Annotated in this window: 39 protein-coding genes and 25 pseudogenes (2 of these 64 running past the window's edge); 32 read left to right on the top strand and 32 right to left on the bottom strand. The window is 59.7% G+C overall.

What is annotated here, in order from left to right; translation table 11 throughout:
• The 4 genes in view from JN279_RS36655 to JN279_RS36640 are tightly spaced (at most 48 nt apart) and all read right to left on the bottom strand, a layout consistent with a single transcriptional unit that may run on beyond the window.
• Positions 1–473, bottom strand: partial view of an ABC transporter permease gene (locus JN279_RS36655; protein WP_202351597.1) — the 5' portion only. Its footprint begins 355 nt before the window's first position; 473 of the gene's 828 nt are visible here — the first part of the coding sequence; its start codon is at positions 471–473; the stop codon falls past the left edge of the window.
• A gap of 4 nt (positions 474–477) precedes the next feature.
• On the bottom strand, positions 478–1,323 hold the full coding sequence (locus JN279_RS36650) for an ABC transporter permease (RefSeq protein WP_202351596.1): 846 nt from the start codon (positions 1,321–1,323) through the stop codon (positions 478–480).
• Complete coding sequence (locus JN279_RS36645; protein WP_202351595.1) at positions 1,232–1,726, bottom strand: hypothetical protein; 495 nt, start codon at positions 1,724–1,726, stop codon at positions 1,232–1,234. Before JN279_RS36645 ends, JN279_RS36650 begins: the two co-directional genes overlap by 92 nt.
• A gap of 48 nt (positions 1,727–1,774) precedes the next feature.
• Positions 1,775–2,860 (bottom strand): ABC transporter substrate-binding protein, encoded by a 1,086-nt coding sequence (locus JN279_RS36640; RefSeq protein ID WP_202351594.1) that lies wholly within the window; start codon positions 2,858–2,860, stop codon positions 1,775–1,777.
• Positions 2,861–3,323: 463 nt separating this feature from the next.
• Between JN279_RS36640 and JN279_RS39045 the strand changes: the two are divergent.
• Positions 3,324–4,121 (top strand): annotated as a pseudogene (locus JN279_RS39045) (transposase); the annotation flags it as partial.
• 349 nt (positions 4,122–4,470) lie between these two features.
• Here the strand turns inward: JN279_RS39045 and JN279_RS36635 are convergent.
• The gene (locus JN279_RS36635; protein ID WP_202351593.1) at positions 4,471–5,877 is read right to left on the bottom strand and encodes an amidase; all 1,407 of its coding nucleotides are present in this window, start codon (positions 5,875–5,877) and stop codon (positions 4,471–4,473) included.
• Between the two features lie 1,241 nt (positions 5,878–7,118).
• On the opposite strand from JN279_RS36635, the pseudogene ltrA (JN279_RS36630) reads away from it, so the two are divergent.
• Positions 7,119–8,377: pseudogene (ltrA, locus tag JN279_RS36630) on the top strand (group II intron reverse transcriptase/maturase).
• Between the two features lie 225 nt (positions 8,378–8,602).
• Here the strand turns inward: ltrA (JN279_RS36630) and JN279_RS36625 are convergent.
• Positions 8,603–9,104, bottom strand: a pseudogene (locus JN279_RS36625) (transposase); the annotation flags it as partial.
• 736 nt (positions 9,105–9,840) lie between these two features.
• Positions 9,841–10,376, bottom strand: a pseudogene (locus JN279_RS38580) (gamma-glutamyltransferase).
• 332 nt (positions 10,377–10,708) lie between these two features.
• On the opposite strand from JN279_RS38580, the gene JN279_RS36610 reads away from it, so the two are divergent.
• The gene (locus JN279_RS36610) at positions 10,709–10,942 is read left to right on the top strand and encodes a DUF6429 family protein (RefSeq protein ID WP_128160157.1); all 234 of its coding nucleotides are present in this window, start codon (positions 10,709–10,711) and stop codon (positions 10,940–10,942) included.
• On the opposite strand, the pseudogene JN279_RS36605 reads toward JN279_RS36610, so the two are convergent.
• Positions 10,923–11,066 (bottom strand): annotated as a pseudogene (locus JN279_RS36605) (transposase domain-containing protein); the annotation flags it as partial. The gene JN279_RS36610 and the pseudogene JN279_RS36605 sit on opposite strands and share 20 nt — an antisense overlap.
• Positions 11,067–11,750: 684 nt before the next feature.
• On the opposite strand from JN279_RS36605, the pseudogene JN279_RS38575 reads away from it, so the two are divergent.
• The 3 genes and pseudogenes from JN279_RS38575 to JN279_RS36590 all read left to right on the top strand — a co-directional run.
• A pseudogene (locus JN279_RS38575) lies at positions 11,751–12,323 on the top strand (tyrosine-type recombinase/integrase); the annotation flags it as partial.
• Between the two features lie 106 nt (positions 12,324–12,429).
• Positions 12,430–13,352: pseudogene (locus JN279_RS36595) on the top strand (tyrosine-type recombinase/integrase).
• The gene (locus tag JN279_RS36590; RefSeq protein ID WP_202351590.1) at positions 13,349–14,350 is read left to right on the top strand and encodes a tyrosine-type recombinase/integrase; all 1,002 of its coding nucleotides are present in this window, start codon (positions 13,349–13,351) and stop codon (positions 14,348–14,350) included. The pseudogene JN279_RS36595 and the gene JN279_RS36590 overlap by 4 nt, the downstream one beginning before the upstream one ends.
• Positions 14,351–14,493: 143 nt before the next feature.
• Here the strand turns inward: JN279_RS36590 and tnpC are convergent.
• From tnpC to tnpB (JN279_RS36575), 3 genes and pseudogenes are all read right to left on the bottom strand, one after another.
• Positions 14,494–15,962: pseudogene (gene tnpC, locus JN279_RS36585) on the bottom strand (IS66 family transposase); the annotation flags it as partial.
• Positions 15,963–16,070: 108 nt separating this feature from the next.
• Complete coding sequence (locus JN279_RS36580) at positions 16,071–18,158, bottom strand: recombinase family protein (protein ID WP_202351589.1); 2,088 nt, start codon at positions 18,156–18,158, stop codon at positions 16,071–16,073.
• Between the two features lie 357 nt (positions 18,159–18,515).
• Positions 18,516–18,641 (bottom strand): IS66 family insertion sequence element accessory protein TnpB, encoded by a 126-nt coding sequence (tnpB, locus tag JN279_RS36575; RefSeq protein WP_202351588.1) that lies wholly within the window; start codon positions 18,639–18,641, stop codon positions 18,516–18,518.
• A 38-nt stretch (positions 18,642–18,679) separates the two neighbouring features.
• Between tnpB (JN279_RS36575) and JN279_RS39040 the strand changes: the two genes are divergently transcribed.
• The 3 genes from JN279_RS39040 to JN279_RS36560 all read left to right on the top strand — a co-directional run bounded on the left by JN279_RS39040 (position 18,680) and on the right by JN279_RS36560 (position 22,019).
• Positions 18,680–19,015, top strand: a complete 336-nt coding sequence (locus JN279_RS39040) for a DUF5372 family protein (RefSeq protein ID WP_446720444.1) — start codon at positions 18,680–18,682, stop codon at positions 19,013–19,015.
• Positions 19,016–19,132: 117 nt separating this feature from the next.
• Entirely contained in the window at positions 19,133–19,597 is a 465-nt protein-coding gene (locus JN279_RS36565; protein ID WP_244734319.1) for a helix-turn-helix domain-containing protein, read from the top strand.
• Positions 19,598–19,901: 304 nt separating this feature from the next.
• On the top strand, positions 19,902–22,019 hold the full coding sequence (locus JN279_RS36560) for a recombinase family protein (protein WP_202351585.1): 2,118 nt from the start codon (positions 19,902–19,904) through the stop codon (positions 22,017–22,019).
• A gap of 6 nt (positions 22,020–22,025) precedes the next feature.
• Here the strand turns inward: JN279_RS36560 and tnpB (JN279_RS36555) are convergent, their stop codons facing one another.
• The 3 genes from tnpB (JN279_RS36555) to JN279_RS36545 form a co-directional block, all read right to left on the bottom strand.
• Positions 22,026–22,235: an IS66 family insertion sequence element accessory protein TnpB gene (tnpB, locus tag JN279_RS36555; protein ID WP_202351584.1), complete on the bottom strand. Its 210-nt coding sequence runs from the start codon at positions 22,233–22,235 to the stop codon at positions 22,026–22,028.
• The gene (gene tnpA / locus JN279_RS36550) at positions 22,232–22,603 is read right to left on the bottom strand and encodes an IS66-like element accessory protein TnpA (RefSeq protein WP_202351583.1); all 372 of its coding nucleotides are present in this window, start codon (positions 22,601–22,603) and stop codon (positions 22,232–22,234) included. The genes tnpB (JN279_RS36555) and tnpA overlap by 4 nt, the downstream gene beginning before the upstream one ends.
• A gap of 193 nt (positions 22,604–22,796) precedes the next feature.
• A complete protein-coding gene (locus tag JN279_RS36545; RefSeq protein ID WP_202351582.1) occupies positions 22,797–24,314 on the bottom strand; it encodes a DDE-type integrase/transposase/recombinase in 1,518 nt (505 codons plus the stop codon).
• Between the two features lie 78 nt (positions 24,315–24,392).
• On the opposite strand from JN279_RS36545, the pseudogene JN279_RS38570 reads away from it, so the two are divergent.
• A pseudogene (locus JN279_RS38570) lies at positions 24,393–24,791 on the top strand (recombinase family protein); the annotation flags it as partial.
• Here JN279_RS38570 and JN279_RS38565 read toward each other — a convergent pair.
• Positions 24,753–25,049 (bottom strand): hypothetical protein, encoded by a 297-nt coding sequence (locus JN279_RS38565; protein WP_244734826.1) that lies wholly within the window; start codon positions 25,047–25,049, stop codon positions 24,753–24,755. The pseudogene JN279_RS38570 and the gene JN279_RS38565 overlap by 39 nt on opposite strands.
• 338 nt (positions 25,050–25,387) lie before the next feature.
• Here JN279_RS38565 and JN279_RS38560 point away from each other — a divergent pair, with 338 nt between their 5' ends.
• Complete coding sequence (locus tag JN279_RS38560; protein WP_244734824.1) at positions 25,388–25,966, top strand: ATP-binding protein; 579 nt, start codon at positions 25,388–25,390, stop codon at positions 25,964–25,966.
• A gap of 141 nt (positions 25,967–26,107) precedes the next feature.
• Positions 26,108–26,272 carry a hypothetical protein gene (locus JN279_RS38555; protein WP_244734317.1) on the top strand — a complete coding sequence of 55 codons (165 nt, stop codon included), beginning with the start codon at positions 26,108–26,110 and terminating at the stop codon, positions 26,270–26,272.
• Between the two features lie 75 nt (positions 26,273–26,347).
• On the opposite strand, the gene JN279_RS39035 is transcribed toward JN279_RS38555, so the two are convergent.
• Both JN279_RS39035 and JN279_RS36530 read right to left on the bottom strand, forming a co-directional pair.
• Positions 26,348–26,578, bottom strand: a complete 231-nt coding sequence (locus tag JN279_RS39035; protein ID WP_202351581.1) for a helix-turn-helix domain-containing protein — start codon at positions 26,576–26,578, stop codon at positions 26,348–26,350.
• 50 nt (positions 26,579–26,628) lie between these two features.
• A pseudogene (locus JN279_RS36530) lies at positions 26,629–26,721 on the bottom strand (IS66 family transposase zinc-finger binding domain-containing protein); the annotation flags it as partial.
• 1 nt (position 26,722) lies between these two features.
• Here JN279_RS36530 and JN279_RS36525 point away from each other — a divergent pair.
• From JN279_RS36525 to JN279_RS38550, 5 genes and pseudogenes are all read left to right on the top strand, one after another.
• Positions 26,723–26,845: pseudogene (locus JN279_RS36525) on the top strand (IS110 family transposase); the annotation flags it as partial.
• 468 nt (positions 26,846–27,313) lie between these two features.
• Positions 27,314–27,589 (top strand): annotated as a pseudogene (locus JN279_RS36520) (IS630 family transposase); the annotation flags it as partial.
• Between the two features lie 245 nt (positions 27,590–27,834).
• Positions 27,835–28,992, top strand: coding sequence for a M24 family metallopeptidase (locus JN279_RS36515; protein WP_202351580.1), 1,158 nt, complete (start codon positions 27,835–27,837; stop codon positions 28,990–28,992).
• Positions 28,993–29,394: 402 nt separating this feature from the next.
• Entirely contained in the window at positions 29,395–30,414 is a 1,020-nt protein-coding gene (locus JN279_RS36510) for a phosphotriesterase family protein (RefSeq protein WP_202351579.1), read from the top strand.
• A gap of 399 nt (positions 30,415–30,813) precedes the next feature.
• Positions 30,814–31,198, top strand: a pseudogene (locus tag JN279_RS38550) (TrbI/VirB10 family protein); the annotation flags it as partial.
• 66 nt (positions 31,199–31,264) lie between these two features.
• Here the strand turns inward: JN279_RS38550 and JN279_RS39030 are convergent.
• Genes JN279_RS39030 through istA (JN279_RS36500) form a run of 3 tightly spaced genes read right to left on the bottom strand, consistent with a single transcriptional unit; the run spans position 31,265 to position 33,115 of the window.
• Positions 31,265–31,381 carry a transcriptional repressor TraM gene (locus JN279_RS39030; RefSeq protein WP_446720443.1) on the bottom strand — a complete coding sequence of 39 codons (117 nt, stop codon included), beginning with the start codon at positions 31,379–31,381 and terminating at the stop codon, positions 31,265–31,267.
• A complete protein-coding gene (locus JN279_RS36505) occupies positions 31,363–31,578 on the bottom strand; it encodes an IstB-like ATP-binding domain-containing protein (RefSeq protein ID WP_202351578.1) in 216 nt (71 codons plus the stop codon). The genes JN279_RS39030 and JN279_RS36505 overlap by 19 nt, the downstream gene beginning before the upstream one ends.
• A gap of 10 nt (positions 31,579–31,588) precedes the next feature.
• Entirely contained in the window at positions 31,589–33,115 is a 1,527-nt protein-coding gene (gene istA / locus JN279_RS36500) for an IS21 family transposase (RefSeq protein ID WP_202350295.1), read from the bottom strand.
• Between the two features lie 155 nt (positions 33,116–33,270).
• Between istA (JN279_RS36500) and JN279_RS36495 the strand changes: the two are divergent.
• The 4 genes and pseudogenes from JN279_RS36495 to JN279_RS36480 all read left to right on the top strand — a co-directional run.
• A pseudogene (locus JN279_RS36495) lies at positions 33,271–33,753 on the top strand (transposase); the annotation flags it as partial.
• Positions 33,754–34,115: 362 nt separating this feature from the next.
• A complete protein-coding gene (locus JN279_RS36490) occupies positions 34,116–34,565 on the top strand; it encodes a tyrosine-type recombinase/integrase (protein ID WP_244734316.1) in 450 nt (149 codons plus the stop codon).
• 114 nt (positions 34,566–34,679) lie between these two features.
• Positions 34,680–34,823, top strand: a pseudogene (locus tag JN279_RS39025) (transposase domain-containing protein); the annotation flags it as partial.
• Between the two features lie 18 nt (positions 34,824–34,841).
• A pseudogene (locus tag JN279_RS36480) lies at positions 34,842–35,365 on the top strand (IS3 family transposase); the annotation flags it as partial.
• 146 nt (positions 35,366–35,511) lie between these two features.
• Here JN279_RS36480 and JN279_RS36475 read toward each other — a convergent pair.
• The gene (locus tag JN279_RS36475) at positions 35,512–36,297 is read right to left on the bottom strand and encodes an AroM family protein (protein WP_202351577.1); all 786 of its coding nucleotides are present in this window, start codon (positions 36,295–36,297) and stop codon (positions 35,512–35,514) included.
• 457 nt (positions 36,298–36,754) lie between these two features.
• Positions 36,755–37,627: a class I SAM-dependent methyltransferase gene (locus JN279_RS36470; RefSeq protein WP_202351576.1), complete on the bottom strand. Its 873-nt coding sequence runs from the start codon at positions 37,625–37,627 to the stop codon at positions 36,755–36,757.
• A 232-nt stretch (positions 37,628–37,859) separates the two neighbouring features.
• On the opposite strand from JN279_RS36470, the pseudogene JN279_RS36465 reads away from it, so the two are divergent.
• The 4 genes and pseudogenes from JN279_RS36465 to JN279_RS38540 all read left to right on the top strand — a co-directional run.
• A pseudogene (locus JN279_RS36465) lies at positions 37,860–38,317 on the top strand (helix-turn-helix domain-containing protein); the annotation flags it as partial.
• 546 nt (positions 38,318–38,863) lie between these two features.
• The gene (gene ltrA, locus JN279_RS36460) at positions 38,864–40,123 is read left to right on the top strand and encodes a group II intron reverse transcriptase/maturase (RefSeq protein ID WP_202351574.1); all 1,260 of its coding nucleotides are present in this window, start codon (positions 38,864–38,866) and stop codon (positions 40,121–40,123) included.
• A gap of 80 nt (positions 40,124–40,203) precedes the next feature.
• Positions 40,204–40,440, top strand: a pseudogene (locus tag JN279_RS36455) (IS630 family transposase); the annotation flags it as partial.
• Positions 40,441–40,446: 6 nt separating this feature from the next.
• Positions 40,447–40,839: pseudogene (locus JN279_RS38540) on the top strand (ornithine cyclodeaminase family protein); the annotation flags it as partial.
• 781 nt (positions 40,840–41,620) lie between these two features.
• Here the strand turns inward: JN279_RS38540 and JN279_RS36445 are convergent.
• Both JN279_RS36445 and JN279_RS36440 read right to left on the bottom strand, forming a co-directional pair.
• Positions 41,621–42,899 (bottom strand): annotated as a pseudogene (locus JN279_RS36445) (IS701 family transposase).
• 74 nt (positions 42,900–42,973) lie between these two features.
• Positions 42,974–43,731 (bottom strand): IS5 family transposase gene (locus JN279_RS36440; protein WP_202351551.1). Its coding sequence is split into 2 segments (ribosomal slippage): positions 42,974–43,653 and positions 43,653–43,731, totalling 759 coding nucleotides; the frame shifts between segments, so codons are not numbered across the junction.
• A 137-nt stretch (positions 43,732–43,868) separates the two neighbouring features.
• Here JN279_RS36440 and JN279_RS36435 point away from each other — a divergent pair.
• The 4 genes and pseudogenes from JN279_RS36435 to istB all read left to right on the top strand — a co-directional run bounded on the left by JN279_RS36435 (position 43,869) and on the right by istB (position 47,141).
• Positions 43,869–44,414: an NAD(P)H-dependent flavin oxidoreductase gene (locus JN279_RS36435; RefSeq protein ID WP_202351552.1), complete on the top strand. Its 546-nt coding sequence runs from the start codon at positions 43,869–43,871 to the stop codon at positions 44,412–44,414.
• 52 nt (positions 44,415–44,466) lie between these two features.
• A pseudogene (locus JN279_RS38535) lies at positions 44,467–44,661 on the top strand (IS481 family transposase); the annotation flags it as partial.
• A gap of 200 nt (positions 44,662–44,861) precedes the next feature.
• Complete coding sequence (gene istA / locus JN279_RS36425; protein WP_202351541.1) at positions 44,862–46,373, top strand: IS21 family transposase; 1,512 nt, start codon at positions 44,862–44,864, stop codon at positions 46,371–46,373.
• Positions 46,374–46,385: 12 nt separating this feature from the next.
• Positions 46,386–47,141: an IS21-like element helper ATPase IstB gene (istB, locus tag JN279_RS36420; RefSeq protein ID WP_202351540.1), complete on the top strand. Its 756-nt coding sequence runs from the start codon at positions 46,386–46,388 to the stop codon at positions 47,139–47,141.
• 149 nt (positions 47,142–47,290) lie between these two features.
• Here the strand turns inward: istB and JN279_RS36415 are convergent.
• Positions 47,291–47,983, bottom strand: a pseudogene (locus JN279_RS36415) (IS110 family transposase); the annotation flags it as partial.
• 258 nt (positions 47,984–48,241) lie between these two features.
• On the opposite strand from JN279_RS36415, the pseudogene JN279_RS36410 reads away from it, so the two are divergent.
• Both JN279_RS36410 and JN279_RS36405 read left to right on the top strand, forming a co-directional pair.
• Positions 48,242–48,484 (top strand): annotated as a pseudogene (locus tag JN279_RS36410) (integrase core domain-containing protein); the annotation flags it as partial.
• 8 nt (positions 48,485–48,492) lie between these two features.
• Positions 48,493–48,945: an NAD(P)H-dependent flavin oxidoreductase gene (locus tag JN279_RS36405; RefSeq protein WP_202351553.1), complete on the top strand. Its 453-nt coding sequence runs from the start codon at positions 48,493–48,495 to the stop codon at positions 48,943–48,945.
• A gap of 74 nt (positions 48,946–49,019) precedes the next feature.
• Here JN279_RS36405 and JN279_RS36400 read toward each other — a convergent pair.
• From JN279_RS36400 to JN279_RS38885, 3 genes and pseudogenes are all read right to left on the bottom strand, one after another.
• A pseudogene (locus JN279_RS36400) lies at positions 49,020–49,283 on the bottom strand (IS110 family transposase); the annotation flags it as partial.
• Positions 49,284–49,353: 70 nt separating this feature from the next.
• On the bottom strand, positions 49,354–50,760 hold the full coding sequence (locus JN279_RS36395) for an amidase (RefSeq protein WP_202351572.1): 1,407 nt from the start codon (positions 50,758–50,760) through the stop codon (positions 49,354–49,356).
• A 917-nt stretch (positions 50,761–51,677) separates the two neighbouring features.
• Complete coding sequence (locus JN279_RS38885; protein ID WP_342216304.1) at positions 51,678–51,938, bottom strand: M24 family metallopeptidase; 261 nt, start codon at positions 51,936–51,938, stop codon at positions 51,678–51,680.
• Positions 51,939–52,040: 102 nt separating this feature from the next.
• On the opposite strand from JN279_RS38885, the pseudogene JN279_RS36390 reads away from it, so the two are divergent.
• Positions 52,041–53,392 (top strand): annotated as a pseudogene (locus tag JN279_RS36390) (ABC transporter substrate-binding protein); the annotation flags it as partial.
• A 480-nt stretch (positions 53,393–53,872) separates the two neighbouring features.
• Here the strand turns inward: JN279_RS36390 and JN279_RS36385 are convergent.
• The 4 genes in view from JN279_RS36385 to JN279_RS36370 are tightly spaced (at most 7 nt apart) and all read right to left on the bottom strand, a layout consistent with a single transcriptional unit that may run on beyond the window.
• A complete protein-coding gene (locus JN279_RS36385; RefSeq protein WP_202351571.1) occupies positions 53,873–54,439 on the bottom strand; it encodes a sarcosine oxidase subunit gamma in 567 nt (188 codons plus the stop codon).
• Complete coding sequence (locus JN279_RS36380) at positions 54,432–57,368, bottom strand: sarcosine oxidase subunit alpha family protein (RefSeq protein ID WP_202351570.1); 2,937 nt, start codon at positions 57,366–57,368, stop codon at positions 54,432–54,434. The genes JN279_RS36385 and JN279_RS36380 overlap by 8 nt, the downstream gene beginning before the upstream one ends.
• Positions 57,365–57,655, bottom strand: coding sequence for a sarcosine oxidase subunit delta (locus JN279_RS36375; protein WP_202353881.1), 291 nt, complete (start codon positions 57,653–57,655; stop codon positions 57,365–57,367). Before JN279_RS36375 ends, JN279_RS36380 begins: the two co-directional genes overlap by 4 nt.
• A 7-nt stretch (positions 57,656–57,662) precedes the next feature.
• Positions 57,663–57,671, bottom strand: the 3' portion of a protein-coding gene (locus tag JN279_RS36370) for a sarcosine oxidase subunit beta family protein (RefSeq protein ID WP_202351569.1). 1,242 nt of this gene lie beyond the right edge of the window; only the last 9 of its 1,251 coding nucleotides appear in the window; the start codon falls outside the window, past its right edge — the gene reads right to left on this strand; it ends in the stop codon at positions 57,663–57,665.

Below are 57,671 nucleotides of genomic sequence, written 5' to 3'. Positions count from 1 at the left end.
AAAGTCATTCTGATTGTGTACGGAGTGGTGATGAGCACGTGCCCGATTAAGAGTCGCGGAAACGGCGGGAGCACGTTGAACACCGAAAAGAACATGAGCAGCGCAAAACCGATAATCACCCCGGGCAATGCAAGGGGAGAAAGGAAGGCCGAGCTGAAAAAGTCCCGCCACCTCGGGGTCATGTCGCTCATTGCGATCGCCGCGAGACCTCCAATCACAGTCGCGATCACTGTTGTCGCAGCAGCGAGTAGCAAGCTGGTGACAAATCCGGACCACAGATAGGCATCGTTCACGAGTTTGCCAAACCATCTCCCGGACAGAGCCGGCGGGGGAAATGGACCCATATAGTTTCGCGCATCGAAGGCCATGAAGACCGTAACAACGACCGGAACTATCAAGAATACTGTTGTCACTACTATGACAGCGATCAGGAATACGGCTAGAACTGCATCGATATTGCGCTTGGTTCGCATTTTTTCAGGTCCGATCAAGGAGTGACCCCAGCCTGGATATGACGAAGACTAGGAGCATGGAACAGACCAGCATTACGATCGCTATAGCCGCCCCGCTAGGAAAATTCGCCATCTCACTGAACCGGCTGTAAACAAGATTCGAGATGAATATCACGCGCCCGCGCCCCAAAACCAGCGGTACCACAAAGGCACTTGCCCCCAGTGCCAGCGAGACCAGCAGCGCCGCGAGCAATCCACGTGTACACAACGGTATCGTAACAGTGAGATGGGCCATGGCCTTAGAAGCTCCGAGTGACAGAGCCGCTTCGGTTAACCGCGGGTTGAGACTCTGCACAGATCCAATCAGCATAAGCGCCGATATCGGTATCGTATACTGAAGCAACCCAGCTATTACTATGACATCCAGATAAGCCTTACCATTGGTATTTATGTGGAAGTAGGTTAATATTGGGGCAACTATCCCAACGGAGCCGAATGACAGCTGGATCGAATAGACCCGCACGAGCGAGCTCCAAAACAATAATCCGACGAGCCCGGTGACTGCGATTTTCCGCGTCTTGGGGGATGCGTTCCTCGCAACATGATACGCAATCGGAAAAGCAAAGAGGATCCCCAAGAGGGCTGCACAGAACGCCAGAAAATAAGTATCGAAAAAATACCGCGCGTATGCGGGGTGCAAGAGAGCAACATAGTTATCGATTGTCAGCGCAGCCCCATCCACGGTCCCAATCCGGCCGGGCTCGAATGTGCGAATGCTCTCATGCAGGATTATCAAAACAGGCAGCCCAAGGAAGGTCACTAAAAAGGCAATGACCGGGAGTAGTAGCAATATTGGCGGTGTTTTTCTCATTTTTTCCCCCATGAACGAGCCCAGCCGCGCGTTCTTCGGCCAGAGCAGAGGAACCACCCCTGCTCTCAACGCTTATCCAGGCATCGGCCTGTGTAGAGAAATAAGGCCAATCCGGAACATAGGCGTATTTATCAATTTCGTCGGTGGTGAGCATGAAAGGCTTGAGATCATCAGCTTGATAATCGCATCCGTCGACACTGTCGTACGTCTTGCCAGGAATTTCGGCGTCAGCGAAGCGCTCATCTAGGAAACTGACCCTCGATCTTGAACCCGTGGAAGGCGTCATCTGGGCGTACGCCGCAAAAGGATGGCGATGAGATTGGCTTTCGCCGATGAAGACATCGAGGAGGCAAAGTCCTCCTCGATGAATATCATCGCGCCCACCACTGAGAGCTTGACCCATAGAGCACCGCGATGCTTAGCCTCTCAGGATACGCACGGTCAGCAGCCTTCACCGGAGTAACGGCTGGACTTCCTGTTCCCAGCGTTTGTTCCATGCATCAGCCTGTTCCGATACGTAGGACCAATCTGGAATGTACGCGTACTTTTCCGTCTCTTCGTTGTTGAACAACATCGGTTTGAGTTCGTCGGAGGCCGCCGACTTGACGTTAACAGGAACAGCGCCGATTGAACGGTTAAACTCGGCGTTATTTTCGGGACCAATGGCAAAGTTGGCGAATTTCATAGCCGCATCCTTGTGCGGGCCCTTCAAAACACACCAACCCTCCTGGAATAGGAACGTTTTAAATCCGGATTCGTGCGGCATTTTGCTCAATGAGCGAATTTTATAGCGGCGGCCCCGTTCGATTGCACCGGACCCACCTTCGAAGGTTATGCACGCCTCTCCGGAGTCCAAGGAAGCGCCGATGTCGGTACCCGTGTAAGCAACTCGGCCGATGTTCCCGCTCTGAGCGAGCTTCTTCACGAAGTCCCACCCCGGCTCCATGTTTCGCTCGTTGCCGCCTTTGGCCATCGCCAGCCCGACAATCTGCATATTGGAATTTAACAATGGCGAAGGAAAGACGATTTTCCCGGCGAGCCGAGGATCAAGTAAGTCATCAATCGTTTTGATTTCAAATGGAGCAGCATCTTCTCGATAATACCAGAAATATGCCGAAAGCGTCCGAGGAATATTTATTATATTGCCGCCGTCGTCTCTGACGAGCAACTTCTGAGGAATGTCGGCGAGATTAGGAACTTGTTCGAGCGTGACGGGCTCTGCCCATCCTTCTCGCGCAATAATCTGCCAAGACACGTCCCACCCGGTCAGGAGATCAATTCCCGGGTTCGGCCAAGTGGCTTTGATTTTGGGCAAGATGGCTGCGGAGCCGCCAGCGTGGAGTTGCCAATTGATGTCTACATCGGTCTGCTTGCTGGCAATCTGCTTAATTGCGGTGATGTAGGTATCGCCCCATTCCATAGCGGTAATGGTTTCGGCTGCCCCAGCAGCCGGGACGCTTAGACCCGATATCCCGGTGCCAAATGCGGCGGCCGAGGCTGCAGTTTTGAGGACATCGCGACGCGAGAGTGTGATCATGGTTTAGTTCCCCAGTTATTTGTTTGTCTACTGCAACTCTCCGCCGATTCCCGATCGGCGGGTTGGGATGTGCCTGCCGCTTTCAGGCGGCGGTTCCGAACGCGAGCTAGTACAAAAGCATGCCGAGCGAACGCGTCGTTTGGGGTCACATTGCGCAGAACCTTAGATTTGGATCGGAACGCTTTGCGCTTCATTGACAGGGCGATTATGAGCCGCTTATGGGCTAAGTTTTATCCAAAAACGGCCTGAGAGTGAAACCGAATTTCCAAAAGTCCGATGGGAATGAACTTTGTGGTTCGTTCCGATCCTTTTATGCAGACACTGCGACGGCCTGAGACGCTAAAAGTTTGAGACGGCCTGAAGGGATGAGGTGGCGTATCGTGTTCGACCCTCCATTTCTCCACCAAAGGAGTGATACGCCAAGTCTGCCAGGCGCGCCTTTGCCGACAGCTTTACCGATTCTCTGACAGTCATCCTGCGCGCGGGCGCCCGCGCCTGCTAGCGCAGGCCATCGAGCCGAGGTTGCCGATTTCCTCGCCCAGCACGCCACGCTCAAAACCGTGAACGGACTTCAGCGCTCGCGCGCCGAGGGCATCTGCAGGAGCGGTGATGTCGGCCGGCATTGGCCCTGTCGGCGTGCGCCAGCTCCCGAGCGCGACCGTCAGGCGGCCCCAGCTCAGCGGGTTCGGTTCAGGCCCTCGATCCTGCCGCCCTACGCCCGGCGTTCGAAGGCTGGAGGTGATCATCCCGATCCGGTACCTCAAAGGCGTCTTCTACCGGCGACTTTGCCGAAGGGCTCTCGGCTTTCGTTGGCAGGAGGACGCCCGGGATCTCGAGTTCCACCATTGCTCGTTTGAAGCAGGTGTGGAGCGAGGATCATGCCCGCTTGCGAAGTGCGATCTCTCAGCCAAGCGCTATGTCTACCTCTGGACCGATGGTATCCACCTGGAAGCCTCCCTCGAAGATTAGGCTCAGTGCATCCTTCATCTCATCGGGGCTGCCAGAAGGCGCGAAGGAGCTGGTAGGCTTCACTGACGGGATGTGTGAGAGCGCGCAGTCACGGCCCGAGCTGCTGCTGGATCTGAAAGAATGGGCGGGATCTCTCGGCTGCGCCCGAGAGATCGCTGCGGCGGATGGCGCTCTCGGCCTTTGAAAGCGCTCGGCGAGGTCTGGCCGACCAACGCGCGAGCAACGGTGCGGGGTGCACATGACTGCCAATGTCCTCAACCGGCCTCCCAAGAGCATTCACGCCAAAGCGGAATCTCATGTTTCCCCCATGAACAGGCCCAGGCACGCGTTCTGCGGTTGGAGCAGAGGCACCACTTCCTGCTCCCAACGCTTCAGGCATCGTCCTCCGTAGAGAAACAGGCCAGCCAGGAATATAGGCGTATCTCTCAATTTCGTTGACCTCAAAGCTAGGGTTGACTTAAAGCGTAGATTCAGTAGTTTTTTACATCACAGCGCCAGCAACCGTTATTGATGACGAGGTTATTAAACGTACCGCGTACCTCTGGAGATGAATTGCCCATTAATAAGCAACAATGGATGAATACGGCGGTTGAGACGAGGGTTTCCGTGCAGAATCTCTTCGTCCTTATTGGTCTTCAACATCATTCGGCGAATATCCGCGGCCGCAGGTCCCCCATTAACCCGCACTTTTCAACTGCCCGACCGATCTTTAACACCGTCGCTTCGTCGAATCGGCGTCCAACGATCTGCGCACCGATCGGCAATGGCCCCGGGCCGACGCCGCAGGGAATTGAAAGCGCCGGGCAATGCGGCGTGAAATTGAAGGGATGCGTCATTCCCTTAGCCTGCAATTTCCCGTCCGCTCTAACCGATTTAAAGTCCTTGTCTCGCAAAGAGGCGAGCGGCGCCGTACCGGCCGTGGTAGGGCACAGCAACGCGTCGTGGGACTCGAAAACGGAGACGAGGTCCAGCCATATCTTCCGTCTAAGGATCTCGACGCGTTTGTAGGTCGGACCGTCAATCTTAAACCCTTCCTCTAGACAATCGGCTAAATCGGGGTCGAGCAAGTCGCGCTTCTTCTTCAATAGGTCGCCCTCGAACGCGGCCAAGTAGACACGCCAACTCGTCCGGAAAGCTTCGGCGATCGATGCGTCCCACGGCATGTCGATCGGGTTTACAATCGCCCCGGCCGCGCGCAATGCGTCCGCCGTCGTCTGCATCGCTTTGGCGACTGCATCGTCAACGGCAAAATGCCCAAGGTCGACGGAAAGGGCGATCCTCAAACCTTTTACGCCGCCGTCGATATCGAACGGAATGGCCTGGTCGGGCAACGACATCGGGTCGCATTCATTGGGCCCCTTGGTTGCGTCCAAGAAAAGCCAAGCGTCTTCGACCGTGCGGGCAAGAGGGCCAAAGTGCGAAATCGTGTCGTGGACGGATTTGAGAATGTCCATCGGAATGCGTCCAAGCGACGGTTTCAACCCAACGCAGCCGCAGTAGCTGGCCGGGCCTCGAATGGACCCGCCCATATCCGTGCCTTCGGCCAACGGCACCATGTTGGACGCGACCACGGCAGCGGCTCCACCGGACGATCCGCCTGACGTCCTCGTCGTGTCCCAAGGATTCACTGTGGTTCCAAAAACCTTATTGTGGCAAAAACCCGAATACGCGAATTCCGGCGTATTGGTCTTGCCGATCACGATTGCGCCGGCCGCCCTTAACCGCTGCACGTAAATCGGATCGAACTCGCCGATATTGTCCTTGTAGACCAGCGAGCCGTATGTCGTGCGCTTTCCCTTCAGGGGCGTGAAATCCTTCACCGCGACCGGGACCCCAGCCAACGACCCGACATCCTCTCCGTTGGCGATACGGCTGTCGATTCGGCGTGCCGCGGCCAGTGCGTCCTCCTCGTACACGTCGCAAAAGGCATTCAACTCTTCGTTAGTGCGGCGGATCCGCTCGAGAGAAGCAGTAATCACTTCCGCCGCCAAAGCCTTTCGAGTTCGAACTGCGGAAGCGATACTCTTAGCCGTTGTCAAATCGCTCATTGTCTTTGTTCCGTGGCCATATTTGGTGTCCAGTAACCCAGGCCTTAGATGATTGCCTGTTCATTATGACTGGTAATGCATGGCAATATGCGCGTTGCACCAAAATGCGTCGAATCCCGGAATGGCCGCTTCAAAAAAGCCTTTATTTGGAATGCATCCGGAGCACGGCGCCATTCCAGACTGTTGGCATGATTTCTTTACGTCGAGATGGCCGTGGACGCCGTGAACGGCGCAGATATGCTGGTGCTATACTCTCGACGCTTACCAGACAACGAGCCGTGGCTGGGTTGATAGGCACCGGACGTCGAGAGTCCATGATTACCGCGCCACCGCCGAGCGATTGGCTGGCTTTGGCAATGGCGGCAAGGCTCTTCGGAGTACCGGCTCTGGCAGGTACAAATATTGCCGGAATCGCGCTTTGCTCTTCGCCTCGCACGGGAACAGCTCACATCCGATGGACCGACGATATGTTCCATGAAAGGTCACAAATCAATACGAACTCAGACGTTCGGCATGGCTACGCAGTCGGGCTTATGCGACCCCCCTCGATTGGTGAACCCTCGGAACGTCTCCAACGACTTCACGATGTGCACGTTGCCGGAATGCAAGAATGAAAGCTGCGCTTGAAACGATCCGTCCTGGGATCGACCCGCAGCGATGTCAATGTTTCCTACCTAGTGCCCCGTCCATAGTGTGCTGCAGCAAGCAGAAGGAGGTTCGATGGTGAACTGACAACATGCTGAGAAGCTGCGTGAAAGATGAGGGTAGGCCCCTCGGGATCGGCTTTCAGGAGCGGGTCTCAACAGCCCAAGCTGCTGTGGTAGAAGAGCCATGGTGGTTAGCGTTGGGTCAAAAGCCGCGGACATGATCCGGGGCAGGTAGGCATCCGGAAGATGAGCGCAAGCAAACCCTTCGATGACGCGTCGTTAGAACTCTTTAACACCACTAAAACCGAGGGCGTATGGATCTCTCGGGACAAGTCCGTCGGGAGCCTGATGACTGGGCGGACAGTGGACGGCGTATAGGGGGCATGAGCCGGATGCAGGCTTTTGCGCGGAACTGCAGGAACCAGCTTTCTGATGCCAAGGGAGAAGCACAAGCGGCACACCACCGTGAGGCGAGAGTACCGATGCAGGAGGTTGGGGCGGATCGACCCGTAATAGTGACGAAGGTCCTGTAATGGGGCTGGAGCGAAGGGGTCGGATCAGGTGGTCGTGTTTTTCGAAGCAACTGGCAACAGGATGACAACGACAGATGCGACAGACAAGCCGTTTATGATCGATAAGCGGCTGGTGTACGAAGCCTACAAAGCGGTCAAATCCAATGGTGGTGCGGCTGGCGTGGACGGGCAGACGATCGAGGCATTCGAGCCAACCTGGGGAGGAATCTCTACAGGATCTGGAACAGGATGAGCTCGGGAAGCTATTTTCCGCCACCGGTGCGTGCCGTTCCCATTCCGAAAAAGACTGGGGGCCAGCGGATTTTGGGTGTGCCCACCGTGAGCGACAGGATCGCGCAGATGGTGGTCAAGCAGCTCATCGAACCGGAGCTCGATCAGATTTTCCTGTCAGATTCTTATGGCTATAGACCGGGTAAATCGGCCTTGGATGCCGTGGGGATCACGCGTCAGCGGTGCTGGAAGTATGACTGGGTTCTGGAATTCGACATCAAGGGTCTGTTTGACAACATCTCGCACGAGCTTTTGCTCACGGCAGTTCGCAGGCACGTAAAGAGCAAATGGGCATTACTATACATCGAGAGATGGCTGACAGCGCCCATGGAGAAGGATGGGCAGAGGATTGAACGGAACTGCGGAACTCCGCAAGGGGGCGTAGTTTCGCCGATTCTTTCAAATCTTTTTCTGCACTATGCGTTTGATCTGTGGATGAAACGGACACATCCCGACCTCCCATGGTGTCGGTATGCGGATGACGGGCTGGTGCACTGCCGGACCGAGCAGGAGGCAGAAGCCGTCAAGGCTGCGCTTCAGGCGAGGCTGGCGGAATGCCAACTGGAACTGCACCCGACGAAGACCAAGATCGTCTACTGCAGAGACTCCAAACGCAGAGGGCAACATCCGAACGTGACGTTCGACTTCCTCGGATATTGTTTCCGACCGCGCGCGGTATGGGGAACGCAAAGCGGGCGACTGTTTTGCGGCTTCACACCAGCGGTCAGTTCCTCGGCGCTGAAAGCGATGCGGGAAAAGATCAGGGACTTGCACATCCGCCGACAGACGCAGCTCTCGTTGAACGACATCGCCCGGCTGACCAATCCGCTCCTCAGGGGGTGGATCAGCTATTATGGACGGTATGCGCCAACGGGGCTGCAGCCCATACTTCGCTACGTCAATCAGACGGTGCTTGCGTGGGCAAGGCGGAAGTTCAAGCGCTTTGGCAGGGGTAAGGCTCGAGCAAGTCGGTTCTTACAACGGATCGTCGAGCAGCGCACCGATCTCTTCGTGCACTGGCAACTCGGTCTGATCGGCACGTTTGCCTGATGGGAGCCGTGTGAGCTGAGAGGTTCACGCACGGTTCTGAGAGAGCGGAGGCGCGCAAGCGTCTCCGCTACTCGCCAACCGCTGTTTTTCTGAAGTTACAGCGACTTTCGGCGCAAAGGTTGGCATCATGGGCGCAAATCACGGCAGAAAGGATTCCCTGGTGGAATGCGCTCATTGGCAGCTGCCGGCGCCGGCCGGTCGCATCTCGCCTGGCGGCATGGGATGTCAGGTCGCCCTTTGGCGAGTGTAGAGTACAAGATTGTAAGCCACTACCGCGGACCAGATATAGGAAGTGGTCGAGCCCGCGCCAGCTGCAGCGGGCCAAGCCGTGGGCCCGCTTCAGGCATGAGATGCCGGCCTCGATGCCCGCGCGGAAGTTGCGCAGCTTGCAATCACCCAGCGGCTCTTGACCATGTCTTCAATCCTGAGGCCGGCCTCTTGTGGACGGCCATGTCGCGCACGCCCCAAGCTTGGCCTGGCTCAGATTGACGCGGCTGGCATAGCCGCCGTCGGCTGCCGCCTGCCGCGGCGGCGCGCCATAGAAAGCGATGTGGCGTTCCAGCATTGGCAGCAACCGTTCGATATTGGGCGGGTTGCCGGTTTCGACGACGAGGTCAAGGATCAGGCCGCTCTTGCCGGTGGTCAGGTTGAGTTTATGGCCGTACTCGACGTCGCGGTTGCCCTTGACAATGATGTCGGCATGCGGCTCGAATAGGCTGACCAGCTTCTAAGTGTGCGAATTTCTCCACCGCATCGACGAAGCCGTCGACATCCGATTGTTGGACCGGGAGGCTCAGCGCTATCATGCCACGTCGGGCGAGATAAAAGCCGGCTTGCAGCATATCGACAAAGAACAGTTCTCTCAAACCATCCTCCCGGGCGTGTCGGCGTATGGGGCGGCGTATCATGGAGGCGTTCCGGCACTCAATTTAGTCACGGAAACAACGAGAGACTCGGTCGGATCCGTGTTGCGCGAAGCATCAGCAAATTTGTCCACTGTGCCTGAGTAGGATCAGTAGGATGATACATTGGCGCGTAGGATTGCCGCCAAACTGCATCGACGGCTGAAACGTTTTTGACAGGAAGCGACGGCGGTGAAATGGCGGTAGACATTGAGATGGAATTGGGCTGCTCGGAGCCCCACGAGCCGCCTCCGGCGGATGGCGTAGTCGAAGGCCTAAACGACGGATTGTCCAAGGAGGCATGCGCCGAGGCGAGTGCAACGGCCGTAACCGCCGCGAGCTGATCGACGTCGCGCTCCAGCGACAGCGCGGTTTGTGCGATGCGACGGTTAGCATTGACATGTGGCCGAACGCCGGTCCTGATCGGGATCGTAATCCCCGACCGAGTACCAAAATCGCCGGCCTCGGCGTGGAAGGTGGGACCCGTATCGCTGGTGATCGCAACAGGCGCTGTGTTCGGCTTCCGCCGCTATCAATGGCGTCAGTAAAGCATCGCAATGCTCAATACCCCAATGCGCAGCCGTCTGCGCGCGGCTCAGATCCGCCATTCAGCACGCCGCGATCCCAATCGATCTTGACTGTCTGAGCACCGCCCCAAGGCCAGTCACGGAGGGCGATGTTGTGGCCGCGCGCGTGGAGACCATCGATGGTTCTCTGTGGAATGCTGGTCTCAACCGCAACCCTCTCGCCCTCCCAGAATAGACGAGGGCAGTCGATCGCCTGTTGCACATCCATGCCGTATTCGAGCATGTTGAGCATGATCTGCACGTGGCCCATCGGCTGGTAGTGCCCGCCCATTACACCGAAGCTCATCTCGCAACGTCCGTTTTTCATCGCCAGCGCCGGGATGATGGTATGGATTGGCCGCTTGGGCCGAATGTGTTAGGATGGTCCGGAGCCAGCGTGAAGCAGGCACCGCGGTCGGTCAGCAGAACGCCCGATCTCTCGGTGCAGATGCCGGCGCCGAAGCCGGAGTACAGCGAGTTGATCAGCGACGCCGCGTTGCGGTCCCTGTCCACCACAGAGAGATAGACCATGTTGCTACCGGGGGTCGGCGCGGCGGGCAGTGCGCTCCTCTTGTCCATGTCGATGAGCGAAGCCATTTGTTCGCGCCCGCTGCGTCACCAACCGAGATGTCCGGCGACGATCGGCTGAAAGCGGTGGCTCTGTTGCAGTCGCTACTCATCGAAGCGGCGTCCGTGCCCGCCGACAGACGGTCGATCCGGAACCTGAAGGAGGCGGGCAATGAGCAAGATCACCGCTGAGCACCTTTGCCGTAGCGCCATCGTCTACATCCGGCAGTCGACGAGCTACCAGTATCCATCCGGTCTGGGCCGCGGCGGGGTGCGGTCTGTGTTAAGCTGCAGCGATGGAGATCGACACCGACAAGATCGATGATGCGGTCCTGGCACTGCTTTGGCTGACCCTGCACAATGAACGGTGCGCCTGGAAGGGCTTTGACTGGGACGTGACGGATCGACTTCACCGGAAGGGACTGATCGCCGACCCGGTCAACAAGGCAAAATCCTTGGTGTTGACGGACGAGGGTCTTCGGCGGTCGGAGGAACTGTTTCGCGCGCTGTTTACGCGGCCGACGCCATGAGCGCCCGAGCGGGCCGCCAGTTCCATGGCAGCAGGCCCTCGAGCCGTGTGATCGGCGTGTCGGCGATGCGGGAGAGGACGTCGGCAAGCCAGGCCTGGGGGTCAATATCGTTGAGCTTGGCGGTTTATGCCGACCGCCGAACTATGCCGAGCGAGCAAGTTTTTACCAACACTTTCCTCAACGTAGCGGTAGCTGGATCGGCATAGCTTAGGCTCTCTCCGTCGCAATTGACGCGAAGGAGAGGACACATGAACGCAAGTGACTATCTGCAACGCAGCACTCTGTATCGGAAGCTGATCCACGGGCCATATATGGCGAGTTTGCACGCGTTTATGCGGGCAGATTGTCGGACGAAGGCTTCGGTCGGCAATGCACCTGGCGATCGCTAAGCCTATTTCGTGAGCTGAGAGACTGGCATCTCGGCAACGGGCACGATCTCCAGGATTTAAGCGAAGCTCATGTCGAACGGTTTCTGGAGCACCGTTCCAAACACTGGAGCATCGATTCGGGCGACCGATCGACGCTCCGGCGCTTGCTTGCCGGGTTACGGCAAGAAGGTTTGATACCAACCGCCCTTCCGATTGAGCGCACGGAGCACGAGCAGATTGTTGATGTGTTCGCGGCTTACCTCACGAATGAGAGAGGGCTCGCCGCCTCGACGGTAGAAAGTCACAAGCTGCTCTCGCGCCGATTTCTACAGGAGGTCTGTCCGGCTGGCGCAGATGGGTTTGCAGCGCTCACCCCGGAGATCGTCATCGGTTATGTCGAGCGACATGCACTCGATGGCTCCGCCGACAGCGGCAAGGCGATGTGCGGGGTGGTGCGTGCCTTCCTGCGCTATTTGCATCTGAAGGGCTTCATTTCGGTGGCCTTGGCCGATTGTGTGCCGTCGATCCGTCGCTGGCGGCTTGCTGGCCTACCAACCTTCCTGCCACCACAGAAGGTTCAGGTGGTTCTCGATGCCTGCGATCGGACCACGGCAATGGGACTTCGCGACTATGCGGTTTTGATGGCGCTGGCCAAGCTGGGCTTGCGCGCCAGCGAGGTTGCCGCGCTCAGTCTTGACGATATCGATTGGCAGTCGGGCAGTGTCCTCGTCCATGGCAAGGGACGGCGGCAAGCGATGATGCCGCTACGCCACGACGTCGGTGCAGCTATCGTCGCCTACATTCGGCATGGGCGACCGGCTTCACCGTGTCGCCGGTTGTTTCTGCGAATGCTTGCTCCGCACATCGGCTTTGCCTCAGGCTGCGCCATCACGATGATCGCGAAGGAGGCTCTCGAGCGGGCGGGTATTCACGGCTATGCGCACCACGGCGCGCACCTCTTCCGCCACAGCCTTGCGACCGACCTGCTGCGTTCGGGGGCCAGCTTTGCCGAGATCGGCCAGTTGCTTCGTCACCGGAGCATCGACAGCACGAGGATCTATGCCAAGCTCGACATCGAGAAGCTGCGCGAACTGAGCTGCCCTGGCCGGGAGGTGTCCAATGAGCCGTCTTCGAACAGCGCTCGGGCGCTATGTGGGCATGCGCCAGGGAATGGGATACAAGTATCATGGCCCCGCTCGACGGTTGTCGGATTTCGTCACCTTCATGGAGGCTCGCGGCGCCGAGACCGTCACCACGGCGTTGGCAATGAAGTGGGTGACGTTGATCGGCCGACAACCGAGTTGGTCCATCCGCCTAACCGATGTGCGCTGCTTCGCTCAGCACCTCGCTCATTTCGACCCCATGACGGAAGTGCCACCTCAAGACGCTGTGCCGCCGGCGCGGCGGGCAAAGCCCTACATTTATACCGATGCTGAGATCACGGCGCTTCTGGCGGCGGCACTGTCGCTGCCGCCCGCCAACGCACTCCGTCGCTGGACATATCATTGTCTGTTCGGATTGATAGCGGTCGCCGGGCTACGCCATTCCGAAGCGCTCGACCTGCGCCGAGACGACGTCGATCTCGACCAAGGTATCCTCACCATCGGGAGACGAAGTTTGGCAAGTCGCGGCTGGTCCCGCTCCATGCCACGACGGTCGCCGTGCTGTCGGACTACGCCGCGCGACGCGACGCGCATCTCGTCGCGCCTCGTAGCCCCTATTTCTTTGTCGCCGAGCAGGGCGGCAGATTGCTGCACCAATACGTGCACCGGGTGTTCTGGCAGCTGTCGCGACAGATCGGTCTGCGGCAGCGGGGGCAGCGCAATGGTCCGCGGATTCACGATCTTCGTCACCGTTTCGCCGTCCAGGCCCTGACCAACTGGTATCGTGCGGGCGAAGATGTCGAGCGGGAACTGCCGGTCCTCTCGACCTTTCTCGGCCACGCCAATGTTCGCGATACCTACTGGTATCTATCCGCCGCGCCGGAGCTAATGACCCATGCCGCGCGACTGCTGGATGAGCGGTGCGAGGTTCGCTCATGAGTGCCTCGAACGATCTGGCCGTGCTGATCGAGCGATGGTTCACCGATCGGCTCATGCGACATCGAGGCGTAAGCTCCAACACCATCGCCTCCTATCGCGACACCTTCCGGCTCCTGTTTGCATTCGCGCAGACACGCCTTGGCAGGTCTCCGTCGCAGTTGACACTTCGGGATTTGGACGCGCCTTTCATCGGCGCATTCCTGGAGGACCTCGAGACCCTGCGATCCGCCTCGGTGAGGACCCGGAACCTCCGCCTCACGGCCATACGGTCTTTCTTTAGATATGCGTCGTTCGAGGAGCCGGCCCATAGCGCCCAGATTCATCGCGTGCTCGCGATCCCGAGCAAGCGATGCGACAAGCGACAGCTTCAGTTTCTCACCAGGCCCGAGATTGAAGCGATCCTGGCCTGTCCGGATCGCAGCACATGGCTGGGACGGCGTGATCACACTCTGCTGTTGCTGGCCGCGCAAACGGGGTTGCGGGTCTCGGAGATCATCGATCTCGACCGGCACTCGGTGATGCTGGGGCACGGTGCCCACGTGCGATGCCTTGGCAAGGGCCGCAAGGAGCGAAGTACGCCGCTCACCAAGGTTGCACAGCAAGCTCTTCGGGGCTGGCTCAACGAGCCCAGGAAGCGGGGCGCAACGGCTGTCTTTCCGAACACGCACGGCGGCAAGCTGAGCGCCGACGGCGTGCAGGCGCTGCTGAACAAATATGTCGCCAAGGCTCGCGAACACTGCGTCACCCTCCGCTCGAAGCGGGTGTCGCCCCATGTTTTGAGGCACAGCGCTGCCATGGAGCTGCTGCAGGCGGGCGTCGATTGTTCGGTCATCGCCCTATGGCTGGGCCATGAGGCGATGGAAACGACGCTGACCTATCTTCACGCACATCTTGAGCTGAAGGAATCCGAACTCGCCAAGCTGAAGCCATACGAACGCGCAAAGGCCGAACGATTTCGACCAAACGACAGGCTTCTTGAGTTCCTGAACGCCCTTTGAGCATCAGAACTATGCCGAGTGTCAACGACCGGTTCTTGATCGAAATGGCGGGCAAAGCGCTCCGTACCGCCATGATCGGAAGAGGCGCTCGGCATAGTTCGGCGGTCGGCATAAACCTGCTTATGCCGCGCGCGGCATAAGCAGGTCTCGATCAATGACGCGATGAAGGCCCAGTGCTCGGCACCGCCGTCGGAGCCTGCAAAGAGCGCAGCGCGCGTTCGGCCGCGTTGTTAGTGAGGCAAATCCGGCCATCGCCGAGGAAGGTCGTGAACCCTTCCCAGCGCTTCAGCATATAGTCGATTGGCTCGGCGACCGGAGAGCTGCACGACAGTCTTGCCCGCTCTGCCCGCATCCAGGCCTCAAGTTCGGTGGCGAGAAGACGGCTTTCCTGCCGGCGTCGTTCCAGACGTTCGCCTGGGGCAAGACCGTTGATGTCGCGCTCGATGTCAAACAGGGCGTCGATGCGTTTGACCGCCTCAAGCGCGATCGGCGAGATCGGCGCGGCGTTCTTGCCACGCTTGGCATTCGTTGCGATGTCGGCAAGCACGAAGAACTTGCGGCGCGCATGCGCCCAGCACAGCGCCTGGGTCAGCGGGCCGAGGTCACGGTCCACCTTGAAGAGCGGGTTGTAGCCGCCATAGGCATCGGCCTGCAGAATGCCGGTGAAGCTCTTCAGGTGACGCTCGGGATGTTCCTGCCGCCGATCGCGCGAGGCATAGTAGAGCGCCGCTGGCGGCGATCGTCCGCCGAACGGCCGGTCATCCCTGACATAGGTCCAGATGCGACCGGTATCGGTCTTGCCGCGGGCCAGGATCGGCACGGTGGTGTCGTCACCATGCAGACGCTCGGGGGCAAGCACATGCGCCTCGATCAGCGCATGCACCCGCTTGAGCGCCGCGGCACAGGCTCCGACCTGGTCGGCCAGTGTGGAAAGGCTGAGGTCGATGCCCTCGCGGGCATCGCGCTCGCTCTGCCGGTTCAGCGGCTGGTGCTGGGCGAACTTCTCGAACAGGATCATCGCCAAAAGGTTCGGCCCGGCAAAGCCGCGCGGCGTCACATGGAAGGGCGCCGGCGGCTGCGAGATCTTCTCGCATTCGCGGCAAGAGAACTTCTCGCGCACGGTCTGGATCACCTTCCACTGGGGCGGGATCACCTCCAGCGTCTCGGTAACGTCCTCGCCAAGCTTGGCCAGCTTGCCCGAACCGCAACACGGGCAGTTCGCCGGCGCGGCTATGACCACGCGCTCACGCGGCAGATGTTCGGGGAAAGGCTTGCGCGACGGTCGCTTGCGCTCGAACGCCCTGACCGTCGAGGAGCGTGCCGTCAGTTCCGCCGCCAATTCGTCCTGGCTGGCGTCGGCTTCCAGTTCCTCAAGCTGCAACTCCATCTGTTCGAGAAGCCGCGCCTTGCGCTCCGAGCGGCTGCCATGGATCTCGCGCTTCAGCTTCTCGATCTCCAGCCTGAGCCGGGCGATCAGCGCATCCGAGTGCGAGTTCACGGCTTGCGCGCGGGCGGCGAGTGCTTGCGCCTCCCGGCGGGCGGCACGCTCGGCGAGGATCATCGCGTGCGCACTGGCAAGATCACCAGGAAGCTGATCGGCCGCATCGGTCATGGCGCGATGGAATCATATTCGCTCCCGCCATGCCAGCGGTTTTGTTCATCCCGCCGAGCTTGGACGCCAGGTTTTTTGCGGCATTCGCCAGTCGATGCCTTCGAGCGATCACACATGTTGATACCCCTCCTGTTGAGGCTGAATGATTCTCAGATCAAGGTGGCGGATGGTGTGGTTGCGGAGGTCGCGGACTGCATTGATTACGGAAGGGGAGTTTTGGAACAGGTAGGCTCCGGTCGGCTGACGGTCGATCAGGAGGCGCTTCTGTCTGATTTGCACATAGATCCAATTGACGGGGATGTTCAGCCGTGCGGCCAATTGTGTGGCGCTCAGCGAAGTGGCCTTGTGGGTCCATCGGTTGCGCTGCGTCGTTATCCTGATCCCGGCGCCGAGCCGGATCCGCTGCACGGTGATCGGCAGGACCTTTTCGGCGCAATTGGGCGAGCGGTGCCCCTCCTGGGTGAGGACGGCGGCAATCTCATCATCAGGCATGCCGGCTATTGCGAGATCGAGCAGACGCGCACGCATTTCTTCACCGTGCGTGAGCTTGGCGACGGAGTTGACCTTCATCTTGACCTCAAGTTCCGTGACCGCGCCGCCTCGCCAGACAATCCTGGCCACAGCAACATCGTGCTCGCCGCGATCGAGAACGACTTTTTCGACCAGACACCGCAACAGCGCCTTGCGATGCGCGTCCGTCGTGGCGTCGTCCGCCCAGATTTGCGGCAGGCGACCGGAAAGGGTGACGACCTTGCTGTTGAGGGTTTTGCCCAGCGCCATTTGCATGACGGGCTCGGCCGAAGCTTGCCGGGCAAGGGCTTCTTCGGCAGCGCGAACCTCGCTCAACGCCGCTTCCCATCGACGCTCGAGTTCGCCGGCGACAAGACGATTGTCCGGATCGACGCGGTTGAACTGGCGCTCGGCCAACGCTGCAGTATAGCGCTTGCGCTCAAGCTCACGTTCCGCGCTGCTGCGCAGGGCCTTTTCGACCTGCTGTTGCGCCCGGCGGGCTCGCGACAGCGCATCAATCTCGGCAGGCGCCAGCGCCGCCAAGAATGCGTCGGCCACAGCGGCATCCACGCGTGAAGCGCGGATGTGCTGGCAGGCCGGCAAGCCAGTGTGGGAGCGCAGGTGATTGCACACATACTCTCCGCCACCTTTGTAGCGAACGTACATCTTGTGGCCGCACCGCCCGCACCAGACGATGCCATGCAGCAGAAGCTCGCCGTTGCGGGGAGCACCTCTCGTCTTGATGCGCATGTATTCGGCTCGGTTGTCTCGCACGACGTCACAGATATTCTCATAGGTTGGCCAGTCGATGTAAGGCGGATACCGGTCCTTCACGACGATCCGCCATTCATCGATCGGCCGCGCCACCTTTGCCGGCGAACCGCCTTCGCACGCGGTGGCACGGGGCCTGGTTCGTCCATAGACGAAGGCACCGGCATAAGCGGGGTTCTTCAGGATTGCCGCCACCGCCGAGACCGTCGCTCGCGCCCAGCGCAGCTCGCCGTGCCGGTCGCGGCGCGGCAAAGCCAGGCCCCGATCGTTCAGCACACGCATAACTTTGGCAACGGTGCGGAACTTCAGGAATGTCTGGAACACAAGCTCAAGCCGTTCCTGAACGGCAAGATCCGGATCTTTGACAACCACCCCGCTCGGATCGCGCGTCAAGCCTACTGGCAGCATGAGGGCAAGCTCGCCGCGCTCGGCCTTGGCAAGCAGACCAGCCGTCAGACGGCTGCGGATCGTATGCAGCTCGAGCTCTGAGATCGTTCCCTTCAGGCCGAGAAGCAGGCGGCCATTGGCGCTGCCGGGATCATATACGCCATCGCGATCGGCAATAAGGCAGCCGCGCAGGCCGCAGATATCCAGGAGCGGGTACCAATCTGAACAGTTGCGCGCCAGCCGCGTCACATCGATCGATAGGATCAACCCGATCTCGCTGAGGCCAACCCGTCCGACGAGTTCCTTGAAGCCATTCCGCTTTGCAGCAGACGCTGCGCTCAAGCCGAGATCGGCATCGATGACATCGATGTCGGCATCATGCCAGCCGAGTTCTCGGGCGCGCTGACGAAGCGCGTACTGCAACCGCAGGCTCTCTTGATTGCTGACCACCTGGTGCGGCGTCGACTGCCGGACGTAAACAACCGCTCTGCGCGCCAGATGGGTTGGCTTGACCAGTTCGGACTTCACGGGACACCTCCGCCAGAACCGCGGCGACGTCGTCGAGGATTTGACGCCGCAAAGCTGGTGACAGCGTCGCCCACAGGCTCTTGGGGTCTATGGTCATGACCTTCGAGACATTCCGCCACCGCGACAAGATCCCGAACCGCCTCGACGCTCAATTTAGTCTGATTCGCGTCCTCTACATACTTCTGCGTTGCTGCCACCGCGATCAGCAATGTTGATCCATCACGATGCTCGACTTCATATGACGGTGGAAAGTTGCCACCTCCATGCGCCACTCGGCGGATCAGGCGGAAGGATCGCCCGTAAAGCGGATGATGTGGGTCCAGAACCCGGACCAGCTCGCCCGATGATTCGTCGGACTCACCAACGGGGATATTCCTGTAGGCCTTCGAGCAGATAGCCAAGCTGAGCGGGCGTGATCACCACCGTGCCGTCGGCCGCCGAGGGCCAGATGAAGCGGCCGCGCTCGAGCTTCTTGTAACTCACTTGGAAATGCAGGCGGTTCATCGTCCCCGTTGCAGTTTGTGACGGTGAGTCACCCCTTTCATCCGTATTCCGGGCAGCGCGGTGCCTGCGTTGGGAAGCGCGGTAACCGAGCGGGCAAGCTGTTGCTGCTGCGTTTTGATGATGGCCGGATTTGCTCTGTTCCGCCGCAATGGACCGATGCAGCAGTGCCCAGCCTTGAGGTTATCGCGGGAAACGGGCGCGCACTGTGCAGCCTCACCGACCTACTGGAACTCAGCGGTCTCGTAGAGCGCCTCATATCGCAACGCAGACGCGAAACGCCGCAAGATTGTAAAGGAATTTTTGCCGATGTTGTAAGGAAAATAACGCCGCAAAACCCGTGGAGCCTTCGTTGAATGTGCCAGATTTGCGGGGATCATATGCGATTGGTCGACAGAGACACGCTTGACGATTTAACCTTGCACGGCATATTTATAATTACGTCAATTGAGTCGACATCGGGAGCAGCGCAGGTGTCGGACAGCGTCAAGCACAGGCAATCGAAGGCCAGCGCCTTGGCCGCGGATGGCACGCTCAATCCAGCCCCGGAAAAAATCGGCGATCAGAAGTTCCGGGAGGACGGCTTCTTCGATCCGCGCGACATCGTGCAGGTGAAGTACGAGATGCTGCGGCGCGTATCCGTCGACAAAATGTCGGTAACGGAGGTGTCCGACGAATATGGCGTCTCCCGGCCGACCTTCTACCAGGCCAAGGCGGACTTCGAGGACGCGGGGCTGGCCGGCCTAGTACCGAGGAAGCGCGGCCCGCACGGCCCGCACAAGATCCAGAGCGAAGTGCTGGCCTTCCTCAGGGCCCAGGTGGTTCCAGGCGAGCCCATTCGGGCACGCGAACTGACGAACCGGCTCTGGACAGAGTTCGGCCTCGATGTCCACCCCAGAACAATCGAGCGTGCGCTCGGCGTAAAAAAAACGGCGTAACCATCAGTGGCGGTGCGCAACTGCATTGCGCGATGCAGTCCCGCGCCACGGAGCGATACGAAATACTGCGCGCCGCCGCGCTTGGCGCCGCGCTCCCTCTGGAGGCACGCAGTGGTCTTAGCATCCTTCTGCATCGCGGCATGTGGGCCTGGGTTAGCGCGATCTTGCGTGCGCCGGGCTGGTCCCCACCCGCGGCTTTGCCGCCTGTCGCCAGGCTGCCTATCGCAGACGAAACGTCCGAGCGACGCACAATCATCCACTTGCTTGCCGCCATCGTGATGGCGGCCCCTGAACGGAGAGCAGCATGAACGAAAAGCTCAAGGTCCAATCGCATCATCTCGAGCGGAGCGCTTACCTCTACATCCGACAGTCATCGATGCGACAGGTCATGGAGAATGTCGAAAGCACCAAGCGTCAATACGATCTTCGTGGTCGCGCGATCGGGCTTGGATGGCACGACGACCAGATCACCGTCATCGACAGCGACCAGGGCGAATCCGGCGCTTCAGCGTCGTGGCGCGAAGGCTTCCAGCGCTTGGTATCCGATGTCGGCATGGGGCGCGCGGGGATCGTCATGGGCCTGGAAGTATCTCGCCTCGCCAGAAACAATGCGGACTGGCATCGGCTGCTGGAGATCTGCGCTTTGGCCGACACGCTCATTCTCGACGAAGATGGCGTCTACGATCCGGCCAACTTCAATGACCGGCTTCTGCTGGGCCTCAAGGGCACGATGAGCGAGGCCGAGTTGCACGTTATCAAAGCCCGGTTGCGCGGTGGCATTCTCAACAAAGCACGCCGCGGCGAATATCGCTGTCCCCTTCCGACCGGCTTCATCTACAATGAGGTTGGCGATGTGGTCCTTGATCCAGACGCTCAGATCCGGGAGATGATCACCCACTTCTTCGAGACGTTCTCGCGGGTCGGGTCGGCTACGCAGACCGTCAAGGCGTTTGCCAGGGAAGGTCTGCTCTTCCCATCCCGGTTCCGCAACAGCAAGCGGGTGGTCTTCCAACCGCTCACCACATCGGCGGCCTTACGCACGCTGCACAATCCTCGCTACGCGGGCGTCTATGCCTATGGTCAGCGTCTTTACCGCAGAACCGTCGACGGAAAGAAACAGTTCCGCAAGCGGGAGCCCAATGAATGGCTCGCATGCATCCCGGACGCCCATCCCGGCTATATCAGCTGGGAGCAGTTCCAGCACAACCTCAAGGCGCTCGAGGCCAATGGCCAAGGCTACCAGACCGCGCGCGTCTCGCCACCGCGCGAAGGCGCGGCTTTGTTGCAGGGGCGCGTCATATGCGGGCGGTGTGGCTGTCACATGAGGGCCCGTTACGTCACCCGGCGCGGTCAGGTGGACACTTGGTACGTCTGCAGCCGGGCCTACGTCTCTCGGGGGGAGCCGCATTGCCAGTCGATCGCTGGCTGGCCCGTCGACGCGGCGATCGGTGAACTGATCGCCGCGGAAATGACGCCCGCCGCCGTGGAGTTAGCTCTGGAGATACGAAAAGAGATCGAAGCGCGCTATGACGAAGCGGACAAACTCCGGCTCCGTGCCGTCGAACGCGCCCAAATCGATGCCGATCTTGCACAGCGGCGGTTTATGCTGGTCGATCCGAACAACCGCCTGGTCGCCGACACCCTTGAACGCGAATGGAACGACAAACTGCGCATGCTGTCTGATCTACGAGAAGAAAGAGTGAGTGCTCTGCGCGAAGACCGAGCGACACTCGACGATGCAATCCGCGATCGATTGATCGCCATGACGGCCGACTTCAAAACGGTCTGGCGCGACCCCACCTTGCCGAACCGAGAACGCAAGCGGCTCCTTGCCTATCTCGTCGAAGACGTCACATTGCTCAAGTTCCAGGCCGAGGGAGAGACCCGGATACACATCCGCTTCAGAGGCGGAAAGACCGAAACATTGATCACTCAGAACCCGAAAACCTCCGCACAGCAGGTAAAGACCCGGCCCGAGGTGGTCGAATTGGTCGACAAGCTTCTCGACGATCATATCTGCGCTGAAATCGCCGACATCCTGAATGCAAGGGGAATCCGCCCCGGCGGCTCAGCGCGGCGCGGCAAGGCTGACGCCCGGTTCAGCGACTTGCGCGTCATCTATCTCGTCAAGCAATATGGTCTGCGCTCGCGCTACGACCGGCTGCGCGAGCGGGGAATGCTGACAAAAGCAGAAGCCTGCGCAAAACTTGGAATCACCGAATGCACCCTGGTCAGATGGGCGAAATACGGCATCGTGGAAAGACATGCCTACAACGGCTATATCGGCCTCTATGAACTGCCAGGACCGCATGTCCCAGCCAAACAGTGCAGCCGATGGAACCAGCTTGCTCATCGGGCGGAGGCCATCCGCCAACTCAACTCCTCAAAATGCTCGGATCTCAAGGAAAGGGCTGTAGTATGAAGCAAGTTAGTTCGTAAACAGGCAAGCACCCTGGCCGTCGTGCCAGATCACCTTGATCAGCCCTCCCTGCCGCCCGCGGAAACAGAACAAATGACCGCTGTGCGGATCGCGCTTCAATGTCTCCTGCACCATCAGCGACAGGCCGGGGAAGCCCTTGCGCATATCCGTATAGCCAGTGGCGAGCCACACCTTCACACCGCTCGGGATCGAGATCATCGCCGCTCCAGCACATCCAGGATCCGGCCGAGCGCCTCGCTATCGATATCACTCTCGACCCGCAGGCGGCGGGCGCCGCCAAGCTCGATCGTCACGATGCTGCTCTTCTTGCGCGATCGGGATATCGGTGATTGCTGCGCCTCGACGACCTCCACGGGAACAAGATGCGGCACGGACGGCGCGGAGATCTGGCAGAGTTCCTTGCGCCACCGGAAAAGCTGGCTCACATGAATGCCAGCCGATCGCGCGATCTCGGAAACACTGGCCCCAGGCTCAAACGTCGCGGCGACCAGCTGCTCCTTCTCCTCCCGAGACCAGCGCCGGCGCCGCTCGACCGACGTGATCACTTCAATCTGATGCTTCGTCACAGGGCTACTCCTAGTGCTTGCACTAGGACTTGCAGCCTTCAGCCTACCTCAGCAAGGCGGCCGTCACCGTGGGGATACAGCTACCAAGTATGGCGCGACAATCTGGATGAGACGGCGTATTGCCTCACCCTGGAATGCTCCCGAACGATCTTTCCGTTGCCTCACCATAATGTTCCCCTGGGCTAGGATTCGATCAATGCGCGATCGGCTCGATTGTCGGCTCCACGTGCATAGGGCCGAACACCATCGCGTGTGCCTTTTCCTTCCGCCAGATCTTCAAGCGGCGCTGCAGCGTGCGCAGAAGTGGATCAGGGTATTGCCCCGGCTGCTCCGCCTGCAAACGCACCAGTAATTCGCGGCTCGTCCGCCAGGGCTCTTCGTCGAACCACGCGCGCAACTCGCCTGTGACCTTCACGAGCGGATCCGGTCGGCGACGCCCTCGCTTTTGCCTCGGCTTGGCTCTTGCGGTTGGGCTGACTTCCCCCTCCTTCCAGGCCGTCCGCAGACCCGACAGGAACTGGTCCAGCGCCGGATCGCTCACCACCAGCGCTGGCGTGCAGGATTTATCGGCAATGTCGACGAGGCGCTGCTGCGCCGATCGCATTTCCTGCAGCAGCTTTACCGGGTCCAGCCTCGCCTGTGTTTGCGCAAGCCTGGCACGAACCGGTTCAGGCGTGCGTGGATCTGCCAGCAGTCGCTGGCACGGTGTTGCCGCAGGGTGATAGCGCTTGCGCACGCGGGCGCCGTCCCGTTCCTTTCCGGCCAGCTTGAAGGAGGGTTGGAAGAAGTTCACGAACAGCCGAACCGTCGAATAGAGCTGTGCAAGGGCAGCAGCGGCTTCAAGCCCCTCCAGCCGACGATACCCGACAATGCGTCGCACCACGGCGCCGTTCTTCTGTTCGACGAAGGCCTGGTCATTTTTGCGGTAAGGACGGCAGCGGGTGAACTCGATGCCGGCATCCAGACAGTAGTCGCGTATCGTCTCGTTCAGGAACACGCTGTCATTGTCCGTGTCGAATCCGAGAAGCTGAAATGGCAGGAGCCGCCGTAATACCGTCAGCACCTCGCTCAACAGCTTCTGTTCACGCACCAGCAAGGGCGCGCATTCCGTCCACCCGCTCGCGATGTCGGTAAGACAAAGCGTTTGTATGAAGCTTCCCCGCGTCGTCGGTCCACTGTGCGCCACCAGGTCGGCCTCGACGAATCCAGGCGGAGGATCCTGCCAATCGGAGAAGGTTCGGATCGGAATGCTGCGCCGCAGCGCGGTGGACGCTGTACTGCGACGGCGTCTCGGCCCACCAGCGATGTCTCGAACCTCGCGAAGGGCGCGGTCGATCGTGGCCGCGCTCATCGCCAATAGCCGTGTGCGGATCTCGGCGGTTAGGTGCAGATGCCCGTGACGCTCCATCGCCTCCACCAGAATCGGAATCAGCATCTTCAGACGCTTGCCGCAGATGCGATCCGAAGCTTCCCAGAGCACGATCAGCGCTTCGCGCACCGCGTCGTCATAAAGCCGGCGCTCCGGTCGCGGGCTCGAACGCTGCGCCTGTGGTCCATTCCGCAGCAACCGCATGGCATGCTTGCGGTGAACGCCGCTTACCGCCGCGAATTCATCGAGAATGCGCGACTTCTCTGCCCGATCGCCTCGGGCGTAGCGCTCCGCTACCACCTTCACCAGCTCATCCCGCGTCGCCATGCTTATCCGCCTCATCTGATTTGCTCCCGCCCCAAAACTGCGGGGAGCAAATCAGATGAGGCAACGGCCCAACATCCGGGAGCAGTTCAAGCGATGCAATGCGGACGGCGAGTCTCGCCTTGTTTGTCGCCGCGCAACCAAGTCATGAACAACCTCGAATGCCAGCGACGCCAATATGGCCTGGTCGAGCGAGCTCGCCAGTTGGGTTGGAGCGATGTCCAAATCGTCGATGACGATCTCGGCCGGTCGGGTGCAGGCACGGCTCGGCCCGGGTTTGAGAAGTTACTGGCGGCCATATGCGAGGGCCGTGTCGGTGCGGTCGTCTCGTTGGAAGCGTCACGGCTGGCGCGCAACGGCCGTGACTGGCACACCTTGCTTGAGTTCTGCGGATTGGTTGGAACGCTGATCGTGGACGAAGACGGTGTCTACGATCCGCGCCTGGTCAACGACCGCCTACTGCTTGGCATGAAGGGCACGATGAGCGAGATGGAGCTTTCGGTGTTCCGGCAGCGCTTCATGGAGGCGCTCAAGCAAAAGGCGCGCCGTGGGGAGCTCCTGCTGACCGTGGCGGTCGGCTACGTCAAAGCGGACGATGGGCGGCTCGAGAAGGATCCGGACCGTCGTGTCCAAGACGGCATCGCCCTGGTGTTCCGCAAATTCGCCGAGCTGCAGTCGGTCCGCCAGGACTTGCTCTGGTTCCGCCAGGAGCAGGTCCTCGTTCCGGCGGTCATTCGAGGCCGTGGCAAGCATGCAATCGAGTGCAAGACGCCACTATCACACGCTGCACCACATCCTGACGAATCCGGTCTATGCCGGCTCATATGCTTTTGGCCGGCGTGGGACGCGTGTTTGATCGAAAGCGGCCGGAAGCGGGTTGTGCGCGACAGCATGCGCCGGAACTGGAAGGAGTGGGAGGTTTTGATCCGCGATCATCACCAGGCATATATTTCCTGGGAGGAGTTCGAGAGGAATCAGCATCTGATCGCCAACAACGCCAACGGAAACAGCTACCTGGGCCGCGGGGCGATCCGCCGTGGCGAAGCCTTGCTGCCCAGGGCTCTTCCGCTGTGCCCGCTGCGGCCAGCAAATTGCATGTCGCTTACAGCGGTAAAGGCGGCAACACCCAACGCTATGTCTGTCGTGGGACCTTCAGCGACAAGGCCGTCGACAACTACATACGCTTCGGCGGCATGCGGATTGACCGTGCGGTCGGCCAGGAGGTTCTTAATCGCCTGCAGCCGCTCGGCATCGAGGCGGCGCTGGCTGCGATGGAGACGCAAGGCCAAGAGCACTGCGACAAGCGACAGCAGGTTGAGAACGCGCTTCGGCAGGCCCACTATGAAGCGGGGCGTGCACGCCGCCAGTACTATGCGGTCGATCCCGAGAACCGGCTCGTCGCCGGGGAGCTTGAGCGGCGCCGGAATGAGGCACTGATCCGCCTGCGTGAGCTCGAAGAGGATTTCGATCGCCTGGTCGCCCTTCAGGCGCCAACGGTCTCTCCCGAGGATCGTGCGAGACTGATGGACCTCGGGAAGGATCTCGCCCAGGCATGGGACAGCCCGGGCGCTTCAGTCGAGACGCGAAAGAAGATCGTCCGCTTGTTGGTCAAGGAGATCATCATCGATGTCGTGGATGACACACTGGCCCTCATGATCACACGCGCCTGAGCGTTAAGAAGAAAGGTCTGCAGCCTTCGCAATACTCATGGAATCACACCATACCGCGACGGCGAACGTGCGGCACGTGGCGAAGCGACGCTCGACGAAGCCGCCGCAATTCTGCAGGTCAGCCCGTTAAGGATCCGCCGTATGATCAATCGCGGCACGTTGGCAGCGAATCAGCTATGCAAAGGTGCGCCCTGGATCATCCGCCTTTCGGATATCGAGGAGGACACTGTGCGGCGTGAAGCCGATGCCAGGCGATCATGGCGTCCGGCGTCTTATGATCCGCGCCAAAATGTCCTTAGTTTATAAGGCGATCGACAGATGAGCAGTATAACGCGCCGGCGTCGCTGCCAGCGAAGAGCCTGTTTTTTGAAGACTGATTCATTATGCACCCCTTTTCAAATGGACGGAAAACAGCGATTCCTGATTGTCGTCTTCGGTGCGACACGGGCTTTTGCGCGCCAGTTCGGCCTTGATCCGCTCATTTTCGAGGTCGCTGGGACGGATTTGATAGGGAGCGCAACGCATGACCTGCTCGGGGGGCAATATGCCGTCCCTGATGAAGCGGCGGATCTTAACGTGCGAGACTCCAAGCCGGGCGGCCGCGTCCGACATGGTGAGCCACTCGCCATTTTTGTCGGAGGATCGGTAGCCGCTGATCTTGTCCAGCGTGCTGGCGCGATGACCTCCAGCGTCTCGGTGATATCCTCGCCAAGCTTTGCCAGCTTGGCCGAACCGCAACACGAGCAGCTGACGGGGCGGCTTGGCTGGTTCCGACCGGTGCATTTCAAGTCTCTGGCCGCGCAAGAGGTGCGGGCGGTGCTGACGGCGCGCAAGCTCATTCAATCGAAGCTGAGGGATGTCGAGAACAGTGTGCTCGGCAGTGGCGCCGTTACCGATCAGATCCGCCCAAAGGTGGCAAAGCAGGACCACTGGTCTGCTCAAAATGGCTAGAATGTCGCGCCCAACCAGTTTCATTGAGGCGCTCCATGCCACGCGGCCGGTAATCAAACGGTGCAACAGATCCTACAAGTAATTTCACAGAATCTTTGCGACCTAAAATCGCTGACAATGCTAGTTTCACCCCAAAGTCTGAGGTCAGGCACCTAGGCGCCCAGGTACTTGAAAGCGTCCCAACTGAAACGCGAGCCCCATCTTCCGATGATCCGGGTCTCGTCTCGTAGCGGCAAATCACACTCAATTTACCTGACGGGGAAAGTGATATGGCGATCCGAAATTCTACCCATCCTATCGGCCCCGGGGCGAGCATGTCGACTAGAGAATTTCTCGAAGCGCCGCCGATGTTGGAGGCCATACATGTATCACCAGACGTTCGATGGCGCAGATGCAGCCTGGCTGGCGCGGTGGCCGCACTATCATGTGCATTTCACGCCGACGTCGGCCTCCTGGATCAACCAGGTCGAACGCTGGTTCGCCACGCTTACCCGCAAGCAGCTACGGCGCGGCGTTCACACCTCGACCAGCCAGCTTGAAGCCGATATCCGTACCTTCATCGAGCGGCACAACGAAAAACCCAAGCCCTACTAGCGGACCAAGGCCGCCGACGAGATCTTCTCATCAGTCAAACGCTTCTGCCAAAAAACAGAGCAGACCTTATGTGGCTAACTTTAGATTCACGTGACTAGAGCGCCACAGTTCCGTTGGGTTCAGGCCACTCAGAACAATGCCGCTTCGTTGGATCGCACTCCGCGTAGTGCAATTCCCTCATTTGACGGCGTTTTTTGAGGCCGTTCGGCCAGAATTGAAAAATTTGTGGATGATTGCCACGTTAGCACGATGTTAGTTTCGACGTACAGCAAGTCGAGAATTGGCTTGTGCAATCCTGACCGATCAATATAGGACAATCGTCTATGCCTGCATTCCCTAACGAAGAGTATCGCGCACGCACTGCCCGGCTGCGCCAGCAGATGGCTGAGCGTGGCATTGACACACTGCTTGTCTTGAATGAAGGCAATATGAACTACCTCACGGGCTACGAGGGCTTTTCAGACTACGTGCCACAAGCCGCTCTTGTGTGCCAAGAGGAGGAGGATCCTTGGCTTATCGTGCGTGAGATGGACGTTCCGTGTGCAGAAGCCAGCGCTTACCTGTCGCAATCACGCATCCTCAGCTATCCGGAGAAATACGTCGCTTCACGGCAGCTCACAGCATGGCAGCCCATCGCCGACATTGTGCTCAAGCAAAGCAAGTCGAACCGTATTGGGGTAGAATTGTCAGGAAAGATGCTTGGTGTGAAAGGCCATGCCGCCTTGAGCAAAGGTCTGGGCATGGCCGATTTCATCGATGGCGACGGGATTGTGTCCGGGCTGAAAGGGATAAAGTCGTCTGCTGAGCTCATCTACATGGAGCAGGCGGGAGAGATCGTTGATAGGGCGATGGAAGTCGGCAGGCTCGCAATCGCTGTCGGAGCCCGAGAATGTGACGTGGGCGCTGCCGTCAGCCATGCTCTATATACTGGCATGCCTGAATTCGGGGGGTGGAATTCCCGCAGTACCATCTCGATGAACGTGGGTTCGCCAGCGAACGCCGTGCATCTCACGTGGACGGACGAGCGCTATAAGATGGGCTGCCAGACCAATTTCGAGATCGCCGCTTTCCGTCGCCGATACGCGTGCGCACTTGCGCGAACGGTATTTTTGGGAGAACCCTCCGCTAGGTCGCGGCATGTGCATCAGGCTTGCGTTGACGGTTTCGCCGCTGCATTCGACGCCATACGGGCTGGAGTGACGAGCCACGATGTAGAGCGGGCCTTCCGGCGCGAATTCGAACCTCGGGGCGTGCGGAAAGAATCCAGAATCGGGTATTCGATAGGTGTCGACTGGACGGACGGCGGTCCGAGCATCCAGGAGGGAGATGACACGGTGTTACAGGCGAACATGACCTTTCATCTCATTATTGGTGTGTTTGAAAAGACGGACGGTTACGTCTTCAGTGAGACCATTCGTGTGACCGACAATGGCGCGAAGTCCTTCAGCAATATGTCGCGCAACCTGTTGGTAAATCATTGACGAATTGCCATGCCTGCGTAGCGCTTGCTCTGCGCCGGCATGAAGGACCGGCCCCCAACCAAGCTTGCGGCACTGGGTGCGACGAGAATATGGCACCCTGCGATGCCGAGAGCATCCCCGATCGATATGACATCCGACTCGGAGGCACGTGGGCGCAAATCAACTTCAGCGGCATTCGCGGTCGAGGTGTGTCAGCCGAATATGGCGCCCTCTCAGCGCGCCGCAGCCTTTTCTCCCGGTCCAAAATCAAATCTCGACCGTTTCATCGATGCGGTGGAGGATTTCGCACACGCCTGTCAGAGGCTGCTCGGGGCCGGCCGACGCCGCAGCGTGAGTCGCGCCAGACTCCGAACCTGAGAAGCCGGTCAATGGAGATGAAGCATGCGGTTGAGCAGAAATGAGATGACGGGTAAGGTCCAGACGGTGCTGGGCCTAGTCGACCCGGTGACGCTGGGCCAGACGCTGATGCACGAGCATCTCATCTGGGACGCCACACCGCCGGCTCGGCGGGACGTATCGACCACAGGCGGTCCGGATCCGCGCGAATACTGGAGATTTATGACCGGTGGCATCTCCGATTCCCGCAACACCACGCAGAGAGATCGCGGGCTGGCTGCTCGCGAGGCCGCCCGAATGGTCGAGGCAGGTGGCGGGACGATTGTCGAGCTGACGATCGGCGGTCTCGTGCCTGATCCGGAGGGTCTGGTGGAGGTTTCGCGTGAGAGTGGCGCCCATATTGTGATGGGTTGCGGTCATTACGTCGACGCCTACCAGGATCCGAACAACAACAGGCGGACTATCGAGAGCTTCGCCCAGGAGATGATTGATCAGGTTCAACTGGGCGCCTGGGGAACCCAGATACGTGCAGGCATCATTGGCGAAATAGGTTGCCAGTGGCCGTGGACCGATCTCGAGAAGCGTGTGCTGGCGGCCGCCGTCATCGCCCAGCAGGAGACTGGGGCGGCACTGACGATTCACCCGGCGCGCCATGCAGACCACCCGTGGATGCTCGTTGAGTTCCTGCAGGAACACGGGGCTGATCTGTCGCGTACGATCATTGACCATATCGACAGAACGATTTTCGACGACGATCGTCTATTTCGCCTGGCCGACTCTGGTGTCGCGCTGGAATGGGACCTGTTCGGCCAGGAGAACACCTATTACGCGGCTGCTGACATCGACATGCCGAATGATGGCATGCGCATCCGGACGATCAGGCGTCTGATTGATCGCGGGTATCTCGGGCAGACCGTGATTAGTCACGACATCTGGGAAACAATACGGTTGGCTGAGTTCGGCGGCCATGGCTATACCCATATTCAGAATAAGGTCCTCCCCCATATGAGAAAGCGCGGTTATTCGGAGGTTGAGATCAATGCAATCATGATCGATAATCCGCGTCGGCTACTGACCTTTGTTTGACGAGGCTCCGGGTGCCAGTGCTCGTCGGCGGAGAGCAGGATGCGGGCGCAGGTGAGCGTGCCGGAGCAACGCCTTTTGTTGAGCGGTCCCGCAGTTCGTTCGTGATTGATATGGTCAATACGGCTTTCCATTTGCCCATTCCGCCTTGTAGGGTGACGGACGCAACACGGGGCAAACGTGAACAGGAATGAGCACTGGTCGATGAGTGATCTCCTCCCGGACAGAAGCTTCGGTGACGGCGTATCGCCTCCGAGCGCGCCGCAGATGAAAAACGGCCAAACCCGGAACGACGCATAGCTGTCTGATGCGAAAGGGGCACTCTCGTATGACGTGGCAAACTGCACATTAGAATCAGAATCGCTTAGGGTAGGATTTCGCCCCCTCCCGCAAACGACACCCGTCTGGACCGACATGATCACATCATCTTCCCGAACGGGTCGATCTTTGCAGATCGGCGGCATGGCAGGAACCCACGCTCAAGGTATGGCGGTTCAACGAGAAGGTGAACAGCCACTATCTCAGGCCGTTCGGGTCGGCGGGAGCTGCTTGCAATCATCGGCACGAGCATCGACATGGCGCTCTCCGAGAGCTCCACCCTCGCCACGCAAGATACAGGGTCGGATGCGGCGCGGAGGAATTTCGCAGAAACGCAGAAACCTTTGGCCGGGTCGCCGAACGCACGATCAACAGGAATCTCGACGGCCGGCTAACCCTGGCAATTCGGACGGGCTACAAGGTTAACGTCCTCGTCGATCAGGATATTATCTTCCCCGGCGCCTATCGCGGACGAAAACCGGCTCGCTCGATGAAAAAAAGGCAAAGCTCGGGCCGATCGAGCAGCGAATTGGCGTCAGTCGGCGGGCACCAACGGGATATGACCGAGTACGTCGAGCAAGGTCGAAACGACCGTCTGCTGCGCGTGCATGTCGATCATTGCCGTGACGTAGGCTATGTGCGAGGGTCCCACCGTGTCGCCGACGGAAACGGGAGGCGCGTTGCGCGATTCCTCGTATTTTGCCTCGCCTCGTGATCGAGCAGCAGGGCAAGCCATTCGGCGTGGCTGAGGTTGTCGGCATCGCTGTTGCTTTCCAATTCGATGAACGCATGGGCCATGCCGGCCAGGCCGAGTTGCCCCAGCAGTTCGAGTGTCGGATGTTTGAGCATTGTAGTCCTTTCAGTTGTAATATCCGGAGCCCCGGATGTTGGTGTGGAAGATCGGCGTGTGGTCCGAGGCTTCGCGCGCCGGAACCTTGTCGAGCCCCTTCTCGAGGATCGATTTGACCGAGGGATAGTTGCGCGCCTGGATCTCCAGCGCGCGCCGCGCGGCCGCTTCCAGGCGTTCGGCGCCGAAGCGCTTCGCTAGCCCGATGATGCCGAGGCATGAACGGTAACCCTGCTCGGGATGCGGCCGATCCTCGATGATCTTTTCAACCAGCAACGACAGCATCGGCCCGATCCGCGCCGCTTCCTCCCGGATCTTCACGGGCGTCCATTCACGGTAGCGCCGATGGCTCGAGGGCATATGTTCGGGGATCGTCGTATGCCGCCCGTTGCCGCTGCCACGCATGTGCGCGGCGATGCGTTCGCCATCGAGGAAGATTTCGACGGTGCGTGTGGTAATTCGAGCCTCGACCTCGCGGCGGGCGAAGCGCCAGGGCACCGAGTAATGGTGGTGCTCAATCGCGATGTGATAATCGAGTCCGACTCGGCAACGCTTCCACTCAGCGTGGACCCACCGTTCCGCCGGCAGCGGCTTGAGGTTCGGCGCGTCGATCTCCTCGAACAGCTGGCGCCGCGTTTTGCTGAACTGGCGAAGCACCCGTGTGTCGTTGAGATCGGTGATGCATTCGGCGACCGCCGCGTTCACCTCGGCCAGGCTGTAGAAGATCCGGTTGCGCAAGCGGCCCAGGACCCAGCGTTCGACAATGCCGACACAGGCCTCGACTTTCGCCTTATCGCGTGGCTTCCTCGGTCTTGCCGGGAGCACCGCCGTGCCGTAATGACGCGCCATGTCGGTGTAGCTGCGGTTGACCATCGGATCGAAGTGACACGCCTTAATCACCGCGACCTTCGCGTTGTCCGGGACCAGAAGATGGGCCACGCCGCCGAAGAAGGCGAAGGCGCCATTGTGCGCCTCGATCCAGTCCGCGAACTGCTCGGTCCACGTCGCGCAGGCAAATGACAAGCTCGATCCGCCGAGCACCGCCACAAACAGATGGGCATCGCGCACCTCACCGGTCCGGCGGTCGACCACAACCGGCACCGTGTCGCCGGCGTAATCGACAAACATCTTCTCACCGCCCGCGTGGCTCTGCCGCATCGTCAGAGGCAGGCGGCCCTCCCAGCGCCGGAACAGGTCACACCAACGGCTGTAGCGATAGCCATCCGGGTGGGCGGCGACATACTCTTCCCACAGAACCTGCAGCGTCACATGCTTGCGCTTCAGCTCACGTGCTACCGCCGACCAGTCCGGTTCCGGCTGTTTGCGCCGGCCGGGCTTCATCCCAGGTAAGCCGTATAGGCAAGCTTCCAGGTCGGCATCGCTCATCTCGGCCGGGACCGGCCAGTTCAGCCCGGAGCGTGCAAACCGCTTCAGCATATCCCGGACCGTCGTCGGCCCGACCCCGGCACGCTCGCCAGCCATCCGCGTCGATAGCCCCGCTTCCAAGCTCAGACGTAAAATCTCGCGCACGTGGCGCATCCTAACCCTCCTCGTCGGCATCCATTCCTCCGGTCGTTGCCCGACCGGAACATGCCCCAAGGATCACGTTCTCCTAACTCCGAACTGCGCGCGATCGTGTCGGAATCCCGCGCGGGTAATTCTCGGAATGCTGCGCGCCATCAGTTCGGAATGCCGCGCGCGATCAAATCGGAACGGTGCGCGCGATGATCTCGGAATCCGCAGCTTTGCGTGGGGTCCAGCTCATTTGTGCGGCAACCTTCATGGTCGAAATCGGCGATGTACGCCGCTTTGCCAACCCGCGACAACTGATGGCTTATCTGGGACTTGTTCCCTCGGAGCGCTCGACCGGGGAGGCCGTGCGACGAGGCGGCATCACCAAGACTGGAAATGCCCGAGTGCGCCGCGTCTTGGCCGAGAGCGCCTGGGCTTACCGCTATCCGGCCAAATTGGGGAAAAGAAAATACTGCGAAAGCCGCCACATGCCTGAAGTCGTGCGAGACATAGCGTGGAACGCACAGGCGCGATTGACCAAGCGCTACAGAGCCCTGATCGCGCGTGGCAAGCGCAGCACCGTGGCTGTGACCGCAATAGCTCGGGAACTCGCTGCTTTCATGTGGGCCATCGCCCGAGCGGATGAGCAGCAGGCAGGAACCTGATCCTCGGTCGCGACGAAATAATCATCGCGCCTATCGGCGGGGACGTGGCATTGAAGGGGGAATTCCCGGCATCGCTTTGTGGCCGGCAATGCCGACGCCCGTTGTAAGAGAGGACCAGCCCCGGACGAATACATGGACATGCGGTAACCAACCCGCGCATCAGAGCTTGTTCACCCGCGTCCCAGGCCACGTCTCCACCGATAGGCGCTCCGTCCTGGCCTGTCCGGATCGCAGCACATGGCTGGGACGGCGTGATCACACTCTGCTGTTGCTGGCCGCGCAAACGGGGTTGCGGGTCTCGGAGATCATCGATCTCGACCGGCACTCGGTGATGCTGGGGCACGGTGCCCACGTGCGATGCCTTGGCAAGGGCCGCAAGGAGCGAAGTACGCCCGCTCACCAAGGTTGCACAGCAAGCTCTTCGGGGCTGGCTCAACGAGCCCAGGAAGCGGGGCGCAACGGCTGTCTTTCCGAACACGCACGGCGGCAAGCTGAGCGCCGACGGCGTGCAGGCGCTGCTGAACAAATATGTCGCCAAGGCTCGCGAACACTGCGTCACCCTCCGCTCGAAGCGGGTGTCGCCCCATGTTTTGAGGCACAGCGCTGCCATGGAGCTGCTGCAGGCGGGCGTCGATTGTTCGGTCATCGCCCTATGGCTGGGCCATGAGGCGATGGAAACGACGCTGACCTATCTTCACGCACATCTTGAGCTGAAGGAATCCGCACTCGCCAAGCTGAAGCCATACGAACGCGCAAAGGCCGAACGATTTCGACCAAACGACAGGCTTCTTGAGTTCCTGAACGCCCTTTGAGCATCAGAACTATGCCGAGTGTCAACGACCGGTTCTTGATCGAAATGGCGGGCAAAGCGCTCCGTACCGCCATGATCGGAAGAGGCGCTCGGCATAGTTCGGCGGTCGGCATAAACCTGCAAGCTCAATGGTGTCGAACCGCTCGGCTATCTCGCCGATGTCCTCACCAGGATCGTCAACGGCCACCCCAACAGCCAGATCGACGATCTCCTGCCTTGGGTCTACATCAACAAGCTCGAGCTCAAGGCCGTGGCCTGAGAACACCGCTTACTTTCGATCGCTCCCAACCTGATTGATCAGGACTTCTCGGTCGAGCGCCCGAAACAGAAATGGAATGCGGATATCTCGTACGTGTGGACGAGCGAGGGCTGGCTCTATCTGGCGATCATCCTCGATCTCTTCGCTCGGCGGGTGGTCGGCTGGGCGGTGAGTGATCGTCTGCACCAGGAGGTTGCATTGGAGGCGCTGCGCAAGGCTGTGTCGCTCCGACGACCATCAGCGGGCCTGATCCATACGCGGACGGCGGCAGCCCAATACTGCTCCAGGGCCTATCAAGCCGAGTTGAGGAAGCACAACATCCAGATCTCGATGTCCGGTAATGGCAACTGTTTCGACGAAGCGGTTGTCGAGACCTTCTTCAAGAGCTTGAAATCCGAAATGGTCTGGCGCACCGTCTTCCAGACAAGGGCCGAGGCCGGCGGCAATCGGCCAGTACATTGATGGCGTTCTACAACTCTGTCCGGCGTCATTCGACGCTCGACTATCTCAGTCCGGTTCAGTTCGAAAGGCTGGCCGGATAGCTACTAAACCGCTCTCCACAAAAGCGGAGCAAGACCAGCGACCGCATAGTGCGGTTCGGGCGTCGCTGATGATGCTCTTCCCGTGACGTTGTGGCGGACGAGACCGTGGCCTCGGCCGCCGTCCCCGCCGCTCGAGCCGACGGCCTTCAAGTGAGCCCCGTGAACGGTTTGCGTATCAGCCCGCGAATGAAGAACTCGACCATCGAGGTATAGTCGAAGACCGGAATGCCGGTCGCCTGCTGGACAGCCGCAGCGTATGGTGGCAGGTCGCCGCACTCAAGCAGCAGCATCCCAATTTCCGGCCGTTCTTTCAGTAGAGCTACGGCGGCCTCCGCCACTTCGGCTTCGACAGCAAGGACGTCCAAATCGCAAGTGGCTGCAATCCAAGTGGTGGAAAACGCTGGAGCACTCTCAAGTCCCGCAACGACCACCCTATGATCGTCGGCTCGCAGACCGGCCGCTTCCAACATGTCCCGGGTCAGCGAACAAGAACTCGCTACAATGATGCCGAGCGCCTTGCCTTTGGGAAGCATCTGCTCGAGGAAAGGAGCGAGGAGAAGGCTCGATAGGAACACGGGCACGTCTACCGCGTCGCGGACCGCTTCCTGGTATCGGATCGAGTACCCGCAGCCGCAGGTGATCAGTTGCGCACCCTCGCGCACGAGCTCGGTCGCTGCCTGAACCACAGCGGATGTCATTTCCCCACCATCGGGCGAAAGAATCCGGCTGACATTCAAGCCAGGCACCGTCTTGTAGCGCACGGGGACACTCCATGTGCTGGCGTTGCCGGTGTCCCCGGGTATGTAAGGGCGGAGGCCGGCCCCTGGCATGCGCTCAAGCATCAAGATACCAACGGGCGCACCGTAGAACGCCAATCGGGGCTTCACTGAGGCCGGCCATTGCCTACCTCGGGACGGAGAAGGATCGATCATGTACTATCACCTCATAGTAGCCCATACCTTCTGATGGGCGGACGGCATCGCGACCTGGATTCACGCTGCCCCTAACCGCACTGTTTCAGCGTAGGCGGCGTTATCGCGGAAATTCTGCGGTCCATTGACCAAATTAGAAGCAGCCCGCAACCAAAGGTCGCATTGTGGAACGTCCGCATCGCGTCGATGCCACGCTCGGCCATCTGCTGGCGCAGCCAGTCGTATGGGCGCGATACTCTTCTTGACTAAATGCAGGCATAAGCGGTTCTCCTATCCTGATAAATAACGATTGAACGAGGCAACCAATTCGGCTTTGCTTTCCTCGCAACGTAACATTTTGCTAACGTGGAAAATTGCAAAAAACCTGCGAAGCTGACCGAAATCCTTCAAACTACGGCGTCTCACGAGGGATTACACCACGCAGAGTCTAAAAACCTATAGGACGGGGCCGTTGGTATTATTTGTACGCGACAACCACGAGACTCGAGCTATCGGATGTAAACGTTCCACCTTCCTGCCCATAGGCCTCAATAGTCGCGAACCCCGCGCTTCGCAACATGCGAACAAATTCAGAAAACCCATACTGTCTGAAAGAAACGTGCGCTCGTCTAACGCGTCCGTCGCGGACGATAATCCTTTCGACGTTCCGACGATCGCTTAGCACATCGTTGCTCATTATATCGATTCTCAGATCGTTGTTACGCTGCACAACGTAGATAGGCGGCTTGTGGCGTAGGAAAGCGAAGCGATTGGCGTGATCGATTAGAAGACGCCCGCCCTTTCGAAGTGAAGAAGCGGCTTCACGAAGAACTCTCTCATTGTCCGCGTCATCGAAATAGCCAAACGTCGTGAAACACAGAAAAGCCGCGTCAAATCGATCTCGCCAGGGAAGTGAGCGCATGTCGCCCAGAACATACTCAACATTTACTCCGCGTTCAGCCGCATCCGCTTCGGCTTTTTTTAGCAAGATCGGCGAGATATCAAGTCCGGCTACCTGCACTCCTTTTTCAGCCAACCGGTTGGTAATCCGCCCATAACCGCATCCAAGTTCAAGAACTGAGCCGCCCCTCCAAAGGGAAAGAAGATTCCAAATTATTCCTGCTTCTCTGTCACTTGTCTCCGGCGGATTGATCGCATCGCCAAAATAGAAGTAATCTTCGCTGAAGTATGCTTCAAGCTCAGATAAGGAAACTGTACCACTCAACTCGTCATTCATGTGCTTACCTCGACTTTCACCGTGCTTAGATTGATTTTGCATGGTGCGGAGAATTTTGAAAGCAAACATTTGTGAATATTTCATACTGTTGTTTAATATTTCGGCAATAGTCATTGACCTTACCTTGTTTGAGATTGTATCGCGGGCCGGTATGGGCCTCTCAAGGCACTGCTCTCGAAGCTCGTCAACATCGATCTCGCGGATGGTCCGGGCCGGGCGACGCATACCGGCCTGGAGCATATGAGTTGTTTCATCATTGCCGTAGCGAAGCGCATTTCGCCGTGCTGGGCGCGCGCTCGTCCGCCGGATCGCTCTGGCACGCGCCGGAAAGGGCAGCAAAGCAACTGTGGGCAAGCCTTACTCGATGGATCTTCGCACGCGGGTGGTAGCGTCGGTTGAGCAGGAGGGCCTGTCGCGACGTCAGGCGGCAGAGCGCTACGGGGTTGGAATCAGCACAGTCATCCGATGGGTGCGCCGCTTGCGCGAGACGAACAAGCTGACGCCCGGCAAGATGGGTGGGCACAGACCGAAGAAGATTGCCGGAGAGCATCGGGAGTGGCTGTTGGTACGCTGCCAGGCGGCGGAGTTCACACTGCGCGGTCTTGTGGCCGAGCTTGGCGATCACGGCCTGAAGGTCGATTACCGCTCGGTATGGGAGTTCGTTCACGCCGAGAAGCTCAGTCACAAAAAAAGACGCTGATCGCGGCTGAGCAGGATCGCCCCGATGTGGCGCGCCGGCGGGCCCAGTGGGCAAAGTATCAGGACCGCATCGATCCTTCCCGCCTGGTATTCATCGACGAGAGTGTGCTGCAGAGCAGCGGAAAGGAGTTCGCAATGAACTAACACCGTTGCGTAAAGCTGCGTGAATGATGGGGGACGGCCCTCCGGGAGCGGCTTTCAGGAGCGGGTCTCAAACCAGTCCGAGTTGCTGCGGTAAAGAGCCGTGGTGGTGAGCGTCGGATGAAAAGTTCGGACAAAGATCCGGGCAGGTGAGTGTCCGAAAGACGAACGAAAGTGAACCCTCCGAAGACGCGTCGTTATGAATCCAAGTGTCGTCGAAACCAGGACCGTTTCGTCATCCTGGGACAAGTCCGCCAGACGCCTGATGACTGGGCGGGCGGCGACCGGCGTAGAGGGGGCGTGAGTTGGACATAGGCTTTCACGCGGAACTGCAGGAACCAGGCTCCTGATGCAAAGGGAGAAGCTCAAGCGGAGCAAACCGCAAGGCGAGAGTACCGATGCAGGAGACTGGGGCGGACCGACCCGTATGAGCGTTGAGGGCCCTGTAATGGGGTCGGAGCAAAGGGGTCGGATCAGGTCGTCGTATTGTTTGGAACAACTGGAAACAGGATGACTTCGATAGGTACGACAGATAAGCCGTTTCGAATTGAGAAACGTCAAGTGTACGAAGCTTACAAAGCGGTCAAAGCCAACCATGGCGCAGCCGGAGTGGACGGTGAGACCTTGGAGATGTTTGAGAAAGACCTTGCGAGAAATCTCTACAAGATCTGGAATCGGATGTCTTCGGGGACTTACTTTCCGCCGCCCGTGCGTGCCGTCTCCATTCCGAAGAAGACTGGGGGCGAAAGGGTTTTGGGTGTGCCCACCGTCAGCGATCGAATCGCGCAGATGGTGATCAAGCAGATGATTGAGCCGGATCTGGACTCCCTCTTTCTTCCGGACTCCTACGGTTACAGACCGGGAAAATCGGCTCTGGATGCCGTCGGCGTGACGCGTCAGCGGTGCTGGAAGTTTGATTGGGTTCTGGAATTCGACATCAAAGGGCTGTTTGATAATCTTCCGCACGATCTCCTGCTGAAGGCGGTCAGAAAGGACGTGAAGTGCAAGTGGGCACTGCTGTACATCGAAAGATGGCTGGCAGCGCCGATGGAGAAGAACGGAGAAGTCGTCGGGCGAACATGCGGTACCCCGCAAGGTGGCGTTGTCAGCCCGATCTTGTCGAATCTCTTTATGCACTATGCATTTGATCTGTGGATGACGCGGACGCATCCTGACCTTCCATGGTGTCGATATGCTGACGATGGCCTTGTGCACTGCCGGAGTGAACAACAAGCCGAAGCCCTCAAGGCGGAGCTTGGTGCTCGACTGGCGGCATGCGGGCTTCAAATGCATCCGACAAAGACCAAGATCGTCTATTGCAAGGACCAAAGGCGCAGGGGCAAATACCCGAATGTCGTGTTCGACTTCCTCGGGTATCAATTCCGGCCGCGACGGGTGGCGAAGACACAGCGAGACGAGTTCTTCTGTGGCTACACGCCTGCGGCTAGCCCCACGGCACTGAAATCGATGCGAGCGACGATTAAAAGCTTGAACATATCGCGGCAGACGCCGGGGACGCTGGCTGAAATCGCCCAACAGCTCAATCCGCTCCTTCGGGGATGGATAGCCTATTACGGCCGGTTCAGCCGTTCGGCCCTGTCCACTCTGGCTGACTACGTCAACCGGAAGCTCAGGGCTTGGATCATGCGCAAGTTCAAGCGCTTTCAGTCCCATAAGACACGTGCCAGCCTCTTCTTGAGAAAGCTGGCACGGGAAAATCCCGGACTGTTCGTGCATTGGAAGGTGTTCGGAACGAATACGTTCGCCTGATGGGAGCGGTGTGAATCGAGAGGTTCACGCACCGTTCTGCGAGAGGCCGGCAGGTGAAATCCCTCCGGCCTACTCACCCCTGGACCAAGACCAATATGGCGCCGCTCAGAGGATGGGCCCCGCGCGGCGAGAGGATCAAGGCCAAGGTGCCGCACAGTCATTGGAAGACCATGACCTTCTTGGCGGCACTGCGCCACGACCGTGTCCATGCACCATGGCTGATCGACGGACTGATCAACGGCGAGCGTTTCCAGCTCTGTGTCGACAAGGTTCTCGTCCCAACCCTCAAGGCGGTCGATCTCGACCGGCTCGGGGCGGAAGCGGACGTCATCGTGACGATCACATCGAGCTTCGCGCCGATCCTGAAGCGCTCACAGATCAAGGCGGGGACGCATCTGGCCTGCATGGGCACCGATACAAAGGCCAAACAGGAGGTCGCGGCCGAACACGTCGCTGCGGTGGCCCTGTTCGCCGACGAGGTGGCGCAGTCGATCTCGATCTGAGAATGCCAGCATCCCTACTCGCGAGGTCTCGTGAACGAGAGCGACATCACGCCGATTGGCGCTGTAATAAACGGCGCCCATCCGAGCCGACGTTCGGACGACGAGATCACCCAATTCGACGGCACGGGTGTCGGCTTACAAGACCTCGCGCTTACAGCCGTCGCTGTGGACAAGGCCCACCAGAGAGGCCTGGGCATCGAAATTGACTTCTAGACGCGTTACGGCGTAGCAGAGTCGAAGCCTGAGCGCCAGAATGGCTATGGAGCTGTTGTCTCATGTTCGGGGCTGGACGGCCGTGCAGGGCAGGTGATTTTGTGCAGGCTGCTCATTCAAGATTACCTTTGATCAGGTGCTCTTCTGCCATCACAACGCCTTCAGAATGCCACGAGCCGGATGGCGTGCCGCGCTTTGCCCGCCGATTTGCAAAGCGGTCGCGCGCCGGCACTTTCGGCCCCTTGCGCGGCGGCCCGCCCCTCTGACCCGCAGGGCACGAACGGTGGCACCGGCGCCCTGCATATCGGTGCCGCACGTCTTGCGTGCCAAACTACGCCACGAGACGACCTGCTGCAGAGGCAGCCCCATGCCGGCGCTACCTCCCAAACGACCGCGTCTCCCTTTGCTCCGTGACGGGTTTGGTCGTTCAGAGGACGATTTGTGTGGCTGGTAAAAAGCAACTCGTCCCAATTGGCGCCGACCAGCGCCGGTCTTTGAAAAAATGATCCCGTTCGGTATCGAAAAGGAGGACTGGGAGCAGAATCATGCTGTATGAACAATAGACTGTCGTTTGCAGAACTGGCGGAGCTCGTTGGTTCTTCGGCAGCCTCTTGCATTGCGACACGTCGATAAGCTTCGAGCGGACGGTGTGATAATTGCCGACGTTGCACTAGACTAGCACTACTTTGGCAGTTTAGGTTTGACGGCGTCTGCGAGCAGCTTCTCACAGTGAGGACATCTGCGGGGCGGCGGCCGCGTGAAGAGGTCGAGAATTGCTTGTCTAACAGCTGGCATGCTCGGTTGTGGCGGTGGTCCGCCGACTCTTTTTTTTCCGTCCCGCTGCTTTGAGGCGGCGGGCTTGGAGAAAGGCGTAGGCGATCATGGTCATCAAGGCGTGTCGATGTAATCCAGTCCATGATCGGCCTTCGAAGTGGTCGAGGCCGAGTTCCTCCTTCAATTGCTGATGTGCCTGCTCACAGACCCACCTCGCCTTGATCGTGGCGGCGAGCATCTTGAGGCTCGCATCGGCCGGTAAGTTCGACACATAGTATTTTTGCTCGCCAGTCGACCGGCGTTCGCCGACGAGCCAGACCTCGTCGCCTGGCATGCATTGCATGCGATTGTCGAGCATCCGGTGCTTATGACCATCCGCAACGCGGACACGGCGAGCCGCAAACAAACATGTCAGCCGACCTTTAGTGCCGCGCCGCCAGCTTATCTTGTGCCATCTCTCACCAGACAGCATCACCTCGGCAGAGACCGGCGGCTGGTCCGGGATGTGATATTGGCGGCGCCTGCCTGTGGTCGCGACCGGGAAGATCAGATCAACATCGGCCGGATAGACGTTTTGGCGTCGCGATAGTCCTACAGCCCACAGCAGACCGCGCTCACTCAAAGCCTGACGAAAAGAGCTGCTCGACCCGTAGCCCGCGTCGGCAAGCACGCAGCCGAAACGCACGCCGGAGGCGATGACACGATCGATCTCTTCGATGGCGATCTCCGGCTTTGTCAGAGCGACCTGTCGATCCTTCGGGACGCGCGCCCGCATCATCCGCTCGGGATCATTCGTCCAGGTGTCGGGCAAGAAGAGCCGAAGGCCCACCATCACCGGCACTTCGCGTGAGGCCAGGGTCACCGACACCAGCGACTGGCAGTTGGATGTCTTGCCAAGCGACGAAGCGTATTGAGGCGCGACACCAACCGAATGTTGTCCCTTCTTCGGTAACGCTGTGTCGTCAATGACGAGAAAACCCGCCTCATCGCCGACCAGGCGATCTGCCTCCTTCAGCAGGGCGGCCTCGAGCGGAGCGCTGTCCCAAACCCCTGCCGCGACAAAATGATGAAGCTGATCGTAGCCGACATCGCCCGCTCGCGCGGCCATCGGTTGTACGCTCTTACGGTCGCCCGGCCCGATCAGACCGGCAATGTACAGCGGACACATCCGGCGCCGAGCTGGATGCGAAAGACCTGCCAAAAACGGTTGAAGCCAGTGCTCGAGATCGGCTTGCCAGTCCACGTCCATTGATCGGCCCTCCATACGCCGACCTCCCATGAATCACGCAAACTCTCTCTTGGGAATTCCAAAAACTCGCCCGCCCCTAAAAACCTGCCAAAGTAGTGTTAGGGTCCGGACTCATAACCAGTAGCTGACGATTGCCGCGAGGAAGACGGCGGCGAGGAAGCTCGTCGCCGATCGATCGTATCGTGTGGCAATGCGGCGGAAATCCTTGAGCCGTCCAAACATCCGCTCGATGGCGTTGCGATCGCGGTATAGGAATGGCGAGAAGCAGTTCTTCCAGCGTCGGTTAGCTTTCGGCGGAATGTTCGGCATCGTCCCTTTGCCCTCGACCTTGTGCCGGATGGCATTGGTGTCATAGCCCTTGTCGGCGTGCAGGATCGGGCTCTTCGGCATCTGCTCCAGAAGCAAATCCGCGGCACTGCAATCGGCGACCTGGCCACCGGTCAAAAGGAAAGCGATTGGACGGCACAGGCCGTCGGTCAGGGCGTGGATTTTCGTGGTTCGACCACCGCGCGATCGGCCGATCGCCTGATTTTGTTCCCCTCCTTTGCCGGCTGAGGCACATCGATGCGCCTTCACCGCCGAGGAGTCGATAAGCACCTCCGCGGGCGGTCCGCTAGCCGAGACCAAGGCATGGAAGATGTCGGCCCAGACGCCCTTGGCCGCCCATCGGACGAAGCGGTTGTAGAGCGTCTTGCGCGGGCCGTAGGCATCCGGTGCGTCGACCCAACGACCACCTGACCTCAGGACATGCACGATACCGCTGATCACCCGGCGATCATCAACCCGCGGCTTCCGCGTGTGTCAGTTGGCAAGAGCGCCACGAGCCGCCCAAACTGCTCCTCGGTCAGCCAGAAATAATCGCGATTCATCCGTGTGGTCTCCCTTTGGAGACCGTGAATCACGAAGCAGATTCCGACGAAATCCCTGTTGATTCCGTGCCCCCTTTGGACCACTGTCCCTAGATCGGGCAAGGCCGCGACGGGATGGTGGACTCAGGGGGATCGCAATGCCCAACGCTTTCACTACTCTCGTCGGCATAGAAATCCCGATTGTCCAGGCGGCAATGGGTGGAGCTACGTCTCCGCAATTCGCGGCCGCAGTTAGCAATGCAGGCGGCCTCGGGATGCTCGCCCTCGGCTGGAGTCCGCCCGAAGCGGTACGCGCAGAAATTCGGGCCACCAAGGCCCTGACCGAGCGACCATTCGGCGTCAATCTCGTGTTGACATATCCGCAGGAGGAGCGCCTCGCGATCTGCTTGGAAGAAGGCGTGCCGGTAATCTCATTTTTCTGGGGCCAGGCAGGCCCGCTGATGGCTGAGGCGCCGCATCGTGGCGGGGCAAAGGTGCTGCATACGGTAGGAAGCGCCGAACAGGCTCGGATATCAGCCGAGGATGGTGCGGACGCAATCGTCGCGCAAGGCTGGGAGGCCGGTGGCCACGTTTACGGTAGAGTTGCCACGATGGCGTTGGTTCCGGCAGTTGTTGACCAGGTCGCGCCGGTCCCAGTTCTTGCCGCCGGTGGCATTGCGGATGGACGCGGTCTAGGTGTCTAGTCCCAGAGTGTGGGGGAATCAGTCAAGCTGATCCTTCATTGAGGGATAAGCTATGGGACAGATACTCCACGGCAGCGCCACGACCACGTACGCCATCCGAGCAGCGATACAGCGATCGAAGGCTCCGCTCAAGGAACTCGCCACGCAGCACGGCCTAAATCAGAAGACCGTCGCCAAGTGGCGCAAGCGGACCTTCGTCCACGACGCGCCGATGGGCCCGAAGACTGTACGCTCCACCGTTCTGACGGCTGATGCGGATTCCGACGTGAAGCCGGCCGCCATTCCGATCAAAGACCGGCCACCATTCCGATTTGAAGCCGGCCACCATTCCAATCAAAAGCCGGCCAGTTTTCGGCACTGAAGATTACCTCCTGGGTCAGCAACTTTGGCATCAATCACCTCGCCATGAACGGGGACATTTTGATGCCGGCAAAGAGAAGGCTGACCATGAGACAATTGAGACAAATGCTGCGGCTTGCCGGAAGCGGGACGAGCTCCCGCGAGATTGCGGTCGTATTGGGAATAGCGCGCAGTACGGTGCAGGATAATCTGCAGCGTGCAGCCGCGGTTGGATTGAGCTGGCCCTTGCCGGGGGAGCTGACCGACGATGCGCTTGAGCACAAGCTCTTCAGTCGCAACGGCGTCAAACAGGGCACGCGGCGACGCACGGAACCGAACTGGGCCGATCTTGCGGTCGAGCTCAAGAAGCCCGGCGTCACCTTGCTCATCCTGTGGGAGGAGTATCGCGGGTCGCATCCCGACGGTTACGGCTATAGTCGCTTTTGTGAACTTCTACGGGGATTTAAGCAGCGACTGTCACCGACGATGCGCCAGGAGCATGCGGCCGGCGACAAGGTCTTCGTGGATTATTCCGGCAAAAAGATTCCGATTGTCGATCGCAAGACCGGTGAGATCCGCGAGGCGGAGATCTTCGTGGCGGTGCTGGGTGCGTCCAGCTACACCTTTGCCGAGGCCACCTGGACGCAAACGCTCCCCGACTGGATTGGCTCGCATGTCCGGATGTTTCGTTTTTTTCACGGCGTTCCCAGACTCGTCGTTCCCGACAATCTGAAGTCTGGCGTCAGTCGCGCCAGTTTCTACGATCCCGAGATCAACCGCAGCTACGGCATGATGGCTTCCCACTATGGCGTCGGCGTTCTTCCGGCACGGCCAAGAAAGCCTCGGGATAAATCGAAAGTGGAGAATGGAGTGCGTTTCGCCCAGTCCTGCATTCTGGGGCGTCTGCGCAATCAGACCTTCTTCTCGCTTGCTGAAGCCAATGCCGCCATTGGCCGGGCACTCGATCGCATCAACGACCACGTCATGCGCCGGCTGGGCGTCAGTCGCCGGCAGCTCTTCGAGACCGTCGAGCGCCCGGCTTTGGCCAGTCTTCCACTGGAGGATTACGAGTTTGCCGAATGGCGTTTGGCTCGCGTCTCGACGGATTATCATGTCGAGTTCAAGACCTTCTTTTATTCGGTGCCCCACAGCCTCATTCGTCAGCAGGTCGATCTGAGAGCAACGGCGCGCACCATTGAGATCTTCCACCGCGGCAAGCGCGTCGCGGTGCATCAGCGCCGCTATGGAGGTCCTCGCCATGGAACCGATCCGGATCACATGCCCAGTTCCCACCGGCGCTATGCCGAATGGACGCCGGAGCGCTTTCGGCGCTGGGCCACGTCGATCGGGCCGCAGACCGAAGGTCTGGTCATCGCAATTCTCGCCAGCCGTCCGCATCCCGAGCAGGGCTTTCGAACATGTCTGGGCATCCTACGTCTGTTTCGCGACATCGATCGCAATCGGGCCGAATCCGTGTCAGCCCGCGCTGTCGAGATCGGTGGCCTGAACTGCAAGAGCATTGCTTCGCTCATCGCCAACCACAAAGCCGCACGCCATTCCACCGAACCAACCGCCATCGTCGATCACGCCAATCTGCGTGGCCCTGATTACTTTCATTGAGGAGATCCACCCATGCTGATCAATCCCACCATCGACATGCTGCGAGAGCTCGGCCTTTACGGCATGGCAACCGCTTTCCAGGAACTCGACGCACAGTCCGAAGTGCGCGGCCTCGAGCACGGCGAATGGCTTGCCATGCTGCTCGAACGCGAGGCGACCATGCGCCGTCAGAAGCGTTTCGAGGCTCGCGCCAGGGCTGCCAAGCTTCGCCATGACGCGCAGATCGAGAATGCCGACTTCCGCGCCGCACGCGGCCTCGACCGCAATATGTTCATGGCGCTTGCCGGCTGCAACTGGATCAGAAAGCATCACGGTCTTCTTGTCACCGGGCCAGCCGGCGTCGGCAAAAGCTGGCTTGCCTGCGCTCTTGGCCACCAGGCCTGCCGGGAAGACTTCTCAGTCGCCTACCACCGGGTTCCCCGGCTGTTCGCCGCCCTCGCGCTTGCAAGAGGCGACGGGCGATACGGCAGGATCCTCAAATCTCTTGCCAGGACCGACCTGCTGATCCTCGATGACTGGGGACCGGAAAAACTCAATGACGACCAACGCCGCGATCTCCTGGAGATCGTTGAGGATCGCTACGAACGACGCTCAACCATCGTCACAAGTCAGGTGCCCGTGGATCGCTGGTGGGAAATTATTGCAAACCCAACTTTGGCCGACGCCATCCTGGATCGCCTCGTTCACAACGCCTATCGCATCGATCTCACCGGTGAAAGCATGCGAAAACAGCGCCCGCCGATCGTCCCCGAAAACACCGAAGCTTGACCTGAAACAAAACCCAACCCAAACATCAACGAGACCCAGGATCAGACCGAAAACTGGCCGCCTTCAAATCGGAATGGTGGCCGGAATGAAATCGGAATGACTGGCCGGCTTCAAATCGGAATCGGTGGCCGGCTTCATCGGAATACGCAGATCGCCGCCTTCATCGCCAGCGCGACGGTCATGTCGACGCCGGGAATGGTCATCAGCCGCTTCACGCCTTCATCCGCGAGAGCCGAGCGGGCAAGATCGCGTTCGATGACCTGGAGGTCTTCGCCCAATCGGTCGAACTCACGCAGATGCCGATCGATCGCGAGGCGCTCGTCCTGCGGTACGACCTGCTCGCTCAACCATGACCGGCCCTTAGTGCCGCACAGGTCGGCATGCGGGCAGGACGGGATCAGGTGGCTGTGAAGGATCGACTGGATGACGTTCTTCAATCGAGATCTCTGTCGGACAATCTGATTGCGCCGTGTCACCTGTCGACGCAGAGCCTGCGTCGGCTCATCCGGAATCCAGACTTCCGGCAGGAAGCCGCTGGCATAGAGCTGCGCCAGAACGCTGGCATCGATCGTGTCCGTCTTGATCTTGGCATAGGCGATGATGCGCACCTGCTTGGGGTTTGCGATCACCACTTTCTTCACATGCGGCGCGACAACCGCGGCGGCCGAGGACGCGTTGCCCGTCGCCTCGATCACCACGACATCATCCAACGACAGCTTTGCGGCGAAGGCATCCAGCAGATCGCGCCGCATGTCGACACGACCCAGCCGCCTGAGCCTGCCGTCCTCCCAAGCTACCGCCTCGGCGAAGGCGCGATGGATATCCAGTCCGATGATGCGCATGCCCGTTCCTCCTTCTTGGCTCGGTCAAAGACGGGAACTGGCGGGCAACACGACATCTACTGATCCGCGCTCGCAGCGCATCCGGGAAAGTCGCGAGGGGCGGCCATGTAACGAGCTCGGGCTCTCAGCCCACGGTCTATTGACGGCCTGCCTGCACCTTCGTGCTCCCGGTGCCCCACGTCCTGGATGGGCTCACCATAAGGCCGTTCCAAAACAAGAACAGCAGGACGAAAAGGCACCACAGATCACATACCGGATAACGGTCAGGTCGAACGGATGAACCGAACGCTGAAGGAGGCAACCGTCCGGCGGTATCACTACGATACCCACCGCCAACTCGAAAATCACCTAGCTGCCTTCCTCGACGGATACAACTTCGCCAGGCGCCTCAAGACCCTTCACGGCCTCACACCTTACGAAGCCATCTGCACGGCATGGGCCAAACAGCCAGACCGGTTTAGACTCGATCCAATCCACTTGACCTCGGGACTGAACACCTAGCCGCGGCGATGGCACTTGGTGCCGCGGGCGCTTGGATCGGTACCCGCTTTCTCGCGAGCATCGAAGCTCCAATCCATGCGCGCTATCGCGACCGCATCCTCTCGGCCAAGGAGACGGACACAGAATATGGGACGGTTTTCGACGTCGGCTGGCCCGACGCTCCGCACCGTAGCCTCCGCAACAAAACCATTGAAGCTTGGGAGGCAGCCGGACGCCCGCCGACGGGTGGGCGTCCCAACGAAGGCGTCGTGGTAGCAAAGTCGCCATATGGTGATGTGGTTTCATACCAATCTCACACGCCGGGATCGGGTGACGAGGGCGACATTGATGCCCTTGCCCTATGGTCGGGCCAAGGCGTCAGCCTCGTCCGCCACGTCCAGCCCGCCGCCGAGATTGTCCGCGAAATGAGCGATGAGGCGCGGGCAATACTCGCACGGCTTGGGAACGATCCATCTTTCTAAAGCTCACGTGGGAAGTACCGCCGATCTCAATCGCGGACTTATGGGTCCGGACCCTAAATTGCAAACATCCCCCATCGGAGGAACCCTACTTCTGCAAGATGCGCCAAACCGTCGGCGTCGTTCGCGTCGGTTTGTTCAGCGCCAATCGAGCGCGGCTTTGGCATGGCGCGCAGCGATACAGACGGCCGGCACTTTCTCGGCACGCAGCTCAAACACCACGCGTTTTACGGGTGGCGCTCGCTTGCGGATAAGGTTTGCAATGATCTTGGGATCTCGGGCGCACACCCCGCGCCAGACGCGCTGGCTTCCCGGCGGATCGATACCGCCGTCTCTTTCATCGACACATCGAGATGATAGAATCTTCCATGTTGCCTGAGAATGCATTCGAATCTCCCACCGCAAAATCAGTCAGAGCTGAGGCCGCTTGTCCGCCCATGGCTGCAACTGCTCAAATGCCGCCGAAGCCTGCAGCACGCCCAGGTCGTCAAAGCGTTTGCCGACGATTTGCAACCCGACTGGCAAGCCATTCGGAGTGAACCCACATGGTACGCTGGCGGCGGGATTCCACGACATATTGAATTGGTGAGTGAATTCGACCCAGCTGAACTCATCCCAAGGATCTGTCATCTCACGACCGGGCGTCAGCTTCTCGACCGGAAAGGCCGCGACTGAAGCGCAAGGCGTCAGCAGTAAATCCCAGTCCTGGAACCAGCGATGGATGTTTGCGACGTAGTCCATTTTCCGCCGCCGCATTTCCAAAAAGCGGGAGACGGGGATGTCCATCGATTGCCTGATGCAGGCAACGAGCCCAGGGTCCATTTCCGCCTCCCACTTCGGAAGGTAGCGTGCAAGGCCGGACACGCCCGCCGACCAGAAGAAGCGGAACAGCTCCGGTCCATCTTTCGCCCAGGGGGTAGGGACTTCCTCGACTATGGCACCAAGTTCCGCGAAGCGCGCCGCGGCGGCCTTGACGAGTTCGGCGACTGCGGGCTCGACGCGAGCAATACCGAGATCGGGGCTATAGGCAACGCGCTTTCCTTTCAAGCCATTGCGCAGTCGGGCGAGGTAATTGGCAGGCCCTGCCTCGAGAGACGTATAGTCAAGAGGGTGAGGCCCTGCCATGACCTCAAGCATCAGCGCGCTGTCGGCGACTGTACGCGTCATCGGCCCAATGTGGGAAGTCATATCACCTGCGGAGACAGGATAGTTCGGCACACGCCCGAAGCTGGGCTTAAGTCCGAACACACCGCAGAAATGCGCCGGCAAGCGGATCGATCCCCCTCCGTCACTGCCTTGATGCAGCGGCCCGTAACCTGCCGCTGCCGCAGCGCCAGCGCCGGCCGAGGACGCGCCAGCGTTGTAGCCGAGCTTCCACGGGTTGCTGGTGATGCCTGTTAGCGGGCTGCGCGAAACACCGGTCCAGCCAAACTCAGATACAGTGGTCTTCCCTAGTATTATCGCGCCTTCGTCTCTCAGCCGCGACACGACCGGCGCATCCTCGGCGGGCTGATCGCCGCCGAAGATCTTACTGCCTTGTTGTGTCGGCATGTCTTTGGTGATCTGCAAGTCCTTGATCGTGACAGGCACGCCGTGTAACCGACCGATTCGCGCACCGGTTACCAACGCAGCTTCCGCCTTTTTCGCATCCTCCATCGCGCGATCTGCAGTAAGGTAAGCGAATGCGTTTATTCTTGGCTCCAGCTCAGCAATTCGGGCTAACAGCGCGCCCATGTACTCGACCGGCGAAACTTCTTTGGTGCGAATAAGCTCGGCTAGTTCGACGGCTGGCATAAAGCCGATGGTCTGAGAGTTCATGCGATCATCCCTTGCTAATTTGATTTGTCGATCCGGTGCTGGCAACGGAGCGGGCCGCCCCGAGTGCGACTGCGGACGACGCGACCCGCATAGTGATGGTAGTGGCGATCGGTAAGCTGGTCCACGCGGCTCCCTGCCGGGAAGCATCGCCGAAGAAGGAGCGGTACCACTGCAGCGAAAGGCCAGAGGGCGGAATTTTCAGGAACACCCCAGCGCTAGACGACATGACAATGACGACAATGCTGGGAAGTCGCAGGTAAAGACATGACGAGAGCAATAGACGCCGCGCCAATTAGCTGCGTCCACCTGCTTTCGCGAGTAGCTAGATAGACCTGTGCCGCCCATCCGCCTCGTGCGATACGGGGCCGCGATTTCACGCACATAGAGCATGAGGTTGTTGAAAGCTGGCATGCTAATCTGCCTTGGATTTGTCGTTGACTTTTGCTCCGCCGCCGTGCGCGCCGGCAACGCTGCCCCAGCCCTTCATGAGCTAAAGGTTGCCTCGATTCAATTTGGTATGCCTTTCGGTGTCCCTTCACTTCCTTCCACATTGCAGAATTGTGACACCAGACGGCGCACCTTTTGCGTCGAAATGGCTCTCTGATGAAATGGTCACCTCATGATGCGCTGCGCGTTGGAACGAATCGCGCCGGATTTGCCAGAAGCTCCAAACTTGAAAAGGCCGCCATCGTGAGCAAGAAGCCTTCGCGTTTCTCGCAAAGCTTGCGCCCGCGTGGGCGCTTTTTCTCGATCACGAGAAGGAGCATCCATCACGCTGGGCGCCGGTATGCTCGATCGCAGCAAAGATCGGCAGTATAGCCCAGTCGCTCAATAAATGGGCGACGAAGGATAAGGTGAGACAGGCATGGGCGCCGGGATAGGTGGCGGATGATCGGCAAAACGCAACGCAAGGCCTGCTAGACCGAGCTGCGTTCACTGCAAGTCCGTCCTGGCCGAACCGCTTCAAGCGCTGCTTCTAGGCCGGCGAGTTCGATTTCGTGAACGCGACGCAAGCGATCTGAAGGTGCGGCGATGGAGTATGTGCATATAAGCCCGGCGTAATAGCCGTGGCGCGATCCGCCGATTTCATGGTGACCTTGTGATCCACCTCGAAACACGTCTTCGCTCCAGGAGATAGGAGAGGTTCCGCTTCTCCCGAGACGCTGCGACCCCGGCATTTCAACGAAGGCATTTTTGAGGTGGCCATGTCGGCGGTCGGCGCAATATGGCGCTATCCGAATCACGGCACCAAGTGGCCAAAAAAGGGGAGGAACTGGGACATGACAATTTCTCGACGCAACCTCAACAAGACGGGTTTCGCCGCCGGAACGGCCCTATCGATCCCTTCTGTCCTGCGGGCGCAGACAGCACCAACCGAGGCGCGGGCGGTGCGCATGGTCAAGGGGGGCTTTCTCAGCGTCTTCGATCCGATCTGGACGGCGGCTACACCGCCGACCACGGCGCGGCAATCTACGACACGCTGTTCGCACTCGACTCCAACGTTATGCCGCAGCCTCAAATGGTGGGGAAGTGGGGCGTATCCGACGACCAGAAGACTTATACGTTCGAGCTGCGGGACGGCCTGGGTTGGCATGACGGTACCCCCGTCACTGCGGCGGACTGTGTGGCCTCTATCCGCCGGTGGGGACAGGTTGCTCCCGGCGGACAACTGATCATTGAGTGGGCCAGAGATATTTCGAAAAAGGACGACAAGACCTTCACGATCTCACTCAAGGAGCCCCTGAAGATTTTGACCGATATCCTGGCGGATCTTACGCCGCCATGCCTGTTTATCATGCGCGAGAAAGATGCGGATCGCCCTGCAACCGAACGGGTGACCACGAATATCGGATCAGGACCGTTCAGGTTCAATGAAGCTCTTGCCAAGCCGGGCGCGAGCTTTACCTATGACCGAAATGAACAGTACGTACCGCGCAACGAGCAGTCCGACGGGTTCGCCGGCGGGAAAATCGTTAAGGTCGATCGCGTCATCTGGGACAATATCGCCGATGAGCAGACTGCATTGGCAGCCCTGCAAGCTGGCGAGATTGATTACTATGAGGATCCGCCAGCTGACCTTTACTCATTAATCGAGAGTGATCCCGATCTCGAACTCCAGGTCCTGGACAAAGCGGGATGGAACGCGTTCCTGCGCATGAATTTTCTGCAGAAACCGTTTGACAACGTCAAGGCGCGCCAAGCCGTCCTCCACCTGATCTATCGGGAAGCGTTCATGCGCATCATGAAGCCGAACTTCGGCGGCCCCGTGATTTCGATATTCGGCAGCGATACACCTGTATCTAACGACGAAAATACGGGATGGTATAAGAGCGGCGATCCGGAAAAGGCGAAGTAACTCTTTAAGGAGTCCGGATATGCCGGCGAGAAGGTCGTGATTCTCCAACCGACGGACTGGTCGGGGGCCGGTAATGCCTCGCAGCTATTGGCGGCTGCGCTGCAGAAGATCGGGGTCAACGCCGAGCTTGCGCCGAGCGATTGGGGTGGAGTTGTTACACGTAGGGCGAACAAAGGCCCCATCGCGGACGGCGGCTGGAACATCTTTATCTCGGCCGAACCCGACTATTCCCTCGGCAATCCGCTCACTGACCCCATCCTAATCGCGAATGGCGACATGTCTAATGCCGGGGTCAACGAGAGGGCGCATTCCATCAGGACTGAGCCGCGAAACGGTTCGAAAGACGTTCGGGGTTGAGCTGCTGCCGGTTACACCCGCGCGAAGCCGGTAGCAGAAGCTGGATGTTTGCTACCGTGATGGGTGCGCTCCGCAGGCGGGTCGGACCCATCCTCGGAGCGGTACTTATCGAAGCGGCGGTCCGGTATGGTGATCCGCGGATCGGGTCCAAATCGCACGTGCTTGCAAAGGACCGAGGAAACAGCTGGTCTCCCGATCCGGATCGGGTTCAATGCGCCTGGAGTTGTTCGCCGCCTCCTCACAAGCCCTACCAGTACTGTCGTCGCGCGACTGAGATCATCTGAGGTCACTACGGGAAAGACCGGCTCCGAAAGTTCTGCTGCTTCGTCAGCATGGCCCAGATGATTGTTAACCAGCGACCCATACCTGCATGCGTGGCTTGCACCATGCGCCGGGCGCTCACGCTGCTTCCCCCTCCAACCGCTTCGCTGCTATTTCTAGCGCGTGCCAGAGCGAAGCGGCAAACGAATGCGCGCCGAGCACGGCAACGTGGGTTTCACTACGGCGAATGACGAAACATGTCATATTTTCAAGGACTGTACGTGTCGCGCGGCCCGGACCAAAGTCAGCAAGATCGATGTTGATCAGCTTCGCCAGCAATGTCTCGATAGGCTCCGTGCCGGCCATGGACACAATTTCGACAGCCACCCACCCACCAGTCTGCTCGGTCACCGAGCATCCGCGGGCGGCCTCTTTCAAATTCGCCGCAAAGTCCTCGTCGGCGCGGCCTTGGGCCTCGATCATCCACTGATCCGGTCCGGTCCAGAAAACTGCCACCTCCTGACCTACGACCCAGCATCCCGGCTCCGGCAAATTCAATCCGAACGGCTGAGGCTCAACGGTTTCCCTGCGTAGCGCTAGAGAGGCAAGCGCCAGATTCTCGTTCTCACGAATCTGCAATGTTGCAAACGATGCGGAGCGAGGCTTTTCGGCGCCGAGCGCCATGAGCGGTTTCAGGTTAGCCACGCAGACGTACTCCTTCAGCATCAACAAAATGCGCCGATACAACACGCAGGCGTGCACTTTCTCCTTCGGCTGGGTTCGAAGCCACGATCACCTCGCCCAGCCGGTCATAGCCGTTCTTGAGGAAAGCGAGCCCAATCATGGACCCGACATGGGGCGAATAGCAGGCCGATGTGATCCAGCCCTGATCGCTATCGAGGTTAAATGCTGCCCCCTCGGCGAAGAGATGTGACCCGACAACGATCTTGCCGCCAGTCTCGACAGGCTGGAGACCCACCAGCCGGCGCGTATCCCCCGCCAGTCCCTCGCGCCGAGACATGATCGCGCCAATTGAGTCTTTCTTCTGCGACACCATTTTGCCGAGCCCGAGCATTTCGGCGGTGGTTTGGCCGTTAAGCTGGGCTCCACCGACGTGGCCCTTTTCCATTCCTAGGACAGATAGCGCTTCGACCCCGAAAGGTGTCACTCCCAGATCAGCACCCATCTCCATCAGCCGTTTCATCAGCGCATGCCCGTAGCGGGTGGGAACCGCGATCTCGTAGCCAAGTTCGCCCACGAAGGAGACGCGGAAGAGCCGCGCCCGCAGACCGCCGCAAGCCGTTAGCTCCGCGCAGGCCATGAACGGAAACGCCTCGTTCGACAGATCGAACCCATCGACGATGCGGGCGAGCAGCGCACGCGAACTTGGCCCCGCAACAGCAATCTGCGCCCAGGCCTCGGTCGTGGAGATGAGCTGTACGTCGAAGTCGGGCCAGAGGCATTGCCGGGCGAAATCCATATTTCGGTAAACAAGCCCCGCATTGGCCGTCGTTGTGGTGACCACATAGTGGTCGTCGGCCAGCCGCGCGCACGTCCCATCATCATAGGCAAAGCCGTCCTCGCGCAGCATCAGCCCATAGCGCACGCGGCCGACCTTCAGCGTGGACATCATGTTGCTGTATAGACGGTCGAGAAACTTCCCCGCATCGGTGCCCTGCACGTCAATCTTTCCGAGCGTCGAGACGTCACATAGGCCCACTGCGCTACGCACGGCTCGGACTTCGCGATCTACGCTCATGCGCCAGTGCGTTTCGCCCTTACGGCGAAAATAATCGGCTCGCCGCCATGGGCTGGCCTCATCAAACACCGCACCTTGGGTTTCGGCCCAGTGGTGGGTCGGCGTCAAACGGGGCGGGCGGAAGTGCGGCCCTACATCGCCACCCCCAAAAACCGCGAGCGCCACGGGAGTATAGGGCGGGCGGAAGACCGTAGTTCCGGTTTCCGGGATTGTTTTCCCAGTGAGCTCCGCCATCACGGCGAGCCCGATCATATTGGCGGTCTTGCCCTGATCCGTCGCCATACCCAACGTAGTGTAGCGTTTCAGATGCTCTACCGGCCGCATGTTCTCAGCATGCGCGAGCTTGATGTCCTTTACCGTCACGTCGTTCTGGAAATCGACCCATGAGCGTTTCCTGCCCGGCACGTGAAACACGGGTGCAATCGTATATACATAGTCTTCCTCCGGGCACGGCAAACTAGGCGATCTTGCTGCTATCCCGATGTCCTCCAATGCAGATTTCGCCGCTTCCGCACCCGAACGCAGAGCTGCCGCGGTCGAAAAGCGCCCCGCTGCAGCACCCGCCGGAAGCAAGCCGCAAGGCCCGTTCTCGCCAGGCAGGAACGCCTGCAGCTGCTCATTCCAGGTCGGCCGACCCCGATGGTGCGAAGCCAGATGCACGTTTGGGTTCCAGCCGCCAGAGACCCCAAGGGCGCCGCAATCGATCCATTCGGACCTGCCGTTTGCCTGGACCTCAATCGACTTCAGGCCAAGTCGGCCGCGCGAGCCAGTCACCGTGGCCCCCGCGATCAAACGGTAGTCACCACGAGCCTTCGCCTCGGAGCGCACGTCGATTACAGCGGCGATCTGGACACCCTTGGCCGCGAGATCGCGGGCGGTACGGTGGCCGTCCTCGTTGTTCGTAAAGACCGCGACCTTTTCGGATGGGCACGCTGCCCAGCGATTCGCGTATGCCCGCATCGCGCCGGCCAACATGATGCCAGGACGATCATTGTCGGCAAAGGCGATGGGTCGCTCTATCGCGCCTGCAGCCAATACAGCGCGTTTCGCCGTGATGCGCCAAAGTGTCTGGCGGACTCGGCCACCGGGCTCCGCGAGATGATCCGAAACCCTTTCCACCGCACCATAAATGCCGTGGTCATAGACGCCGAAAACCGTGGTACGGCTCATCACCCGAAGGCGCGGTAGGCTCTTGAATTCAGACTCCAGCGCTGAGATCCAGTCGGCGACCGGGACCTCGCCCAGTGTTTCCGTCTCGCACAAGAGCCGTCCGCCCAGGCGGAAATCCTCCTCCGCCAGGATCACACGAGCGCCCGAGCGAGCGGCCGTCAGCGCCGCCGCAAGTCCGGCCGGACCCCCGCCGATCACCAGCAAGTCGCAATGCAGGAAGCCCCTGTCATAGGCATCGGGATCGGCCTGCATTGAGATGCTGCCGAGTCCCGCGGCCCTGCGGATGGCCGGCTCGTAGACTTTTTCCCAGAAGCTTTTCGGCCACATAAAGGTCTTGTAGTAGAACCCGGCTGTAAAAATCGGCGACAACAGGTCGTTGATAGCCATTGCATCGAAATGTAGCGAGGGCCAGCGATTCTGGCTTCGCGCCTCCAGTCCCTCGAACAGCTCGACCGTTGTCGCGCGCGTGTTCGGCTCCTGCCGCGCGCCGGTGCGCAGCTCGACCAAGGCATTTGGCTCCTCCGAGCCGGCGGACAGCACCCCGCGGGGACGATGATATTTGAAGCTGCGCCCCACCAGGCCAACGCCGTTGGCCAGTAGCGCCGATGCGAGCGTGTCGCCGGGATGGCCCTGGTAGCGTTTACCGTCAAACTTGAAGTTCAGTGTTTGTGAACGGTCGATCAATCCGCCCGAGAGCCGCGTCATCTTCCGCTCCTCTTCCGCGCAAGAGCGACGTCGCGCGCCAACTCCGCGCCGAGAACCTCGTGGGTGACCGTATTGCGCGTGACGACCAGCCAGGAGCGGTCGCCGTGCTCGTGGAACCACAATTCGCGGTGCGCGCCCGCCGGATTGTCGCGCAAATATACATAGTCGCAAAAGGCAGGCTCGGCGTCCGGTGCAGATGGGTCTGGACGGTCGATAAGCCGGGCGTCGCCGAGATAGGTAAATTCTCTTGCATCGCGCAAACCCAGAACTGGATGGGGGATGAGCATGTTTACCTCACTGTAG

This window comes from Mesorhizobium sp. 113-1-2, assembly GCF_016756475.1.
GTDB classification, from domain to species: Bacteria; Pseudomonadota; Alphaproteobacteria; order Rhizobiales; family Rhizobiaceae; genus Mesorhizobium; species Mesorhizobium loti_C.
The sequence above is the reverse complement of the archived record's forward strand: the minus strand, read 5'-3'. Positions and strand labels throughout refer to the sequence as shown.

Coding starts and splice junctions, on each gene's coding strand:
- JN279_RS36650 (WP_202351596.1), bottom strand. CDS start 1,323: ATGAGAAAAACACCGCCAATATTGCTACTACTCCCGGTCATTGCCTTT.
- JN279_RS36470 (WP_202351576.1), bottom strand. CDS start 37,627: ATGACTATTGCCGAAATATTAAACAACAGTATGAAATATTCACAAATG.
- JN279_RS36515 (WP_202351580.1), top strand. CDS start 27,835: ATGCCTGCATTCCCTAACGAAGAGTATCGCGCACGCACTGCCCGGCTG.
- istB (WP_202351540.1), top strand. CDS start 46,386: ATGCTGATCAATCCCACCATCGACATGCTGCGAGAGCTCGGCCTTTAC.
- JN279_RS36435 (WP_202351552.1), top strand. CDS start 43,869: ATGCCCAACGCTTTCACTACTCTCGTCGGCATAGAAATCCCGATTGTC.
- JN279_RS36395 (WP_202351572.1), bottom strand. CDS start 50,760: ATGAACTCTCAGACCATCGGCTTTATGCCAGCCGTCGAACTAGCCGAG.
- JN279_RS38885 (WP_342216304.1), bottom strand. CDS start 51,938: ATGCCGGGGTCGCAGCGTCTCGGGAGAAGCGGAACCTCTCCTATCTCC.
- JN279_RS36475 (WP_202351577.1), bottom strand. CDS start 36,297: ATGATCGATCCTTCTCCGTCCCGAGGTAGGCAATGGCCGGCCTCAGTG.
- JN279_RS38555 (WP_244734317.1), top strand. CDS start 26,108: ATGATCAATCGCGGCACGTTGGCAGCGAATCAGCTATGCAAAGGTGCG.
- JN279_RS36645 (WP_202351595.1), bottom strand. CDS start 1,726: ATGGGTCAAGCTCTCAGTGGTGGGCGCGATGATATTCATCGAGGAGGA.
- JN279_RS36610 (WP_128160157.1), top strand. CDS start 10,709: ATGGAGATCGACACCGACAAGATCGATGATGCGGTCCTGGCACTGCTT.
- JN279_RS36635 (WP_202351593.1), bottom strand. CDS start 5,877: ATGAGCGATTTGACAACGGCTAAGAGTATCGCTTCCGCAGTTCGAACT.
- ltrA (WP_202351574.1), top strand. CDS start 38,864: ATGACTTCGATAGGTACGACAGATAAGCCGTTTCGAATTGAGAAACGT.
- JN279_RS36505 (WP_202351578.1), bottom strand. CDS start 31,578: ATGCTCAAACATCCGACACTCGAACTGCTGGGGCAACTCGGCCTGGCC.
- JN279_RS39035 (WP_202351581.1), bottom strand. CDS start 26,578: ATGTCGGACGCGGCCGCCCGGCTTGGAGTCTCGCACGTTAAGATCCGC.
- JN279_RS36380 (WP_202351570.1), bottom strand. CDS start 57,368: ATGACGCGGCTCTCGGGCGGATTGATCGACCGTTCACAAACACTGAAC.
- istA (WP_202351541.1), top strand. CDS start 44,862: ATGAGACAATTGAGACAAATGCTGCGGCTTGCCGGAAGCGGGACGAGC.
- JN279_RS36560 (WP_202351585.1), top strand. CDS start 19,902: ATGAACGAAAAGCTCAAGGTCCAATCGCATCATCTCGAGCGGAGCGCT.
- istA (WP_202350295.1), bottom strand. CDS start 33,115: ATGCGCCACGTGCGCGAGATTTTACGTCTGAGCTTGGAAGCGGGGCTA.
- JN279_RS36375 (WP_202353881.1), bottom strand. CDS start 57,655: ATGCTCATCCCCCATCCAGTTCTGGGTTTGCGCGATGCAAGAGAATTT.
- JN279_RS36590 (WP_202351590.1), top strand. CDS start 13,349: ATGAGTGCCTCGAACGATCTGGCCGTGCTGATCGAGCGATGGTTCACC.
- JN279_RS36545 (WP_202351582.1), bottom strand. CDS start 24,314: ATGAGGCGGATAAGCATGGCGACGCGGGATGAGCTGGTGAAGGTGGTA.
- JN279_RS36640 (WP_202351594.1), bottom strand. CDS start 2,860: ATGATCACACTCTCGCGTCGCGATGTCCTCAAAACTGCAGCCTCGGCC.
- JN279_RS38565 (WP_244734826.1), bottom strand. CDS start 25,049: ATGCTTGCCACGGCCTCGAATGACCGCCGGAACGAGGACCTGCTCCTG.
- JN279_RS36510 (WP_202351579.1), top strand. CDS start 29,395: ATGACGGGTAAGGTCCAGACGGTGCTGGGCCTAGTCGACCCGGTGACG.
- JN279_RS36405 (WP_202351553.1), top strand. CDS start 48,493: ATGGCACTTGGTGCCGCGGGCGCTTGGATCGGTACCCGCTTTCTCGCG.
- tnpB (WP_202351584.1), bottom strand. CDS start 22,235: ATGATCTCGATCCCGAGCGGTGTGAAGGTGTGGCTCGCCACTGGCTAT.